Below are 57,671 nucleotides of genomic sequence, written 5' to 3'. Positions count from 1 at the left end.
CGTTTAACCTTACCGCCCAGGGTAAGAAGCATGGTACCGGGGCTTTCCGCCGTGCCGTGACCGGCATACCAGGCGGCGCCTTTTTCCAGAATAGCGGAGACAGCGGCCAGCGTGGCGGCATCAGCGAAGGCGGTCCGGTTATCCACGGCGGCATCCGGCGGGCGGGGACAGGGAACACCGCGCCTGCCATCCAGCGTGCGCAACAGGGCAGGCTCCTCACGGGAGACGGCGGAGCCGGGTATTTCCCTGATTTCTATACGGCAACCGAAGCCGGAACCCAGGATGTTTTCGCCAAGAAAGCCCGTCTCCAGCATCTGCTCCAAAGCAGTTTGGAGCCGGGCAAGGGCCAGGCGATACTCCTTATTAACGCAGAGATAACACCGGGAGGCACCGGCGGCATAAGCGCCGATGAGCAGACCTTCCAGCACGGCATGGGGATCGCTTTCCAGCAGCAAGCCGGCAGCGAAGTCGGAAGAATCGCCATCACCAGCGTAACAGATAAAACTTTTTTCCTCCCCCGGAGCATCCAGGCAGGCCAGCCACATATCACCGGCAAGGGAGCCGCCCCAACCCCGCAGGCCGGACTCTTTCACCACGGCGGCGACGGCGGCGGGGGGCATTTTTAAAGCTTTAGCCAGCCCGGCGTAACCGCCGCGAGCGATGTACTGGTTGATATTAGCGGGGGCGATATAGCCACAATGGCGCAGGGCAATCCTAGACTGCGACTGGAAAAATGGCAGCCCGGAAATTTCAGGCAGGCCGGCAATCCGGCCATCACCTATCGTAGCAAAGGCCAAATCCGGCCGGTAATCGCCCCTGGAAATACAATCGGGCACTAAACCGGCAAGCAGCGCCGGGGTGACATTGCCATAGGCGACGGTGGGACGGCCGGGCAAAGCGATGCAGACCACGGGTTCAAGATAGCAGATGCCGAAAGAACCCACCTCAATGACACGGGCAGCCAGGGACTTTTCCCGTAAAATATTATCCAGGGAATCGCGCAGCGGGGCGGCGGCGGGACCAAAGCCGGTCGCGCTGATGTACACGCGGGGCACGTCCGCGGTTTCCTCAGCTTGCCGAGCCGCAACAGCCCGTTGATATATTTCCGCAAAGTCCATGGTCACCTGCATAACCGGCTAACGGTACTTAGCCAGGATTTCTTCAATTACGTCCGGTGTTACCCGGCAGTAAACATCTTCATCCACCACGACGACCGGCGCCAGGGAAGCGCAGCCGGGGAAGGAGGCTTTGTCCAATCGGAACGTTGCGCCCACGGCGGTCGGCCCGGCCGGCGTGTTCAAAGCTTGCTCAATGGTTGAAATGATATCCTCCGCCCCGCGCAGGCGGCATTCCAGGCAGGTACAGACCCGCACGGTATGGGCGGGGTGCGGGGTAAAGCGTAAATCCGGGTAAAAGCTGGCAGTGCTGAAAACATCGTTCTCCGATAAATCCAGAAAGCGGCTGATTTCAGCGACAGCGCCGGGGGACAGGTATCCCTCCCCTGCCTGCACCCGGTACAGGATGGGCAGCAAGTTTTTTCTATCCGAGGTGAACTGCCCGAGAATATCCCGCCTGTTATTCATGTCCTATCAACGCCCCGGTAATGATACGGCTAAATAGTCCAATAATATGTTCACAAACATCAGTATAGGGCAACTCGTGAAGCGACTGCAAAACAGACGATGCTTTTAGCTCCGACTGCCGGTTATTCATGCGACCTGTATATTATGTCAATAATGCTTTCCACTAATATACACAGATATTACGTTTAAACTAACCTGATACCAGCTCCTTAACTTTAGCGGTGAAAGCCGGGAGGGCTTTTTTCCAGTCGGCAACGATGCCGTAATGGGCGGACTTGAAGATATTGGCTTCCGGGTCTTTGTTGATAGCCACGATTACCTTAGAGCTGGAGCAGCCGCTCAGGTGCTGGCTGGAGCCGGAGACGGCCACGGCGATATAGAGGTTAGGGCTGACGATTTTACCGGTCAAGCCCACCTGCGCGTTATCCGATATCCACTGATTATCACAGGCGGGCCGGGTAGCACCCACCGCCCCGTTTAACGTTCCGGCCAGCTCCGCCAGCTGTTTGAAACCTTCCGCGCCGCCGATACCCCTACCGCCGGTCACCACGACCGCGGCATCTTCCAGCTTGACGCCGGTAGAGGTCTCCGCTTTTCTCGCCAATACCCTGGTACGCACCAAAGCCGGGTCTATATCCACAGCGACATTAATGACCCCACCCTGCCGGCCGGAATCCATTGGCAGCGGTGAAACTACTTTGCTCCTCACGGTAGCTACCTGGGGGTCGGACTCGCAAACCTGAATAGCCTGGGCATTGCCGCCATAAACCGGCTTGGTCATCAGCAGCCGCCGGGTGGCGGGGTCGATAGCCAGGGCAACACAGTCCATGACCGCGGCCGTATTCAGCCGGAAAGCCAGCCGGGGTGCGAGGTCGCGGCCAAGATGGGTCTGGCCCAACAGGACAATTCGCGGCGCGGCCTGCCCGATGACCTTGACCATAGCCTGAAGATAGGAATCAGTGAGATAGTCCTTAAGCAAAGGCTGGTCCACAACATATACCCTATCAGCCCCCCGGGAAATAACCTCTTGAGACAAGCCGGCGATATCACTGCCGATTAATACCGCGCTCAACTCCTGCCCCAATTCTCCAGCCAGGCTTTTCCCGGCGGCCAGCAACTCGGCGGCGATGGAAGCCAGCTTACCTTCAGATGTTTCACAATGCACCAGCACGCCCTGATAATCAGCCATTATGTCAATCTCCTTATCGAGCAGAATTTATCTTAATTGTATTTATTAAAGGACTTTAGCTTCCCTGAGTTTCCGGGCCAGACCGACCGCCGCTTCTTCCGGCGTGTCCGCGGTAACGATATCACATTTGGTCTCGTGAACGGGCTGAAAAACCTTCCGGACGCCGATTTTCCTGGTTTGAGGCTGGCTAAAGCCCAGATCCGCCGCCTTCCAGACGGTCAAAGGTTTTTTCTGCGCTTCCATAACCGCCTTGATGCCGGGAGTACGCAGAGCACCGGCTTCATTACCGACCGTGACCAAAGCGGGCAACAAGACACCGATAGTCTCCGTCCCGTAGGCCAACACCCTATCAACTTTCAATTGATTATCCGCGAACTCCACCTTACCGGCCAGACTGACGCTGGGAATGCCCAGGATTTCCGCTATACCCAAGCCCACTTGCCCGGCACTGGTATCAGCCGCTTCCCGGCCGCAGATAATAACGTCGTATTCCCCTATTTCGCGGATTGCATCAGCCAATAAACCGGCAGTCGTGCAGGCGTCCAGGTCTTCAAAGGCGTCGTCCTCCAGCAGGACCAATCTATCCGCCCCAGCGGCCAGAGATTTACGTATTACCGCCTTGGAAATATTCTTACCCAAGCTCAATACGGTCACGGAGGCGCCGGCGCTTTCCTTGATTCTCAAAGCGGCCTCCAGGGCATTCTCATCGAAGGGATTGAGTACCGGAGGGGTACCCTTGGGCGGAATCACCTTATTGGTGGCCGCATCCACTTTAAACGAAGATGCAGGCATTTCGGGGTCGAGGACCACTTTAACACAAACAATGATTTTCAAGGCTCGATTGCCTCCTTTACATGATGAATATTCCCATGCTGCCATCGAGTTAACAGTTATATACCACGAACGCTATAACGGGTCGGCAACGTTCAAGCGGCGGGGTCGGCTCGATTGGCCTTACGCTTCTTAACCGGCACAGCCCGGCTGAAAAAATCGGTCAATTTCTGAAGGATGACACGAACATCCGCATCATATTCCGGATACCATAAAATCCCGGAATCGCGCAGGTGCAACTTGTGCATGTTCTCCTCGCCGATAAGCTTTTCAAACAAATAGTTGCAGCTATTGATTTTCTTTTGAGGGCAATTTAACGGACAGCGGATACATTTATAACCGCGCGTGTAGCAAATGGACCTGACGGGGATCAGATAGTAACCATAGGTATTAAGACTGGCTTTGCCGGCATCGAACCGGGCGAGCAATTTTTTCCAGTCGCGCTCCGATAATATAAATTCGATCCCTTCAAAAACTATCGCTCTCATGCCTGCCTCCAAATAGCCCCTCCTGCCCGGGTAAAGCATACCGTCCCCGCCCCTGCTGCTTACGGAATCGAGCTGAATAACAGCTCCAGGACAACAGGATTCACGTGTACCGTTCCAGAGTCCCGACTGCAATATTGCATCAAGGGCAAGGATATTCACACTGCGAAATCTTAACAGTCATAGTAATTGTACCGGGGATGCGCAGAAAATAAATGAATCCAAAGAGCCAAAAAAAGAACTATATTCCACCAAGTATATAGTAATAGTTACGAATTATTGGCCGGGGGCGGTCAGAAGAAATATGAACTCCGGGCTCAAATCAGCGGCAATCCGGTGAGGTTTACGGCTTAAGCCGGGGGGATTCTGGGGACGAGGAGATATGAATCATACTTCCCGCCGGTATGGATGATGTGCTCACCCTTATTACGCCGCTCGTAGCGGAAAATCGGGGTCTTGCCTAAAACTACATCGTCCATCCAGATGAGATGGAACCCCTGGACGGCCACGCGCAACTGCTGACCGGCGTGCCATAACATGCCCCAGGGCCAGATGCCGATATCCACGGGCACCACCTGGCCGGGCTTAAGGAGCTGCTCGCGGCGGTGCGCCAGGAACGGCTGCGACGGCGTCGAACGCTCCGCATCCAGCTCCCGGTGAGAAACGCGGAGCAGGCCGCGGGCGCCGGGGTGGGGAAAGTCCACCACCAAATGCGAGAGAGGATTGCCCATGGCATCCGTCTTGCTGACATAGACGAACAGGTCCATGTCATCCGAGCCAGCCGCCTCGACCCAGAGACGCAGCTTCATATGACCAACTATCTCCGTATCTTCAGGAAAACTGTAAGTAAAGACAGCCTGGCCATTATCATCGTCGGCACGATAGCGTACCAGCGATGCAGCGACCGGCGGCTCCGGCGAGAGTTTCAACGAGGCGGCGTCCAGGTAAAGCTTTTCCCATTGCGTCCGCGGCAGCGGCCAATCGCTTTCCGGGCGGTTAACGATATCCCGGCCGCCGGGGTCAAGCACAGAAACACGCACCCGCGGGGTCAGCTCCCAGCCGTTGTGGATATCCTTGAGATAGCGGTCATAAAAGCGGCGCAGGTCTTCCAGGTTTTCCGGCCGGTACAAATCCGGCCATTCCTGGGTGTTATTAACGCGCAGCCACTTGTGCGGCGAGGCCATACGGCGGAAGGCGTCCAAGGTGCCGTGGGTGTGCAGGGGGTTATAGCTGGCGACGACGTAGGCGGGAATATCGATATTCTCCACTTTAGCCCGCTTGTCTTCCCAGTAGGCGTTCATCAGGGGATAGTTGCACATCATTACCGGCAGGTCTTCGTAAAAACCCCGGCCGCAGGTACGATCGTTGCCCCGCCCGACAAAACCGATTTCCGGGATACCGCCCTGGAAAAGGTTATCACGGTAGAAATCATCGAAGCCCTCCCAGGGGGCGATACAGGCCAGGTGCGGCGGCTTTTCCGCGGCGATAAACCACTGGGCGATAGCCAGCCAGGAGTTGCCGTTGAGCGAAACCTTACCGTTGCACCAGTCCCGGGCGGCCACCCACTCGATAAGGTCATAGCCGTCACGGCCTTCCGCCGAGCAGAACTGCAAAATATCACCCTCAGAGTGGAAAACGCCACGAGAGTCCGGGTTAATCACCGCGTAGCCGTAATGGCACCAGTAAGCCGGGTCAGGGCCTTCAAACTTGGCCATGGGCGAGGCGGTACCGGGCGGCACGCCGTAGACCGGACTGCCCAGGTAGCCTCCCCGCTTGCCGTAAGGGCTCCAGGCGATAATGGCCGGTAGGTTGACGGCGCCTTCCGGCCGGTAAATATCAGTATAGACGGTAACGCCATCGCGCATCTTCACCGGCACATCGCGTTCATAGCGGATGCCGCCGGTGACGGTAACCTCCGACTTAAGCTCCGGGCAGCCGCTATCAGGGGCTTCCGGGGGAATAGCCTGCTTCATAGCCACATCTATTTTTTGAGAACCATAGATACGGGTCTCTGTTTTTTCCCGAGGCGTATTACCCATAGCTTAAGCCTCCCTGACATACTTCTACACCCTATTTTATCTCAGCGGCAACGGAAAAGTCCCTACAGCGTTTACACGAAACCGGAAACAAGCTTTAAACCTAACCCAGGGAAAAAGGCACACATCACCGGAAGGAGCTTTCAGGGCTATATATTTCCCGGCACGGTTAACAGCCGGGACTGAGGTGCCACCTGAAAGATGGCGGTAAGTCCATCCGGCTATAACCGCGCCGAGATAAGCTTCAACTGTATTCCCCCGCCGCTAAGCGCCGGGGAGGAAATATTTATTTATCGTATTCAGCCGGGGCATCCGGCAGTCCGCACGAACCATCTTTGCAGTCGATATCTTCTGGGTCAGGCAGGCCGCAGGAACCGTCTTTGCAGTCGATAGCGGAACCGGCCGGGCGCCACTTGTCTATGGAGGCGCTGGTCAGGTAGCCGTAATCCGAAGCCTTCCACAAAGGACTGGTCTCGCCGCCCACCACCAGGATATTGATGTTGTCCGCATTGAAATAGTGCGGTATCAACTCGTCCGGGGGGGCCTTTTTCCAGGAGGCATAAGGCTCCACGCCCTTGTTGGGCAGGTGGCCCATCATCAGGTCAACGTGGTCGGTCCCCCAGTACCTGCCGGCGGGTATTTTTAGGTTCTTGGACAGCCAGACGCAGAAATCCCGCTTGGTGGCGAAGCCCTCATTCTCCTTGAGGTTCCGGGCCACCAGGGGGTCGATGATGATAGTGGCCGCGGAGTCAATGCCGGGCATTACCTGCATCTGGTAATTCAGCTCCTCGCCGACCGTCCGGTGGGCGGCCGCGCCGTCGCTGTTGAAAAGGGTCCAGCCGCGGAAGAGGCTGACCGTGCTTTCCCCGGGCTTGAAGCCTTTATCAACGTGAAACGGCGTCCAGACGCTGCGCTCCTCATTCTCGGCGGCGCACATGTTGTTGTACAGGAAGTTGTTGCCCTGAGAGCTCCAGAGGGTTTTCTTGGGCCGGGTGTAGCCCCAGCAGATGGACATTATCGTCCAGGAGCGGCCGATAACAGAATTGGCCAGGTTGATAGGGCTGTAGGCGCCCATGCCGGCGTTCATGCCGATTTCCTTACGAATGGGGCCATTCACCAGAATCATGCTGGAAAAGGCGGTGGTGGAGGGGGTAAAAGCCGCCTGCCGGGTGGAGGCGATAGCCAGAATCACCGGGAAATGCTCCGGCCTGGCACCGGCCATCACCGCGAAAATAGCGATATTGGACACCGTGTACTTGACCAGCTCCGTGTTATCAAAGTTGATTATTTCTATTTCACCAACCACCTCATCCGGGGGGCGACCGGTGCCGGCCAGCATCCGCTTTACCCGCTCCTCGGTGGGGAGGATAACGGGGAGGCCATCCGTCCAGCCTCTTTCAAAAAACAGGCGCTGGAAGTTGTCTTCCGTATCCGGCTCCAGGAAAATACTGGAGGTGTCCGTTTTTACGGTTACGGCCGCCTCCGGCTTATTGCGGTTAACGTCCACCGGCCTGGTCAAAGCGTCAATTATCTCACCGATGACCGGTTTATGCGTATCCGGGTCATCGCCGGCAATATACTTATCCAAAGCTTCCGGGGACATCCCGACCACCGGGTGGGGGGTGTAGATGAAAGGCAAAGACATATTGGCAGACCTCAAGTCATCAGCCACGCTCTTGAACTCGAGGGTAGCGACAGGGGCCACCGGGATATCGTATTCCGCTTCAAGCTTACTGGCACTGGCGGCGACCGCCGCCACACAGCCCGGTCAGCCAGCAACGCCGAGCACCACCGCATGACCTTTGGCCTTAACCTCAGACCAGAGGTCGGTGGTGTCCGAATCGTTCATAAAAACATGACCCGTTTTCCGCTTCCTTACGGTAGTGACGGATGGCATGTTCTCCGTGAACCACTTTTGCAGCTGTATCATGAACTTGTAGCTGCCGCCGAAACCGGTATCCACCAGATAGACGGTCTTGTTTTCCAGAGTATCCAGCCGCCTGGCCAGCGTGGTGGAGGGCGGCTGAAAGCCGAAGATGCCCATGCTCTGGCGCTGGCCTTCAGCCGTCATTATCTGGCTTTTAGCCGCGGGATTCATTACCGTGGTCAGTAAATTATTTGCCATTATAGCCTCCTGTCAAAGAACCGCTAAATCATCGGACCGAAAAAGCACCCTTGCTATTTCGACTTTTTGAAATGGTCTTTGACCCAGGTCAAATCTTCCCTGGCTTTGCCATAGCCCGTCTTTTCGGCTTCCTGCATGGGATTGCCTTCCATACGGGTTATATTCTCCATGGTTTTTTTATAGGCTTCGTCCTGTTTTTTGGAGCCTTCCGGGCTGGCGTAGTCCACGATACGCTCCATGTGCCCCCGGAGCATATCCTTCGCATTCGGGAACGGGATGATGATGAACTGCTCGTCCTCGATGCCCTTCTTAAGAATGTGCGCCAGTTCCACGGGGTCGATGCCCGTCGCGTGGAAGGAGCGCAGCGCATTAATGGTATCCTGGCTTTCCACATAGCCGGAATCCTGTAAATGCTTGGGCCGGGTAAGCACGGCTTCAAAGATATTCGACTTTATGTTGCCCGGGCAAAGGCAGGACACGCCGATGTTGTAAGGTTTGAGCGACTGGCGGTAAGACTCCATGAGGCTGTTGACCGCCGCCTTGGCAGCCGAGTACGGCGCCACCATGGCCGACGCCTGGAAGGCACTCATCGAGGAAGTGGTGGCGATGTAGCCGCCTTTACCGGCCTTAATCATGCGGGGCACGAAGGTGACCATCCCATTGATGACACCACCCAGGCAGACCCCAAGTACCCAATCATAATCCGCATAGGAGGTAGCTTCAGCGGGGCCCATGGTGTTAACGCCCGCCGTGTTGATTAAAAGCTGCGGCGGCTCCCCGAATACCTTCTCCACCTCATCGGCGGCGGCCGCATACGCATGGCGGTCCGTAATATCCAGCTTGATGGTATGAACCTTGGCTTTCTTGTTTTTAAAGTAGTCTTTGGCCTCGTCAAGGTGGTCCTGGCGGACGTCCGCAATAACTACCTTGCAGCCCGCTTCCGCGAACACCTTGGCCTGGCCGAAACCAGCGCCGGAAGCACCACCGGTGATAAAGGCAACTTTCCCAGCAAAATCTTTCATAATTTCCTCCGCTTATATCAATACAAATTACTCTTTTTTATTAACCCGTCCCGTCAACGCGGATGAGACCAAACGGACCAACGGCGGCTATACACCTAAAACACCAGGTTCAAGCGTAAATCAGTGCGTAGTCCAGTCCGGCGCCCCCGGGGTAGTCTGCTTATCATACATGGGATTATAAAGCAGGTCCCTGGTCGTCTTAAGAACGGCAATGCGTTTTTTGTTCGGCGGCTCATCAGGCAGAGCGCGTAATAACGCCCGGTTGCGCGCCTGGATGCCCTTGCGGAACTCCGGGTGGCTCATGATAAACAGGTCGTTACGCCGGATGCCGCGCAGAATGCGCTCGCCGACTTCTTCCGGCTCCATGTAACCGGCGTCATTCATGGGATTAGGCTCTTTTACTTCCGGCCCCTCATTCTTCAGGTGGTCCGGCCGGTTGGCCTTATTGGAAACCCCGAAATTAGTCCTGACCGGGCCGGGGAAATATACCGAGGCGCCGACGCCGGTACCTTCAAGCTCCGCGGCCAAGGCTTCCATCATACCGGCCACGGCGTACTTGGTAGTGCAGTAAAGGCCCATGCCGCTCATGGCGAACATGCCGAGAGACGACGAGGTAGTAACGACATGCCCGCCTTCGCCATGCTTGAGGATACGGGGCAAGACGGTGACGACGCCGTTGATGACACCGCCGACATTGGTGCCCATGATGTAATCCCAGTCTTTATAATTAGCCGTCCGCACGTTGGCGATGACAGAGGCACCGGCATTGTTTACCAGAACGTGTATCTTCCCGAAAATCCTTTCCGCTTCATCCGCGGCGCGGGCATAAGCCTCACGGTTGGTGATATCGACCTTGATGGGGTGGGCGGGCTGCTTAAGGCGGTTAAAATACGCCATAGCTTCATCAAGGGCTTCCTGGCGCATATCAAGGATAACCACCTTCATCCCGTTGGCGGCGAACACCTTGGCCATACCAAGGCCGATGCCGCTGGCACCGCCAGTAATAAAGGCAACTTTTCCAGCTACATTTTCCATATACTATCAATCTCCATTAAATATTTCCCGGTATTTTATTTCAGTTTTTCAGGCTTAATGAGTCTGGGCCGTCTCAGTTTCATCCAGCGGCATATCCGCACCCGGCAAGCCGCAGACTCCGTCCTTACAGGTAACGGCTACCGGCATCCTGATGGGAATATCATCGTATTTTATGCCGGTCTTGGGTATCCATTTGTCTACGGAAATGGTCCGTACATGGGAGAAATCCGTGGTGAGGTACATGGGATTCCATTCCCCGCCCACCACCAGGAAATTAATATTCTCCGCCTTCAATATCTTTACATTGGCCTGCTCTTCCAGCCATTTGGCGAGCTGCTGCTTGGTCTGAAAACCCTCTCTTTTAAAGTTCTTGGCCACCAGCGGGTCCATGACGAAAGTGAAGGAACTGAACATATCAAGAATCGAGTTAAAGGCAGTCATTATGGACGCCATCTGTTTGGGCTGGCCGGTGCCGAAGCCGATAACGCTCCACCCCCGGAACACGCTAACGGTACTTTCACTCGCTTTAAAGCCTTTCTGAACATGGAAAGGCTGCCACGGGGACGTTTCCTCGTTTTCCGCGCAGCACATATTATTATAGTTCACGTTATTGCCGGTACTGGCGGTAAAGTTTTCCGCCAGTTTGGCTTCCCCGAAATTGATACTTAGCAGAGTCCAGGCGCGCCCGATAACCGAATTGGCAAAGTTGAAAGGACTCAGCGCGCCGGCGGTACTGTTCATCCCTATTTTCTTGCGGACGGGGCCATTAACCACCGCCATACTGCCGAAAGAAGTGGTCGAGCTGGGCAAGGACGGCTGCTGGGTAGCGGCGAGCGCCAGTATTACCGGGAAATGCTCCGGCCTGGCTCCCGCCATGACCGCGTTAACCGCCACTTTTTCCACGTTGTATTCAAGTCTCTCCTGGTGAGTGGTGACCGTCATCTGCCCGAGTACCTCATCAGGAGCATGGTCAGTACCGGTCAACATTTCAGCCACCCGCTCTTCCGTGGGGAGGATGACAGGCAGGCCGTCCGTCCAGCCTTTTTCCAGGAACAGGCGCTGCAAATTAGCCTCGGTGTCCGGCGAGAGCAGCCTGGACCACCTGGGTCGCTTGAGCATCACCGGGTGTATCTCATCTTCCTTGAGCGGCTGGGTCAGGCCGTCGATAACTTCCTGCATCAAAGGCAGGCCGGTGATGGGGTCATTGCCTTCAACATAGTCATGCAACACCGACCGGGGCAGCCAGCCGACCGGGTACGGAGGGAAGGCGAAGCGCAGGTTCATGCCGTGGCTCATCGCATCTCTCCGGATATATTCCGCGAAACGGGAGGTAACCATGGGAACAGTGGGCACGCCATATTCATCTTCCAGAGTCCGGCTATAATCGGCGCAACTCGCCGAACAACCGTCTCAGCCACCGACGCCGACAATAGCGGCATCAGCTTTTTCTTTTATTTCCGCCCACAGCTCAGGGGCATCCGAAAACATGCTGCCAGGCTTTTGAAGAAGAACAGTTTTGACCGAAGGCATATTCCGGCCAAACCATTCATTAACCTCGGTTAAAAAATCAAAGCCGCCGACGAATCCCACATCCACCAGATAAATAGTCTTGCCTTCCAGCTTATCCAGGCGGGGGGCCATGCGGAACGATTCAAAGGAAGCCTGACTGGTGGTGGGCTGGATGTTGAGGTCCAGAATATCGGTGGGATTGGCGTCGGAATCCAATTTCCGCCCGAAGATGCCGGTGGGCTGTCCCCTGGGGTCGAGTACCGTGTACAGAGTCTCTTTGTCTGCCATGTTTCTCCTTATAGCGCGGAAAAGCCTAAATAATAGAAAGGAAAACTGCGTTTCCGCTGAATGTTAATAATCAATTCCCTGACTTTATCCCGGTCCTTACACAACCGAGCCGGTTTAAATCCGCTCAGCATTATATCCATCTATTTAGTTGTGAAGAACCATCCGTTAACCGTTTTAATACTTTATCTGACAACTTTTCCGGGCTGAAAATCAGTCTGGCTGTTTCATTTCCGGAAAGCCGGGCATGATAATTTTAATCCGCTCGATGTTTTTACACCGTTAACCGGGTTCCCTGCCCTATTACACAGACAAGTCCGTTAAGTTTTCCTGTTTGATTTTTACTATTTTTATTAATGTGCTAAATAATGCCTCTTAACTTCGGGTCAAGGGCATCCCTGAGCCCGTCTCCCATCATGTTAAAGCCAAAAACCATGAGCATGATAGCGATACCGGGGGATAACGCGAGAATGGGGTTGGTGAGCAGATAGCGATAGCCGTCACTGACCATGCTGCCCCAGTCCGCCTGGGGGACCTGCACGCCGATGCCGAGGTAGCTCAAGCCTGCCTCAGAAATAATTACCACACCCATCATGATGGACATCATCACCAGCAAGGAGGGGAAACAGTTGGGATAAATGCGCCTTAGCATGATTCTAAACGGGCTGCTGCCAATAGCACGGGCGGCGGTTATATATTCGTTCTGTTTAACGCTCAATGCTTCACCGCACATCAAGCGGCAGGATACAGGAATCATACTGATACTCAAGGCGATGATAACGTTCCGCGTGCCGCCGCCAAGCAGCGCGCCGATGAGAAGCATGAGTATCATGCCGGGAAATGATATCTGGACATCCATTAATCTCATAATGATGATATTTATCCAGCCGCCGAAATACGCGGCCAACAGCCCTAAAAATTGACCGACGGCGCTGCCGATAACCACGGCGGATACGCCAATAAGCAGGGTAGTCCTCGAGCCGTAAATAATGCGGCTCAGGGTATCCCGACCAATCGAATCGGTCCCTAACAGGTGCTCACTGCTGGGTTGCTGGAGTCGAATCGTAGAATCGAAGAAATTCGGGTCGTGCGGAGCGACAAACGGAGCGAAAATGGCTATCAGCACGTACAGACAAATGATTACGAAGCCAACCACCGCTATTTTACGACCGAAGAAGATGCGGATTACCCTGCGTAATTCGCTTGTCTTCGGCGGTAAAGCCAATGCCACGTCATTATCGTTAACAGTTGTTGTCATGGGCTATAGCTAATCTCCTTCCCGTATTCTTGGGTCAAACCAGCCGTAGGAAATATCTACCACAATATTTGTTATGACGACCAAAGCCGCCGATATAAGGGCTCCGGCTTGAACCACCTGGTAATCTTTAGAAAATACCCCGTTGACCAGGGCTCTACCCATACCAGGTATATTAAAAACCGACTCGATGAGAACCGTCGAGCCGATGATCGTGCCCAGTTGCATGCCCAGCATGGTCATTACCGGAATAAAGGCGTTCTTAAGAATATGCCGTGTTACGATATTTCTTTCTTTTAGTCCTTTGGAACGCGCCGTACGGATGTAATCCTGATTGGTGACATTAAGAGCGGAGGAACGCATTAGCCGGACCAGTCCGGCCAGAGGCGGGAGGGAAAGGCAAAAAACGGGCATTATAATAGTCTTGAGACTCTGCCAGAAATCAGTAAACGGAGAGACAAAGCCATAAATGGGGAGCCATTTCAGCACTACGGCGAACACCCATATAAGCACGATACCTAACCAGAATACGGGCATGGTGATGCCTACATTGGCGATAACAGAAATGACGGTATCAATCCAGGTACCCCGTCTCAGGGCGCTGATAACCCCCAAAAGGGGTCCGAGGATAGCGCTGATAATCAAAGCGAGCGCCCCGAGATAAAGAGTAATGGGCACCCGCTGCTTGACTACCTCGGCCACAGACTGATTGGTGGTCCACGAGTAACCTAAATCACCATGTAAGACCCCGCCGATCCATTTGAAGTACTGTATGGGCATGGGCTTATCAAGTCCGAACTTGACCTCTAGTTCATGGTGCTGTTCTTCCGTTAGCGTACTGATGTTTGTCTGATAAAGATATAGGCTGAGGGGGTCGCCGGGAGTTAGGCGCATAATGAAAAAAGTAGCCAGGCTGACCAAGACGATTATCACCAGTCCCTGTATGAGACGCTTAATAATATATGCGCTCAATTTATGCTCCTTTTATACACCTAATCCCGGCTTATTTTGACCCACTCATTAGTAAACCTTACTTATTAGTCGCTTAACCAGGCATCTTCGGGTGTCCAGAGATGCATTACTTCCTGGTACAGTTTGTCATCGTGAACTCTATTGTTGGTCACGGAAGACATGTAGTAGACGTAGAACGGCTGGAACATCGAGTATTCGTTAACCGCCATTTCCCCCAACTCATAAATGAGTTCCTGGGCTACGTCGGGGTCGGTTTCCAGTGTCAAGGCATCAACATTCGCGGTGTAGTCGTCCGGATAGACGAAACTCTTGGAAACCGGGCTCTGCGTGCCATGCAGGGAAAGAGACCCGGTGATATCACTAAGGATGGACTGTCCGGGGAAGCACATCATGTACTGGCAAGCTATACCGGTAAAGCCGTTGCCAAAGACGTCTCCCATCCAGGCCACCATAGTGACGCTGTTGATGGTCGTCCTGATGCCAACCTCGTTCAGGTATCCCTGAATGGCTACCCAGGCGTCCATTTCAATGTAGGAATAGACATAGATAGTGGTATCAAAGCCATCCGGGTAACCGGCATCGGCAAGAAGCTGCCGCGCATAATCCGGGTCGTAAGGAATAGCTTCAAAATCAGGGTTATAGCCCTGTGAGCCTTCGGGGAAGAGCTGGACGCCGGGCTGGGCGCCGAAACCTACCAGTGCAGGTAGCTGGTTCGTGGGCACAGCGTAAGAGATTGCCTTGCGGACTTCCACTTTAGAGAAAGGTGAATCCGGGTTGGCGGAGTCCTCAATGGCGCCGACGGTGACCGCGGGCAGGGTATAAACCGTGTAATCCGGGTTGCTTAAGAGACGTTCCGCATCCCGCGGGTCAAGGAAGGTATTGATATCGGCCTGGCCGCTTTCGAACGCCATAAGGGCTACGGTCCTATCGGCTACATAGTCGAATCGCACGCCATCAAGATAGGGTTTGCCTTCTTGCCAGTAGTCATCGAACCTGTCATAAACCAGGCTGACGTCCTGCTGATAGCTGACGAATTTGAAGGGGCCGGTGCCGACCGGGTGAGTGTAAAGCTCTTCTTTGGTGTAGGTCTGGAGAGCGGTGGGCGATACGATACGCCCGGCCGACCAGGCCAGAAGATAGAAGAAGTCCGAGTGATATTCAGAGAAATGGAAGATGATAGTATTGTTATCTACAACTTCAACCTCGGATACGTTGTCCATGTCGGTTAAAATTCCATCACGGTACAGGTCAAGATTGTATTTTACAGCTTCAGCATTGAAGTCAGTCCCGTCATGGAATTTTACGTTTGGCTGCAGATGCATGGTCAGGGTCGTTTTATCGTCGCTCATCTGCCAATCCGTGGCGAGCCAGGGGATAATTTCGCCCTGGCCGGTGGCGCGCACCAGTGTTTCAACACAGGCAGACGCATTCATCAAATCTCCGCCATTGACGGCATCGGCGGGATAGCCAAGATTGGGAACGAGTGTCCCGGTGAGAACCTTAAGCGTACCACCGTATTTGGACTGGTCCACCGTGGGGGTGGTGGTAGCGGATGAGGTCGGAGTGGCCGTTTGAGATGTGGCAGGCGTGGTTGTCGCCGGCGTTGTCGTCTCTTTATTATTCGAGCATGATGCCAGAACAAGAGAGAACAACATCACGACGGCAATACAAATAATTAGTGATTTTTTCACTATTGCTAACCTCCCTTTAACTATCCTGGTGTTATCACTAGATTTTTTAGAGAATTACACCAGCTATATCTCAGCTACTAGAGACAAGAGTACCAAATTGCTACATGCAAACACCCCCCTTATCGTAAGCTTTATTTCAGAATATTCCGGTATTATAAAATACATATTTATATATCGTCCCGCACAATACCCAAGCGACCGGGGCCAATGCTGGCGCACCTGGCATCATAAAAGAAAATCCGTTTTAACATTTCAAATACGTTCATCATCTTTTAATTGATGGGAAAATGCATGGTCTCCGCGTCAATTTCGCTTTTGGCTTTAATGGAAAACTGTAATTTGAGAAACCAGGTTCACAAATACCTTAAGACGGCAACGCCACCCAGTCCCGGTAAACGTAAGTTTTTTACCAGGTCAGCCGGTCTTTAGATCCTTTGTTTTTTGTTGAACCGAGCGTAAGCGTATCCAGACTTACGCTTACTATTAAAATAGTCATATGTAATTGTACAAGTTGATTCAATAAATTAAATGAATCCTAAGCACTATAAAAGTACTATTTCCTCCCGAAATACAGAATAAGGCGAGCGAGATAAGTTTTCCTTTCATTCGACCCCGTGAAAAGGTTATTCAATATCTTTCCCCTGTCTAATAATAACCTGGGTACGTCTATTTACATCCAGCTTACCGTAGATGTTATGGATATGATTTTTAACGGTATAAAGCGAAATGAAAAGCTTGGAAGCAATTTCCTGGTTGGAAAAACCGGTACTTATCAGGTCAAGCACTTCTGATTCCCGCCTGGTCAGGAACTGGGATTTATGGTTGTTTCTCAGCGCCAAAGGAGAGGCGCCTTGGGTCCCGGTCTGTTTTGAAGCGTTGGCCGAAGGCATATCAAACATGCTCAATAATTTAGATACGTAGTCAGGAGCGACACCTTTGCGGGCGGCCTGCTGAAGCAAATCGTACATCGGGCGACCTTCATCGACATAGATACGTATATAGGACTCTTTCTCCGTCATCGCCAGGACTTTTTCCAGTGTTTTCAGCGCTTCCGCCGGTTTTCCGGAAGCGTTGAGAATCAGGGATTTCAGAACCAGACACTCAATCGCCAGGTGCGTCCACTGTCTTGCCTTGATGTCCTTGTACAATTTTTCCAGAAGCTCAAGCGCCTCACTGAATTTCCGCTGCGCCAGTCTCAAACGAATGAGAGTTAATAAAGGTATCTCCGACCAGATAGCGCGGATATCTCTACCGTATATACCGTATGAAGGCACGCGCCCATAGTATTCCGAAAGCGTGCCGTCCGCCAGCGGCGATAAATATTTTATCCAGCTATGAATGGAATCCTCCGCCGCGGACACGTAACCCAGCAACAACCATAAGCGGGTCATATAAATATCAGATTGAACATACCCTATGGTGGTCCGTAAGGTCATTCTCGCCTGACGGCAAATTTCCAGCGCGACCTCGGTATTTTTCTGGGCGATGTTTATCCGCGCCAAGGACATATTGCTGTTCAATGAGACTACCGGGACAATGGTCCGGTGTCCGTCAAAGTCTATAATAGGTTCTACGTACCATTTGCCCAGGTCAATAGCCCGGACAATATTTTCTTTGGCTTCATCCAGGCAATTCCACTGGTATAATATCTCGGCTAAAAGAATATGAGCCAGGGCCCCCAAGGATGTTTCCTTGGTATCTCTACCTTTACCCAGGTAAATCGCTTCCCGGCAAGTTTCCGCGGCGCTATACAGGTGGCCCCAGTTGAACCTGATATGGGCGATAGCGATATTCGCCAGGGCCGTAAAGCGATAGTGCTCCCTGTTCTTGGCTGCCCTGGCGCACTCCAAAAAGCTATTGTAGGATTCCGTCAGGTCGCCCTTTACCCAATAAGCCAAACCAAGTACCAGGTAAAGAGAACAACGCGCCATTTCCTCTTGCTGGGGAAGGGCCTTAAGCCCCCTGGTACAAAGCTTGATTGTCTGGAGTATATTACCGTTATTGTAGGTTTCCGCTGACTTAATATAGGTAGTCAGTCCCAGAGCCGATGCAGAAAACGGGGACTCCTGCACCGATATATCCAGAGAACCGTCCGGATAGTTGACACGCTGAAGAAACGCATCTTTTTTATCCAGCTGTATATCAGCCTGGGAAATGATAACACTGATCATGCGAATCCATATATTATCAACGAGGAACTCTTCAGGCAGCCTGGTTATCCAGTTATAAAGCAAATCCAGCCGGTCATGCTCCAGCAGCGAATGACCGACACCTTGAATCAGTTTTACCGAACGTTCAAACTCTTCCGCCTCCAGGGCATGGTCAATAGCTTTTTCAATCATACCCTGGCTTTCAAACCACTGGCTGGCCCGGCTGTGAAGAATATGTAAAGCTTCAGGCTGATTCGATTCCAGCTGTTTATAAAGCGAGTCCATAAACAGGTGATGGTAGCGGAACCATTTGCCTTCATCATCGATAGGCTGGAGGAATAAATTACGGGACACCAGCGTTTCCAGTATTTTGCGGCTGTCTTTTTTATCAGTAACCGCATTGCAGAGCGATTCGTTAAGGCGGTCAAGAATGGAAGTCTCCAAAAGGAATCTACGGATAGGCTCGGCCTCCTGGTTCAGGACTTCCCTGACCAGATATTCCATAATTTCTTTCCTGGTCTCCTTGAAAGCCGAAATGACGCCGGCAAAGCCGCTGTTACCCTGCATGGCAGCGGCCACCATTTTCAAGCCCGCCACCCAGCCTTCCGTATGCCGCTGGATAGTATCAAGCTCATCACCGGAGAGAGAGTACCCCATAATGTCCCTTAAAAAGGAAAGGGTGTCTTCCGGGGTAAACTGCAAATCATTCCTTTTTATTTTAACGGGACAACAAAGCTTATCCAGAAACAACTGCGGGTCAACCCGACTCAAGATAATCAAACAGGACTGGTCCGGAAAATACTTCATGAAAAAAGCCAGGGAATCATGGATGGCTTTGCTTTTTACCTTGTGGTAATCATCCAGGACAATGACTATCCGGGGGGCGTTTTCCGTAATCTCATTGACGAGCGCCGTCAGGGTCGACTCAATAGATAAATGGTTCTGAAGCTTGGATAAAGCGGACTCCCCCAGGCCAGGTTTTATGTTACGGAGAGCCAGAATGAGGTTAGTCCAGAAGCGATACAGGTCATTATCGCTTTTGTCCAGTGAAAGCCAGGCGATAGGGCGCTGGACATTGCTGAGAGCTTCACTGACAAAGGTGGTCTTACCATAGCCGGGAGGGGCGGTAACGAATATCAACTTTTGAGACAAAGCGGCATTGAAGCGCTCTTTTAAACGGTGTCTTTCCAGGAAGTCCTTCGGGATTAGGGGTATATACAGCTTGGTAAGCGGCTGTTCAAAGATAGCGTTTTTTTCTGTTCTTCCCAGTGACAGGTTGCTGATACTCATATTTATTATTCATCGAGCTTCATAGCAAAACAGTTAGGCTCTTGTATTCCGAGACTTCTCTATCTTAAAAAGTATATCATCTACCATCAAATACAGTCAATTTTTGAACGTAAAACATCATTTAATCCGAGCTGAAACGGGGTAATACCACAGCGTAAAAACCGTGGGGAAAACCGGCGGCGGCTTAGCTAAAACGTTTATCCGGTGAAATAATGACCGTCAGCCATCTAAAGCCGGACGGGCGGCATTGCGACAGCGGTGGACGGTGAGTAAAAGACAGTATTATTTCACAACTATTATTATGTACTTGTTGAAATTTAGTACTTTTTATGAATCTTTGGATTCATTTATTTTGCGCAATCTCCCTGTACAATTACAAATGACCGACCAGATTTTACTACGTGAATATCCCGCGAAACCGTACAACGATGAAGCCAAAGAATAATTTAGCATCCGCAACATAAGCAAATGCGAAAATACCGGGGGCAGAGTCAGGCAGCATTAAGGATTAGTGATATCCCGGTCATAGTGATAGCCGAAAATAACGAGTAATTACGAAATAAATATCGAGTTACGGCTGGCAGCCCATAGCTATTACATTAATTTAGATGTGCAAAACCAGGCCAGAAAGAACAAGCTGGTTATCCGGTTAATAGTAATAAGGAGACAATAATGCCTGAAACAGAACTAGCAAATATTACCGGCAGTGAAAATGTAACCGACGATGCCGAAGCCCTGGGGAACTATGCCAAGGATTTCAGCTTCGTCCCCCGGATCAGGCCCAGTTACATCGTGAAAGTAAATAAGGCAGACAAGGTGCAGGAGCTCATAAAGTGGGCGAACAAAACGCGCACTCCCCTAGTACCGGTGAGCTCAGGCCCGCCTCACTTTCGCGGTGGCACCGTGCCCGGCAGCGGCGGGGCGGTTATCGCGGATTTAAGCGGCATGAAGCAAATCATGAGGACCGACCGCCGCAACAGGGTAGCGATGATAGAGGCCGGCGTAACTTTCAGCGAGCTTATCCCGGAGCTGGCCAAGGTGGGGCTACGGCTTAACCCGCCCCTGCTACCACGCCAGTCCAAATCCGTAATAGGAAGCGCGCTGGACAGAGAACCGGTAATCATGCCCCTGTACCAGTGGGACGCCATCGACCCGCTGAGCTGCATCGAGGTGGTGTTCGGCAGCGGGGACCTGTTCAGGACGGGGTCGGCGGCGGGTCCGGGCACGCTGGAACAACAATGGGCCTCCAAGCAGGCACAGTCCAGCCCGATGGGACCCGGTCAAACCGATTTCGCCAGGGTCGTCCAGGGCTCTCAGGGAACGATGGGCATAGTAACCTGGGCGACCGTCCGGTGCGAGGCGATACCCACGCTGCAAAAACCTTTCCTGGCGGGCGCCAACAAGCTGGAGAACCTGACGGACTTTATCTACCGGCTGCTATGGCTCAAGCTGGGAGACGAAATACTGATACTGAACAATACCGATTTGGCGGCCATACTGGCTACCACCCCCGCCGAATATAGCGCCATCAGGGACTCTCTGCCCCAATGGCTGCTCTTCTTCTGCCTGTCAGGTTTCGAATACTTCCCCGAAGAAAGGGTGAAGTACCAGGAGAAGGAAATGGGAGAAGCCGCCAGGCAGTTCGGCGTAGCGCCGGTGAATGCGATTGCCGGGATATCCGCACACGAGCTATTGAAAACGCTGGCCAGGCCATCGGAAGAGCCCTACTGGAAACTGCGCTACAAAGGCGCCTGCCAGGATATCTTCTTCCTGACCGCCATGAACCGGGCGCCGGGATTCGTATCCATAATGCACGACCTGGCCAGGCAGCACGGCTATTCCTCTTTAGATATAGGTACGTATATTCAACCGATGGTACAGGGCACATCCTGCCATTGCGAGTTCAACCTTTTCTATGACCCGAACAACGCCAGCGAAGTTTCCAGAGTGCGGGAGCTATACACGCACGCCGGCGAAGCTTTCCTGAACAACGGGGCATTTTTCAGCAGGCCATACGGAACGATGGCAGACCTGGTCTACCGCAGGGACGCGGAGACCTACACCGCGCTGCGGAAAGTAAAGTCGATTTTCGACCCGAATAATATCATGAACCCAGGGAAACTGTGCTTCTAAGCCCCGAAATAAACTAGGAGGTAGCTAAATTGAGCTTAAAAGAATATGAACGAGATATGCTGCGGTGCATCAGATGCTCGGAATGCAAATGGGTACCGCTGGCGCAAGTAAAAAGCTGGCGATTCGCCCAAGTATGTCCCAGCATAGGTAAATACAACTTTCATGCTTACTCGGCGGGGGGGCGGCTGGCGCTGGGGCTATCGACACTAAAAGGCAGAGTCGGCTACACGGACAGCTACCTGGACATACTGTACCGCTGCCAGATGTGCGGCGCCTGTGATATCTCCTGCAAGAGCAATAAGGACATGGAACCTTTCGCCGTGGCGCAGGAACTGAGATTCAAAGCCGTCGATGACGGGCAGCTCCTCCCGGCGCATATGATGGTAATAGACGGACTGCGTAAAGAAGACAACATGATGCAGGCCAAGAAGTCCGAGCGCGGCAAATGGGCCGAAGGGCTCGGCCTGAAGGATGTCACGCAGGACAAGGCCAAGGTCTACTTTCATGCCGGCTGCCGCTATTCTTTCGATGAAGAGCTGTGGCCTGCGGTCAAAGGCGCCGCGAAACTGCTCACCAAGGCCGGGGTGGACTTCGCCATCGCGGGAAAAGATGAAAACTGCTGCGGCGGCCGCGCTTACGAACTGGGCTACCAGGGAGAATTCACCAAGTACGCGGAAAATAATATAGAGATGCTGAAGACCGCCGGCATCAAGACGGTGGTTACCTCCTGCGCCGACTGCTATTATGCCTTCAAAGTCCTTTACTCCAAAATAAAGGGATATCAACTGGAAGTACTGCACATCACGGAGTACCTCGACCGGCTGATAAAAGAAGGCAAGCTCAAGCCGAACAAGGAAGTCCTCAAATCCGTAACGTATCACGACCCCTGCCACCTGGGGAGGCTGGGCGAACCATTCGTGCCGTGGGAAGGCGTAGAAAAGAAGGTCTTCCAGCAGCTATATATCTACGACCCGCCCAAGCCGTGGCGGAAAGGCACCAACGGAATTTACGAACCCCCGCGGGACATTTTGAAAAGTATCCCCAACCTGGAGCTAATCGAGATGGAGCGCATCAAAGAGTATGCCTGGTGCTGCGGAAGCGGCGGCGGGGTGAAAGAGACCTACCCGGACTTTGCCATCTGGACCGCCCTGGAAAGAATCGAAGAAGCCAAAGCCACCGGGGCCGAAGCGCTGGTCACCGCCTGCCCCTGGTGCAAGAGAAACTTCACCGACGCCATTAACGAGAGCGGAGAAAAGCTCAAGGTATACGACGTCGTCGAGCTACTGGAACAGGCAATTTAAAAAGGAGAATTAAAATGGCATTATCAAGAGAAGTTTACCGAGAACTGGAAGATATCCTTGGGCCGGATAATATCTCCGATGATCCTGTCGTTCTCGATGTCTATTCATTCCAGCGCCTGAACGCGGGCTCGATGGACCCCTATACGATCAGTCCCGAAGCCGTGGTGCTACCCGGCAGCACGGAGGAAGTACAGGCGATACTGAGACTGTGCAACCGGCGGGGCATCAAGTCCAGGGCGTCCTCCACCACCTACGGGACACAGGGCATGGCTACCTGCGCGGGTGAAATCCTCCTGGACCTGAGACGCATGAACCGGATTATCGAAATCGATGAGAAGAACATGTGCGTGGTGACAGAACCCTACGTGTCCTTTGCCCAGGTACAGGCCGAGGTAATGAAGAAAGGGCTGAACTGCCACGTGGTAGGCGCCGGTTCCAACTGCTCTTACCTGGCCAGCCTGACATCCATGGACGGCAACAATGCCCAGGCAATAGCCTACGGGTACAGCGGCCGCAACCTGCTGGGCGCGGAATGGGTGCTGCCCACCGGCGAGATTCTCAGACTAGGATCACTGGGATCCGGGGCCGGCTGGTTTTCCGGAGACGGGCCGGGACCGAGCCTCAGGGGGATAATTAGGGGGGCGCGCGGAGCGCTGGGGGGGCTGGGGGTCATCACCAAATGCGCCGGGCACGTCCGCCCCTGGCCAGGCCCGAAATCAATAGAAATTAAAGGGATTTCACCGGCCTTCGAGACCGAGGTGCCGCCTTTATTCGAGTACCATATCCTGGACTGGCCTACCTGGGAGCAGTGCGCCGACGGCCAGTACAAAATTGGCGAAGCCGGGATAGCGCTGGTGCTGAACAAGACCGCCGGGCCGGGCACGCACGGGCACACGGTGACCGGCTGTAACAATGAATACTATGACAAGTATGAAGAGCTCAAGGGAATACCGGAAGTTTCTTTGAATATCGTGATGGGAGCCAACTCGCCGGAAGAGCACGCCTACCAGGTAAAGGCGCTGGACCAGATTCTCAAGGATACGGGCGGACAAATCACGCCGGTGGGTGAAAAGGCCATCATGAAAAACCGCGATTTCATTAACGCGATTAAGACCTGCTTCGTCCCCAGGACGGCCTTCCGCGCGGCGGGCAGCTTTACCATCGACGGGCTGCTGGGGCACGGGTCGGTCGACCACGTATCACTGGGCCTCAAGAAAGACGGAGTACTGCGAGCGAAGTACGCCAAGAAGGGCGTCATAGGAGACGACGGCACCTACAACAGCTGGGGCAGCACCTTCGAAAATGCCCACCTGGCCCTTTTTGAATGCGGCCACTGGTTCGACCCGCTGGACGAGGCGTCAACCAAAGGAGCGACCGAGCTGATCGGTGACGGGATAAAGATAAGTTTAAGTACGCCCTTCAGCCTGACCTGGGGGACATCCGGCGGCATGATATTCGGGTTAAAGTCGCAGCCCCCTATCGGACCGCTTTGCTACAACTATCACGAGTGGATGCGCAAAATAAAGAAAGCTTTCGACCCCAATACCGCTTCAGACCCCGAGGGCTACATATCACCTGAAGAGTAGTAACACTCAGCTCGCGGGGCGGGCGAATGCCAAACGGGAGGTGGCGATGTTGACCGGGCTTTTCCGGGACAACGCAGCCGTAATAAAGATTGATAAAGCTGACGAATTTGTTGTGGGTTCGCCGGCAAGCCTTTTTCTTTTCACTCCTTCTCGAACAACCCACAGGAAACAACCCTCCTGTGGGTTGTTCAGCAATCTGCGGAGGCAGGTCATGGCGGAGGTAAATGGTGTTTCTTAACAAATACGAAAAACTCATGGAACCTTATCACATAGGCACGGTCAAAACGCGTAACCGTATCATAAAAACCGGCGCGTCAACGTGGTCCTGGCACGAAGACGAGCTACACATGAACGAGACCACCAAGTCTTATTACGAAGCGCTGGCGAGGGGAGGGGTGGGGCTATTGATAGTGGAATCACCGACGATAGATTACCCGGCCGGGGCGCGCTGGCGGGCACGCTACCGGATAGACAATGATAAATATATACCGGGGCTGAAGGAACTGACGGAAGTAATCCATAAGCATGGCTGCCCTACCTTCATGCAGATGAACCATGACGGCCCCTGGCGCGTACACCTCATACCGGGGGAGTCGCCGGTATTTCCGGGACCGCCGGTAGCGGCCTCGGCGGTAAATTTGAATGCCGTAAATGATTTCAACAATGACGTCCCGAGAGCGCTGACCATCCCCGAGATAAAGGAAATCGAAGATAAATTCGCCAGCGCCGCCGTCCGGGCTTACCAGGCGGGATTCGACGGTGTGGACATCAACGCGGGGAGCAGCCACCTGTTCCATACCTTCCTTTCCCCTTTCTGGAACAAACGGCAGGACGCCTACGGGGGGAGCCAGGAGAACCGGGCCAGGTTCCTGGTGGAAACTATCCGTGAAATTAAAAAACGCCTCGGGCAGGGTTTTCCGGTATCCGTATTAATCAACGGCATCGAAATCGGGCAGTACACCGGCATAGATGACAAAGAATGCCTGACCGCCGCTGACAGCCGGGGGATAGCCCTGCGATTACAGGAGGCGGGGGCGGACGCCATCCAGATAAGAAGCCAGTGGCTAGGATACCATATAGCCTACCTGCCGGAAACCCTTTTCTATCCGGGGCCGGCTATCCCTTTAAAATACTTCCCTAAAGAAATATACCGGGGGAGGAGGGGGGCGGGGGCCAATATAAAGCTGACCGCCGCCATGAAAAAGATACTACATATACCGGTCATCTCGGTAGGGAGATTCGACCCGGAGCTGGGAGAAAAGACCCTGCGCGAAGGCAAGGCGGACTTCATCGCCATGACCAGGCGCCTCGTAGCCGACCCCGAGTTGCCGAACAAGATAGCGGCGGGCAGAAGATACGCCATCGCGCCCTGCACGGCCTGCGGCACCTGCCAGTCTCCCAAAAGCATCGACGGGCAAAAAGCCAGAAGCCGCTGCCGGATAAACGCAAGCTTCGGGACGGCACAATATACTATCGAGAAAACAGACAAAAAGAAAAAAGTGCTGGTAATAGGAGGCGGCCCGGCGGGCATGGAGTCGGCCAGGGTGGCGGCCTTGAGAGGGCATGAGGTAACGCTTTACGAAAGAACCAGTCGGCCCGGCGGAGCGCTGCCGCTGGCGGCGCTGGTCAAGGGTGTAGAAACCGAAAACCTGCCGGCTATCGTCAAGTACCTGAAAACCCAGATTTATGAACTCGGCGTAAAGGTGGTACTCGGCAAAGACGCGGACGAGGCAACCATCGAGCAAATCAAACCGGACGCAATTGTCCTGGCGACCGGAGGGCTGCCCGCCACCCCGCCGATAAAAGGAATAGAAAATCCAATCGTGGTCAGCAATACCAAGCTGTACCGTATGCTCAAGACGTATTTAAGATTCGCCAGCCCGAGGACGCTCAGGTGGCTGACCAAACTCTGGATGCCCATGGGGAAAAGGGTGATTATCATCGGCGGGGACATCCACGGCTGCGAGCTGGCGGAGTTCCTGGTAAAGCGGGGCAGGAAGGTTGTCATCGTGGATAAGGGGGAGGCGTTCGGCGAAGGCATGCCGGAACACCTGCGGGGGCTGCTGCTACCGTGGTTCCGGGACAAAGGCGTGGTGATGGTCTCCCGGGTCAAAGACATGGAGGTAACCGAGCGGGGGCTGAACATTATCACCAAAGACGATTACCGAGAATTTATACCGGCCGATACGATTATACCCGCAACATCATTGCAGCCGGATAAAGAGCTTATTAAAAAACTCGAGGGAAAGGCCGGGGAGATTTATATAATCGGCGACTGCAAAGAGCCCCGACTGATAGTGGACGCCATTGCCGAGGGAAACAGAGTCGGCCGCGCTTTGTAGGTTTCTACAGGTAATCTTTTAAATAATGACAGTTTGGAGATATGATAATAATAGGCGGGTAAATGCCACAACGACGATAAACCACCAAGAAATCAAGAGGAAGACGGATGTACCGAAGGAGTGAAAAATGAAACAACTGGAAACCGATATAGCGGTCGTTGCCGCGGGGACGGCCGGGCTGGCAGCGGCGATAGCGGCGGTCGAGCGCGGCGCCAAGGTAATCGCTTTTGAGAAAGCATCCACCACCGGCGGGACCGGCAACATGGCCATGGGGCCTTTCGCGGTGGAAAGCAGGATGCAGCGCGTAAGGCAAATCGGGCTGACGCGTGAGGAAGCCTTCAAGATATTCATGGAATTCACGCACGGGAAAGCGGATGCCCGGCTGATATCAACCTATATCAACAAATCCGCCGATACCATCGACTGGCTGGAGGGGATGGGGGTAAAATTCGCCGATATACAGTCACATAACACGGGGTTCAACTACACCTGGCATATAGTCATGACCAGCACCGGCGGCTGGGGCGTAGGCTCCGCGGCCAACATGATGAAGATACTGACCGAGAAAGCCCAGGAGAAAGGCGTCCAGCTCTATCTCCAGACGCCGGTGAAAAAGATTTTAAAGGAAGGTGGCAGGGTTACCGGGGTGGCGGCCGAAGACAGGAACGGAGAAGAAATCCGGGTAAAGGCCAAGGCGGTGATTATAGCCACCGGCGGCATCGGAGACAGCCCGCAGCTGATTAAAAAATACACGGGCTACGAGCTGGGGAAAGATTTGTTCTCCACCAGGGTACCCGGGCTGGCGGGTGACGGCATCCGCATGGCCTGGGAAGCCGGGGCGGCGCCAACCGATATCATCATGCACCTGAACTACGGCCTGCCCGATGTAGCGGACTATATCGAAGCTGCTGTCACGCTGCAACAGCCCAACCTCATGGTCAACCTTCAGGGAGAACGCTTTATCAATGAAGATTTCCTTTCGACATCCCCCTTCGGAGGCAATATCATCACCCGGCAGAAGGACAAGTGCGCCTTCATGATACTCGATGAAAATATCAAGAAAGGCTATGAGGAAACAGGACTGGACTACCTGGGACCGGCCATAACCAGCATCAAATTCGAGCATTTTGACGAGCAGATAAAGCAGGCCATCGACCACGGGTACAAGAATATATTCGTCGCGGACTCTCTTGAGGAACTGGCGGCCAAGACGGGTATTAAGAAGGACGCCTTATTGCGGACAATAGACGAGTATAACCATGCCTGCGAGACCGGCCGCGATGAGGTCTTTTACAAGGACGCCAGGCATCTCCGCCCGATCAAGCAGCCCAGGTTTTACGCCGCCAAGCTTTTTTCCAGCGCGTACGGCAGCCTGGGCGGGATAAAAATAAACTATAAGACGGAGGTCATCAACAAGGAACAAGAGGCCATCCCGGGGCTTTACGCCGCCGGAGCCGACGCGAACACCATATACAGCGATACCTACCTGTTTTACCTGCCGGGGAATACTTTTGGTTTTGCGGTAAACTCCGGGCGCATGGCCGGTGAAAACGCCGCTGATTATGTAAATTCCATCTAAAGACGCGGTGAGCTAACTATATAGATTTTTTCCTTTTTTATGCCCGGCATCCCTGAGGAAGTGTCCTTAATCTTCCCTCCCTCTTCCCGGGGATGCCGGGCCAAATATTAACCAGACGCGATAACCCTAATCCCCTGCCACCCCTCCTTTATTATCAAGCAACCATGGACAGGCAACAAACAACCCGCCTTACGCATGACGTAATATTGACAACGATATAAGTCACGTATTAAAATAAACCAGTTTCTCCGGAGCTGTTTCTCCTAAATCCCGATTCCATAGGGACATGGCGAACAGCCGGCATCCCGATTTCATCGGGGTCAACGGTATTGCTGGAAACGGCAATGCTTCCCGGTTGGAAAAGGAGAAAAGATGAAGTCAGGCTTTGCCCATATAGCGCGTTTTAACAGAAACGACGCTATTTTTTTGTCTCTATTTTTGCCTCCTTTTCCACCGGCGGACGATGGCCAGGAAACACGTTTTCCCGGAAAAGGAGGTCACGATGAAGACATAGCGCTTTATCCGCAGTATTCCCATGCCCGAAACAAACCTGAAAAAGAACGGAGTATAGAGTGAAAAACAGACTATTAAAAGCAATCCCGCTGCTGCTTATCAGCATTATACTGATTATCAGCCTCTTCGGCTGCGACCAGGCAAAAGAAACGACCACGTCACCTCCTCCCGTGACCACGACGCCGGCCCAGACTACCCCGGCAGCTACGACCCCTCCGGCGACCACCGCGGCGACCACCACCCCGCCGGCAACGACCACGCCGGCCCCGACCACCCGGACCATCACCGACATGTACTGCACCGAACTGGTCGTACCCGCCGTCATCAACCGGGTGATATCCACCGGGCCGGTGGAAACACAGCTAATCTATATCCTCGCCCCGGAAAAACTGGCCGGCTTAAGCTCCGCCTGGAACGGCTACCCTTCGCTCATCGGGGCGGCGTATAAAGATATTCCCATCATCGGCAATGCCTCCAGCGGCTCGTTCAACTACGAGGCCGCCATCGCGGTGGAGCCAGATATCGTCCTGGAAGGCAAGACCAAGAACATCGACACCGACCGCGAAAAATTCGGCAGCATCCCGGTGGTCGGGGTGGATGCCGGCGCCGATTTGCTGACCATGTACGAAGACGAAATCACATACGTGGCCGACCTGCTCGGCGTGCCCGAGCGCGGCGAAAAACTGATAATGTACTACCGCATCGCCATGGCCTATGTAAGGAGCGTCACCGCCGACCTCACCGAGGCGGAAAAGGTGCGGGTGTACTACGCCCAGGGCAACGACGGACTGATGACCGACGCCGAAGGCTCCTGGCATACCAATTTACTGACTTTCTGCGGCGGCGCCAACGCAGCCCAGGTGGAAGTCAGCAACACCTCCCAGGCGGTACAGGTAAGCATGGAACAGATTCTGGCCTGGAACGAGGCCGAACCGATAGACATGATAATCATCGGACGGACCAGCCAGGCTTCCACCTACAATGTCATCATGGACTCTGATATGTGGCAACTGCTGCAATGCGTCCAGGACGGCAATGTCTATGTCCGCCCGGACAACCCGACCTCCTGGTTCGACGGGCCGCCCGGCTACGGGCAAATACTCGGCATGTACTGGATGGTAAACCTGCTGTACCCGGAAAGGACGACGTCTCTCGACCTCAGGGCGAAAATCAGTGAATTTTACACCAATTTCCTGCACTATGATTTGTCCGAGGCGGAGCTAGACGCGCTGCTGGCGACTCCCGGTTAAAGAACTGTTATGGTAATCACCGGGCGTGAACGCGCCGCCAGAGCATGGCAGACAGTATTGACCTTTTTCCGGAGGTTTAACGGGGTATCGGCCGGGGTGACACTGACCGTTATATTGATAGTCCTTTTCCTGCTCTCCTTCGCTTTCGGCCGATACCCCATTTCCCCCTGGGACGTAATCAAGATACTGCTCTCCCATGTTTTCCCGATCGACCAGACTTGGACGGACAACATGAACACGGTGGTGATGAAGATCCGGCTGCCGCGCATCCTGGCGGCGATGATGGTGGGCGGCAGCCTTTCGCTGGCCGGCGTCTCTTTCCAGGGGCTTTTCCGCAACCCCCTGGTATCTCCGGATATCCTGGGCGTCAGCTCCGGCGCAGGGTTCGGAGCGGCGCTAGCGATACTGCTTAACGGCAGCCAGTGGTCCATCCAGGTATCCGCTTTCTGCTTCGCCCTGCTGGCGGTAAGCATTTCCTACGCTATCAGCAAGATGGTGAAGGGCAATCCCACCCTGACCATGATACTGGCGGGTATGGCCATCGCCCCGCCATTCGGGGCTTTGCTATCGCTGATGAAGTACGTGGCCGACCCGATAGACCAGCTGCCGGCGATAACCTACTGGCTGATGGGCAGCCTGGCATCGGTCGGCTACAAGGGGCTGATTTATTCCACGATACCTATCATAGTGGGCATGATTGTCCTTATCCTGATACGCTGGCGCTTTAACGTGCTGGCGATGGGGGAAGAGGAGGCGATGGCGCTGGGCGTGGATACCGGCAAGCTGCGGGCGATAATCATCGTCTGCTGCACCATGATTACGGCGTCTTCCGTCTGCATCAGCGGTACCATCGGCTGGGTGGGGCTGGTCATACCGCATGTCAGCCGCGTAATGGTGGGGCCGAACCACAAAAAGCTATTGCCTATCAGCCTGCTCATGGGGGCGGTCTTTCTATTGTTCATCGATAACATCTGCCGGGTGGCGGCCAGCGTGGAAATACCCATCGGCATTCTCACGGCCATCGTCGGCGTGCCATTCTTCGTGTACCTGCTGGGGCGGAGAAACCGGGGGTGGGCATGAGGCTGACGGTAAACCAGGCCGCTTATCATTATGACCCGCAGGAGACCAGCGGCTTCAGGAACATCAGCTTCTCCGTCCAGGACGGCGAGGTGATGTCCATTCTCGGCCCTAACGGCTGCGGCAAGACCACCCTATTGAAATGCCTCAACAACCTGATAAAGCTGGGCAAGGGCAGCATCGCGGTGGACGACCGGGACGTGGCGCGCCTGTCGCGTGCGGCGATAGCCCGGTCAATAGGCTACGTGCCGCAGATGCACCAGCCGGCGTTTCCCTTCAGCGTGCTGGACACGGTGCTGGTAGGCCGGGCACCGCACCTGGGCATGTTGGAATCGCCGAAGCCGGAGGACGTGAAAATCGCCGAGGAGTCGCTGGAGACCATGGGCATATTCAATCTGCGGGACAAGCCCTATACCCAGATCAGCGGCGGCGAGAGGCAGCTGGTCATCTTCGCCAGGGTGCTGACGCAGAACCCCTCATTGCTCCTGCTGGACGAGCCCACCTCCCACCTGGACTTCGGCAACCAGATAAGGCTGCTGAACATCGTGGGGCGGCTGGCGCGCACCGGGCTACCCATCATCATGACCTCCCACTTCCCAGACCACGCCTTCCTGGTATCCAGCAAGGTAGCGCTAATGAAGCAGGGCGAGTTCATCGCCCTGGGCACGCCGGACGGAGTGATTACGGACAGCAACCTGGAAAAGGTTTACAATATCAAGGTAAAGGTAATCAATGTCGATACCGGGGTGAACCGCAAGATATGCGTGCCAATCGGGGAATGCAGCCCGGCGACAGAAATAAAAACATCATCCACACAGGAGGCGACATGAGCGAATTCGATATTTTCCTCAAGAAAGCGGGGGACTTCCACGGGCATATCTGCGCCGGCATCGCCCTGGGGACGAGGATATCCCTGGCGGCCATGCGGGAGCTGGGACTGACGGCGGGGGTAAAAACCAAGAGCCTTATCGTTTACACGGAGATAGACCGCTGCATGACGGACGCCGTCCAGATGGTTACCGGCTGCTCCCTGGGGCGCCGATCTTTGAAGCACATGGACTACGGCAAATTCGCCGCCACCTTCGTCAACCTGGATACGGGGCGGGCGGTGCGGGGCACGGTGAAAGAGACCTTCAGCAACGAGGACACCATAGAAGAAACGCTGAAAAAACTGGCCGGGATGCCGGACAGCGAGCTGGTGACGCTACAGGAAGTGACGGTGGACATACCGGAGACGGACAGACCGGGTCTGCCGGTGACCAAAGCCGAGTGCGCCACCTGCGGGGAGAGAATCATGGACGGGCGGGAGGTAAAGAAGGGGGGCAAAACACTTTGCCGCGCCTGCGCCGGCGCAAGCTACTACCGCGAAGTAAAAAAATAACGAACTCCGGAGACAGATATGGACTTCAATAACATCGACTGGAATGAAATGTGGCAGGAAGAGTCCGGGCGTTCTCACTTTAAAGACCAGATGGCCACCAAGGAACTGTGGGACAGGCGCGCGGACAGCTTTACCAAAAGGATTAACCGCGTCAGGGAAGGCGAGCCGCGGGATAAAGACGACTATATCTCCAAGATGATCGACCACATAGAGGTGAAGCCGGAATGGACGGTGCTGGACATAGGCTGCGGGCCTGGCACCCTGGCTATCCCCCTGGCGCAGCAAGCAAAGAGCGTTACCGGGCTGGATATCTCCACGGAAATGATAAAAAACCTGATGGCCAACGCCGGGAAAGCCGGGCTGGACAATATCCAGCCGCTGAACGTATCCTGGCAGGACGCCTTCACCGGGGGGCGGCTGGAGCAACACGACGTGGTGGTGGCTTCCCGTTCCATGATGGCCGGGAATATGAAGGAGGGGCTGGCCAGCATCATTAACATCGCCCGGCAGGCCTTCTACATCACCTTCCCCGTTATCCACCTCCCCTTCGACTGGGAAGTGTACCGGGTGATAGGCCGGGAAAAGAAAAAGCACCCGCCTTACATCTACATCCTGAACATGCTTTTCCAGATGGGGGTGAATGCCAACCTGGAGATTCTCTATTCCAAGGTAAAGGTCCAGTTCCCCAGCGTGGAAGAGGCGATGCACGATTTGCAGTGGCGCACCGACCCGTTTACGCCCGAGGAACAAACCAAGCTGAGGACATTCCTGGAGAAGATATTCGCCGAGCAGAAGGACTCCCTGCCGTTTACCCACGAAGGAAAGTCACAGTGGGCGCTGGTATGGTGGCGGAAACAGATTTAGCGCAGGCCTAGCCGATCTTGAGGACATCCAGGAAGGCTTCCTTGGGCACCTCGACGCGGCCAATCTGCTTCATCTTCTTCTTGCCCTCTTTCTGCTTTTCCAGCAGCTTGCGCTTGCGGGTGATATCACCGCCGTAGCACTTGGCCAGGACGTCCTTGCGCACGGCGGCGACATCCTGGCGGGCCACGATGCGGCTGCCGACAGCGGCCTGGATAGGGACTTTGAAAAGCTGGCGGGGGATGACCTGCCGCAGCTTGTTCACCAGAGCGCGGCCCACCTCCTGGGCCTTTCCCGGGGGGATGATGCGGCTGAAAGCGTCCACGGGGACTTCATTGACGAGGACATCCAGCTTGACCAGTTCGCCTTCCCGGAAACCGATGAACTCATAGTCCAGGGAGGCATAGCCGCGACTGCGGCTTTTCATCTGGTCATAGAACACGGTCAACATACAGCGTAAAGGCATTTCATACTCCAGGCGGACGCGCTGGCCAAGCTCGCCCACCGACTGGTTCATGCCCAAATACTCCGTGTGCTTATAGACCCCCTCGGACTCCGCTAAAAGCTCCATCAGGGCACCGATGAAGCTGGACGGGGTGATAATGGAAATTTTTACCCAGGGCTCTTCTATCTTCTCAATCTGGGACGGGTCAGGGAAGTCATCCGGGTTATTGATGGTTATCACCTGGCCGCCGGTTTTGGTGATATTGAAGGTGACGCCGGGGGCGGTAACCACCAGAGAGAGGCCGAACTCACGCTCCAGGCGCTCCCGCACGATGTCCAGATGCAGCAGGCCGAGAAAGCCGCAGCGGAAACCGTAACCCAGCACCGGGCTGGACTCCGGCTCGTAGGTGAGGGAGGCATCGTTGAGGTTGAGCTTTTCAATGGCCTCACGGAGCTCCTTAAACTCCTCCGCCTGGGTGGTATAGATGCCGGCAAAGACCATCGGCTTGGGGGGGTGGTAGCCTATCAGCGGCCCGGACACCTCACTATGCACTCCGGTGACGGTATCCCCGACGCGGCACTCCACCACGCTTTTCAAACCGGTGGCGATATAGCCCACGTCCCCGGCGGACAGCTCATCCGTGGGGACGGGCTGCGGGGCAAAATAGCCCACCTCCAGCACCTCTATCTCCGTGCCGTTGCTCATCAGGCGCAGGCGATCGCCTTTTACAACGCGCCCGTCCACCACGCGCAGGTAGGCGATTACTCCCTTGTAAGCGTCATAACGCGAATCGAAGATCAACGCGCGGAGAGGACTAGCGGCTTCGCCGCGGGGCGGGGGGATAAGGTGGACGATAGACTCCAGCAAAGGGGGCACGCCCTGGCCCGTCTTAGCGCTCATCAGCAGCACGTCCGCCGCTTTATAGCCGAGCACGCTTTCTATCTCCGCCATGACGCGGTCAGGCTCGCTGCCCTGCAAATCAATCTTGTTGATGACGGGGATAACCTCCAGGTTATGCTCCATAGCCAGGTAGGTATTGGAAAGCGTCTGGGACTGGATGCCCTGGGTGGCGTCAATGACCAGCACGGCGCCCTCGCAGGCCACCAGCGTCCGCGAAACCTCATAGGAAAAGTCCACGTGGCCGGGGGTGTCCACCAGGTTGAGACGGTAGGTTTTACCGTCGGCGGCTTTATAGCTCAGGCGGATGGCCTTGGCCTTGATGGTGATGCCGCGCTCGCGCTCCAGCTCCATGCTGTCCATCACCTGCTCGCCGATTTCCTCATGGCGCAGGGTGCCGGTCAGCTCGATAAGACGGTCGGCCAGGGTGGATTTACCGTGGTCGATATGGGCGATAATACAAAAGTTACGGGTCAGCGCCTGTTCCATATTTATCCTTCTCTTTACTTAATCCGGCAACAAACGCCAGAAAACTTCGTTGCTCAGGAGGCGGCCGCGGCGGGTGAGGCGGAGGCGCCCATCGTAACGCTCCAGCAGGCCGGCGGCGGTCATCTCCGCTATCGGCTCCCGGTAGAGGGACACCACATCCACGCCGAAGCGGCGCCGCAGGCTGGCCAGGTCCAGGCCCTGCCCCAGGCGCAGGCCGAGGATAGCGGACTCGGCAAGCTCCAGAGCGGGGGTAATCTCTTCATCCAGGGCGGAGGTCGGCAAGGCGTGCCCGGAAAAGGCCTGTAAATAGCCGTCCAGGCTGACGTCATTGGCAAAGCGGCGACCGTCCAGGCACGAATGAGCCGCTACTCCAACGCCAAGGTAAGGTTCATTATTCCAGTAAACAAGGTTATGGCGGCAGGCCCGGCCCGGCCGCGCCCAGTTGGAAATCTCATAATGGTCATAGCCGTCAGCCGAAAGCAAGTCTTCCGCCAGCTCATACTGTTCAGCGGCAAGGTCAGGGTCAATTTCCGGCAGACGGCCTTCCTGTATCTCCCTGAACAGCGGTGTATCCTCATCCAACGTCAGGGCGTAGAGGGAAAGGTGTTCCGGCGCCAGGGCTAAAGCCGCCTCCAGCGAACGACGCCAGTCCGCCAAAGCCTGGCCGGGCAGCCCGTAAATAAGGTCGAGGTTAATATTGGCAAACCCGGCGTCCCGGGCCAAGCGCACCGCCTCCACAGCCTGCGCCGCCGTGTGAATGCGCCCCAGCAGCGTCAGCTCGGCATCGCTAAAGCTCTGGACGCCGAGGCTCAACCTGTTTATGCCCAGTCGCCGGACAGTCGCGAGATACGCCCCGTCCACCGTGCCCGGGTTAGCTTCCATGGATATCTCGGCGTCTTTATCCACGGTAAATAACGTATCGACTAAAGAGAGAACCCCACCGATAGCGTCCGCGGGCAGCAGGCTGGGCGTGCCGCCGCCCAGGTAGATAGTGCGGACGCGTTCACCACCGGCCCGCTGTTTCATCTCAGCGGCCAGGGCTCGCAGGTATAACGGCATATCAACCCCGCGGCCGGCATAAGAGACAAAGGAGCAGTAGCGGCACTTGCGGCAGCAAAATGGAACGTGGATATACAGCGCTATTTCACCGGACACGATTTTATTATAGCAGAAGTGACCGGAAAGTAGAGCGGTTACAGGCAACGGGGACAAAGATTCCGGTCTCTGGCGTACCGCCTACGTTATATTTACGGGTAATTTCCTTTTTCAAGGCGATTGTTTATGGTTTGTTTACCGGGTTATTCCCAAAATATAGCTATCAGGTAAATCAGAATGGCGGACAAAATATCATGCTGAAAACAACCTCGAAGAGGTTGATACGGAAAATCCATACCGCCGGGTCTTGTGCCGGGCAAAAAACGGAAACCAGCAAGGCGCGACTCAACCTGCTGGAAAATATCTGCCAGAACATCCTGCCGGTCAAACAGCGGATGCCGGTCATCGCCACCATCAACGAGATGACCCGCTACGCCCTGAACGCTGCCGCCGCCACCATACTCTGCCGGGACGAGGAAAACAACGCCGTTATCAACCAGTTTACGGACTGTCCGCTGGGTAAACAGTTCATCCAGGTGGAGACGGTCAAAGAGCTGGGCATTGCCGGGACGGTATTACAGCATCCCCAGCCGCTGCTGGTCAAAAACGTAGCCCAGGACGCGCGTTTCAGCCAGTGCAAGGATGAAGTGCCCGGCATCGTGGCCAGGTCAGTGATTTGCGCGCCGCTGATTTTCCGGGGGGCGGTTATCGGGGTAGTGGAAGCGCTCAACCGCCTCGACGGGAACGACTTTAACGAACAGGACCTGGAGACGCTGACGGGGCTGGCCAACGGCCACGCTCTGACTATCGCCAACGCCCGGGCCAACGAAAACCTGCTCTATTCCTACAAGAGGACGGTGCAGAAGCTGGTATCCCTGGCCGATTCCCGGGAGACCACGGAAAGCAAGCACTCCATCCGGGTAGCCAAGTACGCCCTCATCGGCGCGGGACAGCTTAACCTCCCGCCGGAGGAGCAGGAGACCATCGAATACGGCTCCATCCTGCATGACATCGGCCTGCTCGGCGTGCCCGCCTCCATCCTGAAAAAACGCGAGGCGCTGACCAAGGAAGACTGGAACGCTATCCGCAAGCATTCGGTAATCGGCTACAACCTGCTCCGGGGCATACCGTCGCTGAACGAGGTGGGCAAGCTTATTCTCTACCACCACGAAAGATACGACGGCAAGGGCTATCCCTGCGGGCTCAAGGGAGAGACCATCCCCATCGGCGCGAGGCTGATTTCCGTGGCGGACGCCTTCGACAGCATGACGGTAAAACACTCCTACCGCGCCGCCTCCAGCCCTAAAGACGCCATACGGGAGCTGGGCAAATACGCCGGCACCCAGTTTTGCTCCACCGCCGTAAAAGCGGTGTGCCTGGGGTATATCAAGACCCAATCACTGGCCGGCATCACCGCCAAAAAAGAGACACTGACCAACGAACACTGGCGCACCAAGCCCGGCGACGGCAAAATCTGGCCGATAACGTTCGGGCAGAGTACCCACCCGGCAGAAAACGAATAGTTTTCCGTTGTGTAATATGACTTTACCATCCCTGAAACAGCAGGCGGACACCAAACTCCGGCAGGGGTATTACCGGCAGAGAGAAACGGTCTGCTAATAAAAGCCCCCCGTTTTTGGCGGGGGGCATGGTTTTTACCGGGTATTTCTTTTACTTGCCTTTAACCGGTTTATCACCGCCGAGCCAGGTGGTTTCATGCTCGTGGGCAAGGCAAATGGCGGTGAAAGCGTAGGGTTTTTCCACCTTCCGCGTGATTAGCGGGCAGTGAACCAGTCCCTTGGGGGCAATAACCACCGAGGGTGTATCGAAAACGTGCACTTCCCGCTCCTCCCCCATCTGGAACTCAATCTCCGCCCCGAGGTAATCGGGGTTGTCCGGGTCCAGCCCCACGAAGACCAGAGCTTCATCATTGGGATGGACGTGCGGGTCGTTTTCGTGCCAGGCGCCGGTGCCGTTGTGGAAAGCCCAGGTGAAATTCAGCAGGAAGCCATCGTGTTTCTTGCCATTCCAGAAGGCAAAGTGGTCCGCGTTGCCGCCTTTCTGGCGTTTCATATCCCGCATTTCCAAGCGGGTAATCATGTCCCCGCATTCGTTGGCGAGAATGAAGGCTTTATCCCGCTTGGTGAGCTCGGTGGTCTTGTCCTGGCCGCTCATGGAAATAGCCAGGAAGCCGAAGGGCCTGGTTACTTTTTTAGTGGTCATGGGCAGATGGGCCACGCCGGCGGGGATGACGACGAAAGACGGGGCGGCGATAATATGGTCTTCCTGCTTGTTGCCGATAGCCAGCTCCACTTCCGCGCCCAGGGAATTGGGGTTCTCGTAGTCCAGCCCGGTAAAGACGAATATCTCCCCATAGGGATGGACATGCCCGAACTCACCGCCCGCGCCCCAGCGGCCCGGCTTGCGGTGGTAGCTCCAGATAAAGCTCATGTTCATGCCTTCGAGGTCGGAGCCTTTGGGCCAGGTGATGTACTCCGGCTTGCCCTTGCCGCCGCCGGGTATCTCTTTATAAGCCAGCTTTTTGATTAAATGTCCGTACTTCGTTTTTGCCACGGTGCAAATCTCCTTCCCTACTTTATGTCAACATTAACCTGCTATTTAACGTAATCGTCTTTACCCTTGCCGGTGTGCCCCCAGGGACGGACGACGCAGAAAATCCAGGGCGCGTCCTGCTTGTTAACGATCAGCGGGCAGTGGGCATGACCAGCCGGCTGTATGGCCACCGAGGGTTTAGTGATAACGTGTTTTTCCATTTCCTTGCCCATGTACATCTCGCACTCGGCGGGGAAATCGCTCAAATCAGAGGGGTCGGCGCCCAGGAAGAGCAGGAACTCGGTATAGGGGTGGACGTGGGGTTTATCCGGCACCGGCCCGAAACGGTACGGCGCCTTGTTCATGCTTTCATAGGACATGTGAAACTCGAAGTCCTGGCCGTGAATATCGGTGATAGCGCCGCCGTGGGTGTCCGGGTTGAGCGGGCCATAGTGCCAGGGGCCGTTGCGGGTGAAAGCCAGGTGCTGGACGTTTTCCCGGTATTTAGCGCGCATGAAGTCCGCCTGTTTGCCCGGCTTATCATCGAGCTTAAACGTTTTAGCGGTAAGCTCCGGCGCCAGGGAAACGGTCATGTAGATAAACCTGTCATCCATGCGCCCGATGGAGGCGGGGAAATGGGGGGTACCTTTAGGCACGGCTACCGCCGTGGCGGTGGTTATCATGTGGGTCTCTTTTTCCCCGCCCATGTTCAGCTCCACCTCCGCGCCCAGGTAGCCCATATCGTAAGTGTCCAGTCCCATCCATATCATCACCTGGTCGAAATCATGCACCTCGGCCTGGAACGGCGGCTTGCCCATTTTCCCCGCCGCCCAGTAAGCGCCGTACTGGATGTTCACATCATAGCCGAGGTACGCGCCGTTCATTTCCGTGCCCTGCCGGCACAGTCCCGGCCCGTAATCCTTGAAAGAAAACTCCTTTATCAGGTGTCCGTATTTGGTTTTAGCCATGACCGCTACACTCCTTTCTTAAAGCTATCTCTATCCGTCGCCACCTGAAGCATTAAGCCTTACCGATGGCCTTGGCCGGGCACCACCACTCGAAGGAAACGCAGGTTCCGCAGTCCGTGCACTTCCGGGGGTCGATGCGGGTGGTATAGAGGATGAGGCCGTCGCTTTCCGTTACCTTATTATCGTAAACGATAGCTTTCTCCGGACATTCCGTGACGCAAAGCCCGCACTTGAGGCACTTTTTGGTATTGATTTTATAAGGCATATTACCTCCTGCCCTCAAACTTCCAGCCCTCCGGCTTTACCATGTTGGGATAGCCCACGCTCATGGCGTCATCGTGCCAGAAATTCCAGTCCAACTGGTCGCGGTGCTGCCGGGTCAAAAGCTGGGGATAGAATTTTTCCGTGTGCTGCAGGCCCTGGTTGATTTCAATGAATATCCAGGGGCGGTGGGTCTTGAGGGGATTCCAGGGGGCGTGGATGAAATTCGGAGGGATAAAGACCACGGTGGTCTCCGTGATAACGTGCCTTTCCAGCTCCGGCCCCATGTACAGCTCTACTTCCGCCCCGAGGTCATCCGGGTTATTGGGGTCAGTGCCGATGTGTATGAGCAGCTCCGCCTCAGAGTGGAGGTGGGGAGGATGCCCTACTTTCATGCGCGGCTCTTCATGTGGCAGCACCCAGTGAATGAAGTAGAAATTGCTCCCCTGGACAGTTTTGGTATCCATGCGCTGGATAATGGGGCCCATGACGAATTTGAACTGCTTCCAGGGGCTGTCCCTAATAAAGTATTTATCGTATTTGCCTTTGGCCATAACCTGTCCTCCTGCTGTATAAAGTCATATAATAGTTATGAAATAAATTGATTATCTTATTGAAATTTTTACGCGTGTTGCCCCATATACTATATCCCGCCCGTATCTGGTGTCAAACAAATTCGACTATAAAAAATTACTGCTCAGGCAATCCGCCGTGATTGTTCCCCCCATCCACCCTGTTAATGAAATAGTGTAAATGGTATAATTACTTAGCTAAAAAAGGGCGCGCGCCCCGGAAAATCCAATCCCGCCGCACTCGAGGAGGTGCACATGGCCAGCATTCTGGAAGGTATCAAGGTTATAGATTTCACCCAGGTATATTCCGGTCCGTACTGTACATTACTGCTGAAAGACCTTGGGGCGGAAATTATCAAGGTGGAAAGACCGGAGTCCGGCGACCTGATACGTTATGATATCCCTCACACCGAGGGCAACGAGGGCGGGCCGTTTATCATCCTGAACCGCGGCAAGAAAAGCCTGACCGTGGACTTAAAGACGGAAAAAGGCCGCAATATCGTAAAAAAGCTGATTAAGGGCATGGACGTCCTGGTGGAGAATTTCAGTCCCGGGACGATGGACAAACTGGGATTAAGCAGCAAAGAAATATGCGCGGAAAATCCCAACCTGATTTACGCCTCGATATCCGCTTACGGTCAGACCGGCCCGCGGCGCGATTACCCCGGGTTCGACCCGGTAGCCCAAGCGATGGGCGGCATGACCTGCGTTACCGGCTTCCCGGACAACCCCACCCGCTGCGGAGTTTCCATCGCGGATTTTTCTTCCGGGTTTTTTACCGCGCTCTCCATAGTATCCGCGCTATTCCACCGCCAGAGGACGGGGGAGGGACAGGCGATAGACATTTCCATGCAGGACTGCATCTGGCAGATGACCTCCGTAGAATACGCGCCGTATTACTGGCTGAACCATCAAATCCCGCCGCGGCTGGGCAACGGACATGCCGCCATGATTCCCTGCAACCTCTACCCCACCAAAGACGGACAACGGGTCTATATCAACGCCGGGGTGCTTTCCCAGGTGCACCGGCTCTATACGGCCATCGGGCGGGAAGATTTGATAAACACGCCGCTGGGCGCCAACCAGAACGAGCGCTTCCAGCACCGCCAGGAAATCGACGACGTCATCGGGGGCTGGGCAAAAACCAGGACGGCACAGGAAATAACCGAACTGCTGAAAAATGCCGACGTGCCCTGCACCAGGCTGCCGTCTTTCGACGAAGTCTGCAACGACCCGCACCTTTTAAGCCGGAACATGATTATCGAGGTGGACCAGCCGGTCTCCGGCAAAGTGAAAGTGCCCGGCTCCCTGTTCAAGTTCTCCAAGACGCCCGGGAGGATAGACTACCCCGCCCCGTACCTGGGGGAGAACAACCAGGAAATCCTGGCCGGGATGCTGGGGTACACGGAAGAGGAAATCAACAAGCTCTCCGACGAGCACGTGATTTAACTTGAATCTGTCATTCTGAGCAACGCGAAGAATCCGTACCCGACCGAATGGAAGCGGATCCTTCGTCGTTTCGCTCCTCAGGATGACAGATTATAAAAACACAAAACCCCGCTCATCCTGAGCTTGTCGAAGGATAAGGAACATCTAAAAACTTATCTAGCCCTCATGGTTCGATAAACTCACCATGAGCGGGGTGCTTTTTACCGGGGAAAACCCCGCTTACTTTTTCAGGTACTTTTCCGGGTCTTTATCAAAGGCTTTCTTGCAACCCACGGCGCAGAAGTAGTATTTCTTGCCTTTGTAGTCGGACACGGCCGCCGCCGTCTTTTCTTCCACCGTCATTTTGCATACCGGGTCGATTGCCATACCATTACCTCCCGCAGTTATCGCTTCTGTTTTATAAGGTCTGAAACTCCGCAAGCGCAGGGAGTTGGAAACCACCGTAATAGAGCTAGCCGCCATGGCCGCCGCCGCCATGATGGGATTGAGAAATCCGTAGTCGCCCAGGAGCCACCGCAGCCCGGACGGCACGCCGGAGACGTGAAAAGCGGTATAAAGCACCCCCGCCGCCACCGGAATCAGGACAACGTTATAGGCGAAAGCCCAGAACAGGTTCTGCTTGATGGTCCGCATAGTGCGGCGGCTCAGGGAAACGGCGGTAGCCACGCCGCTCAAATCCCCGCTAATCAGGGTAATGTCCCCGGTCTCCATAGCGACATCCGTGCCGGTGCCGATAGCGATGCCGATATCCGCCTGGGCCAGGGCCGGGGCATCGTTAATGCCGTCACCCACCATCGCCACGATTTTGCCCTCGTCCTGGAGCTTCCTGACCTCCGCCGCCTTGTGCTCCGGCAGGACCTCCGCCAGCACTTTAGTAATACCCGCCTCCCGGGCGATAGACTCGGCGGCGCGGCGGTTATCGCCGGTGACCATACCCACCTCGATACCCAGGCGGCGCAGCTCGGCAACCACCGCCATGGCGTTAGATTTAAGCGTGTCCGCCAGCGCAATCAGTCCCGCTCCTTCACCATTCACCGCCAGAAATATGACCGTTTTGCCGTCGCTCCAGAGCGCGGCGGCCTGTTCTTCCAGTTTGCCTAAAGATACCTGCTGGTCCTGCATCAGGGCTAGATTACCTAATAATAATGTCTTTTTCTCCACCACCGCCTCCGCCCCGTAACCCGGAATAGCCTGGAATTTGGTGGTGGGGGCTAATTGTAATTCCTTTTCCCCCGCTTTTTTCACCACCGCTTCCGCCAGCGGGTGCTCGGAATCGTGCTCCACCGCCGCCGCCAGCCTAAGGACTTCATCCTCGGTGAAAGGCGGGGTGGGGATAATGTCCGTCACCTCCGGCTTGCCCTCGGTCAGCGTGCCGGTCTTGTCCAACAGCAGGGTATTTACCTTGTAAAATTTCTCCAGGGCGCCGGCGCTGCGGATGAGAATGCCGTTTTCCGCCCCCTTACCCGTCCCCACCATAATGGCAGTGGGAGTAGCCAGCCCCAGGGCGCAGGGGCAGGCAATAATGAGGACGGCGATGAAATTAAGGAAAGCGTAGGTCAAAGCCGGGGTGGGGCCGGTAAAATACCAGATGATAAAGGTAATAACCGCGATAGCGATAACCGCCGGCACGAAATAGCCGGCGATAACATCCGCCAGCCGCTGGATGGGCGCTTTACTGCCCTGGGCTTCTTCCACCAGCCGCACGATGCGCGCCAGGGTGGTGTCCTTGCCCACCCGCGTGGCCGCAAACTGGAAGCTGCCCGTTTTGTTGATAGTGGCCCCGATGACCTCGTCCCCCTCTTTCTTTTCCACCGGCAGGCTTTCTCCGGTGACCATGGACTCGTCCAGGGCGGGGCTGCCCTGGCGGACAATACCGTCCACGGGGACCCTTTCGCCGGGCCGCACCAGCACCAGGTCGCCTACCTGCACGTCCTCGACGGAGATTTCCATTTCATTACCGTCGCGCCGCACCAGCGCCGTACGCGGCTGCAAACCGATGAGTTTCTTGATAGCGTCGGACGTCCTGCCCCTGGCACTGGCTTCCAGATAACGGCCAAGCAGAATCAGGGCGATAATCATCGCCGAGGTGTCAAAATACAAATCCGGCGCTTTGCCGCCGATGGTCAGCGCTGACGGGAAAAGCACCGCCACCACGCTGTAAAGATAAGCCGCCGAGGTGCCTACCGCTATCAGGGTGTTCATGTCCGCGCGGCGGTGTTTCAGCGCGCCCCACGCTCCTTTATAAAAACGCAGGCCAGCCCAGAACTGTACCGGCGTGGCCAACGCCCACAATACCCACTTCAGACCGGCGAACTCCGGCGTCCACATAAGCACCATGATGGCCGCCGCCAGCACTACGGCAAAGATAAACCGGTCACGGACTTTTTTAATCTCGCGGGAGGACGCGGCGGAAACGTCTTCCAGGGTTTCCGCTTCCGAGCCCAGCTCATAGCCGGCGTCTTTCACCGCCCGGCGCAGGTCAGAGACGGACGTGCTTTCCAGATACTCCACGGTGGCTTTCTCCGACGCCAGGTTGACACTGGCCGAAACCACGCCCGGCACACTTCTCAACGCTTCTTCCACCCGCGCCACGCAGGAAGCGCAGGTCATGCCGCTGACCGGGAAGATGGACTTCTGCACGGCGATGCCGTAGCCGGCCTCCGAGATAACGTTTTCTATTTTTTTCAGGTCGACCTTGTCCGGGTCGTAGGCCACGGTGACCTTTTCCGAAGCAAAGTTTACCCGGGCCCGGGCCACGCCCTCGGTCTCCGCCAAGGTTTTTTCCACGGTGGCGGCGCAGGTGGCACAGGTCATCCCGGTAACACGGATGGTGGTCTGCTGTGTCTTGTCGTTATTTTCCGTCATAACTAAATTTCCAGAAATAAATACTCCCGTATTGCCATCTTATCACATCATATTACCAGATACGTAACGTGTATGTGACCTATATCTCCTAAAGCCGGGCTTTGGTTTACCCCGCCGCATTAACCGGATTTTAACATTCTTCTGTTATGCTGATATCAAAGTACACGGAAAGGAGATGATGCGGATGCATATAAGCAAGAAATTCCTGCTGGTGGGGCTGCTGGTGGCGGCCGTCCTGGGCGGCACGCTGGGCGGTATCGCCATCGCGCAGGATAACGGCCAAGGTACAGCAACAGTCCAGACCGACAACAACACCCGCCTGTCCAACCTGCTGGATAAAGTCGTCGAAATCTACAAGCAGAATACCGGCGTGACCATAGACACGGAGGAACTGCTGAACGCTTTCAAACAGGCCGGGCAGGAAACATGCAACACGGCCATCGACAACTACCTGGACAAAATGGTGGAAAACGGTAAAATCACCCAGGCGCAGGCGGACGAGTTCAAGGCCTGGCTGGATGCCAGACCGGATGTACCCATCACCCCCGGAACCGGCCTGCAATTCCACGGTAAGATTAAGATGAACGGCATGTTCGGCCTCCGCGGCGCACTTAATGGCGCACTAAATACAGATTAAACGCTGTTCCGGACCGGACGCCGCCCGCTAAATACCAGTTAATCCTGAAGGAGGGGAAATATTTCCCCTCCTTTTCACATTTTATTAACAATTGTGTTATAACATGAATGGAAATACTGGCAAGCGGGGTAGCAGCGATGTCCGGAAAAAAGGTACTGGTGGTTGACGATGATGTAAAAACGGTGGAACTGGTCAAGCTGTACCTGAACAGGGACGGCTACCGCGTCCTCACCGCCTATAACGGCAACGATGCCCTGCGCATCGCCCGGGAAAACCGCCCCGACCTTATCGTCCTTGACTTGATGCTGCCCGGCATCAACGGCTTCGAGGTCTGCCGCACGCTGCGTTCCGAGTCCGAGGTACCCATTATCATGCTCACGGCGCTGACCACCGATGACGATCGCCTGACCGGGCTGAACCTGGGGGCCGATGATTACGTGACCAAGCCTTTCAGCCCCCGAGAGCTGGCGGCCAGGGTGCGGGCGGTGCTGCGCCGCCTGCCCGGTGAGCGGGGCCCGGAGAAGATAGAGCACGGCGCGCTTACCGTCAATTTCATGAAACACGAGGCATTCCTGGAGGGCAAACCCCTCAACCTCAGCCCCATCGAGTTCAAAGTGCTGGGCGCCCTGATAAAAGAGCCGGGGCGGGTGTTCAGCCGGGCACAGATTATAGAAAACGCCCTCGGGCACGACTTCGACAGCTTCGACCGCACCATAGACGTGCATATCCTCAAGCTGCGCCGCAAACTGGAGCCAGACCCCCATCACCCCAAATATATCAAGACCATCTATGGGGCCGGCTACAAGCTCCTGGAGAACAACGGTGATTCACAATCTTAACGTCCGCATCCTGGGTTCCTTCGCGCTGGTAATTATCATCATCTTCGGCTCCGTGTTCTTTTTCACCTACCAGACCACCCGCAACGAAATCAGAGAGATGAGCGAGCGCCTGGGTGAAAGCGTGCAGGTTATCCAGGACAGGCGCGTGCAGTCCGAGCTTTCCCGTTACTACCAGCTTAACGGTTCCTGGGACGGCGTCCAGTCCGTGGTGGAGCAATGGGGCATTGTGTACGGACGGCGGATTATCCTGACCGATAACAACGGCATCGTGGTAGCGGATTCCGCCGCCGAACTACTGGACTCCAGCTACCCTGATGGAACCACGGACCAGACCGACACCGTCTCTTTAGCCCTTTCGGGTAACACTTTTATTACCCTGATTCCCTCACAAATGGGGTCGGGCTTCGGGGCGATAGCCAAGGTCAGCATCGTCGGCACGCTGTATATCACTCACGGAGAACTGGTGGACGTGAACAAGACGGCGCTCCAGCTTACCTACAACTCTATAGGCGGGAACTATATCCTGGGCGGCCTGCTGGCCGGCGCGACCGCCATATTACTCACTTTCCTGCTATCGCGCCGCATCCTGGCGCCGGTTAGGGACCTGACCAAAGCCACCCGCCAGTTCGGGCAGGGTGATTTTTCCCGCCGGGTCGACCCTGAAGGCAAGGGAGAGATGGGCGAGCTGGCGCGCTCTTTCAACTCCATGGCGGAAAGGTTGGAAAATAACCAGCGCCTGCGGCAGAACATGGTGGCGGATGTCGCCCACGAGCTAAGGACACCACTCTCCAACCTCAAGGGTTACCTGGAAGCCATCAGCGACGGCGTGATACAGCCGGATGAAGCCACGATTCATTCCCTTAACGAGGAAGCCGCCACACTTGCCCACCTGGTGGAAGATTTGCAGGAATTGAGCCTGTTCGATGCCGGCGAGCTTAAGATAGACGCGCAGCCGGAGGATATTGCGCGGCTTATCCGGGAAACGGTCACCGCCATCCAGCCCAAAGCCGCCGCCAAAGGCTTATCCCTGGCGACCGAACTGCCGGAAAGCGTTTCTCCGGTCAATATAGACAGCCACCGTATCAAACAGGTGCTTTATAACCTTTTAGACAACGCCGTGGCGCATACGCCCCAGGAAGGCAAGATAACCGTAACCGCCCGTGAAGAAGGCGATACCGTTTACGTGAGCGTGGCCGATACCGGGGAAGGCATCCCCGCCGCCGAACTGGCGCTGATTTTCGAGCGCTTCTACCGCGTGGACAAGTCCCGCGCCCGGGCGACCGGCGGCAGAGGCCTGGGGCTGACTATCGCCAAACGCCTGGTAGAAGCCCACGGCGGGACGATTAAAGTGGAAAGCCGGGTCGGGCTCGGGAGCACCTTTACCTTTTCCCTGCCCGTCAACAAATAGTCGATTCAGCCTGGAAGCTACACGCAGCCGGTGGCTTTGGGAACACCGGCCCACTTGCAGGCGGAATTGGCCGGGCCTTCCGGGAAAAGGTCATAAAGCTGCTTCAGGGTAAAGCCGCTTTCCTTGACCAGCCTTCTCACCATGGGGCAAATGCCATTGGCAAGGTAGTAGTTTCTCAGATAATTAATGACTTTCCAGTGGTCGGCGGTAAGTTCGGTGACGCTCTCTTGCGCCCCGTAAGCTTTGGCGATTTCCTCGGTCCACCTGGCGGTCTCCTGCATAAAGCCGTGCTCATCAACTTCCAGTACCTGACCGGCGAGTTCCATTTGTGACATAGCGTTAAACCCCTTTTAGTAAATTTGCTTATTCAAAAACAATATATGGTTTTTTCAGATCAACCATAGCATTAACGATTAATTCCGCCAGCCCGCCGCAATAAAAGCCGGACTTCTCCTGCGCCCCGTAGTACCTGAATATATCGCGGAACTGGAGCTTACAGTTGAGACAGGGGGCGCAGATGTATTTGCTGACTTCCGGTCCGGGGTGGTCGCTAAAAGCCTCCAGGAGCTGTTTGAATTTCAGCCGGCCCGCCACCCCCGCCTTCCAGTCCGTGAAATTAACGCCGGACATGACGCTCAAGCCCCCACCCCCGCCGCAGCAATAGTTGTCCACGCCGTGCGGCGTCATTTCCCGGAACTGCGGGCAGAGATAGCGCAGCACACGCCGCTGCGGCTCGACGATGCCCAGGTTCCTGACGATATTACAGGGGTCGTGGAGGGTCACGGGGAAGCTGTTTTTTGACGGGTCGAACTTTATTTTGCCGCTGAAAACTATATGCTCCAAGAAAGTCATCACACTTTCCCGGGGTATATTCAGGTCCCCGGTGAGCAGGCGGTCGGCCACGGACATCAGGGCTTTATGCTCATGCCCGCACTCCCCCAACACGATCTTTTTCACCTTGAGCTTCCGGGCGATTTGCGCGTGCCGGATGGCTATCTTGGCCAGCTGAACATCATCGTAAAAAAGGCCGTAATTCACGCCGTCGTACCCCGGCGCCTCGGAAGAAAGCGTCCAGCTAAGGCCGGCGGCGTTGCACAGGACAGTAAAAGCCATAACGCTCTCCGGGAAAGAAAGGATATCCCCGGCGCTGTGCAAGAGCAGAATATCCGCGCCCTCTTTATCCCAAGGCGTTTCTATCTTCAGGCCGGTGGCCTCGCTGAAGTCCTCGTCCAGGAATTTTAAATTATCGATAGCCACATTAGATCTCAAGCCGGTAGGCGAGCCTACCTTGAGTTGGAGCACGGTGCCTTTAGCGTGCAGCTCTTCCGGCGCCCAGCCGAGTTCCTGGCTGAACAGCTTGCGCAGCTCGCGGGTGATGAGGGCGTTATCCACGCCGACCGGGCAGGACTGGGCACAGCGGCGGCAAAGCGTGCAGCGGTAAGCCAGCTCGTAGAGTCGGGAAACAGTAGCCCAGTTAAGCTCGATATCCGCCCCTTTTATTTTGGAGAGCAGCTTGCCGCCTTTACGGGCGTATTTGGCGATAAGCCGGCGGAATATTTCGGCGCGGTAGGTGGGGCGGTAAATCTCGTTCCGGCCGCTGGCGGTGAAGACGGGACAGGCCTCGGAGCAGGTCTGGCAGCGGGCGCAGTGGTCCAGGGAAAGCAGCAGCGGCTGGAGAAAAGTCCAGTTGTTTTCCCGGCTTAACAGCTTTTTCAGTCCGGAAATAAACAAGGCGACGTATTTATCTTCTTCCTCCGCGGTTTTAGGCTTTGGCAGACCCATCGCGGCAAAGCCGTCCAGGTTAGCCACCAGCCTTTCCCGCTGGTCCGGGGTAAGCGGCTTGAAGTCAGGCGTCCCGTCATAAGGGGGCGGGAGGGGCAATAAAGCGTCAAGCTCCAGAGTAGTGAGCTGTTTAGCCGCATCCTGAGAAATATCAGTTAGTTTAATGTTTTTCCCGGTCACCGGTATCCTCCACGGCTAAATCCTCCCAGTTTTTCTCCCCGCCCCCGGTAATATGGTCAGCGGACCACCCTAAAGGCTGCGCCGCCAGCCCGCGGAGTTTTTCCGCCATGCCGCTATCCTGCGGTGCGTCATTCCAGCGCACGGCGTGATAGGTGAAGAACTTGGTGACGAAGTGCACCATGTCCGTAAACGGCAGGTAGACGATAAATAGAGCGGAAATAATAATGTGCGCCGCCAGGGGCGCGACGGCGGCGGTCCCGCCGTTTAAAGTCAGCAGGTTTTTCACGAAGACGCTCATTTCCGTCATGGGCGCGCTGACGGCAAACCAGGCCACCGCGCCGCTGATAAAAATAGCTCCTAAAAATACCAGCCGGAAATAGGCGGCGAAGGTGGTGAAATTGCGGAACGCGGGGTCAAGGTAGCGTTTGAGTATCAGTCCCACCGCCCCGATAGCGCCTAAAATATCCCCCGCCAGCGCCGCCACCGCGGCGATGTTCCGGAAAACGTCCAGAACGGTACCCGTAACTCCGGTAATGATGAACAAGGCATTGACGATATGCAAGAAAACAGTAACGATTAACAGATAAATGCCGGTGTGCAGGGCGAAGGAAAACGGCCAGAAGCCCCGGTTGTTTTTCCACACGCTTTGCAAAAGAAATATCTCCTTTGCCATGTAGGCCACCGGGCCGGCCAGGGATGTGCGGCGCTTTTTCTTCCACCACTCGTACTCTTCAAAATAAGAGCCGCCGTATTTCCCCTTACCTTTTTCGTGGGGGACCGGGGCCAGCTCCCAGCGCAGATGCAGCGGCATCCTGACGATGGCGACCACGCGGTACACCATCAGCGCCAAAAAAACAGCTATTGCCGTAAAAACGAATACCAGCCAGAACATCCCGGATAAGACTCCCCGCAGGAATTATTTCATACTATCGATAATGAACCCCGCGGCCAGGCGGACGCCCAGACCCGGCGGCAGGCCGCACTTCTCAAAGCCCTTTTCCCCGGCGAAGGCCATCATGGATTCTTCGCTGTCGCCGGGATTGAGGTGGTGCCCCAGGATGACCGTCTCGATGATGTCGGAGCAGTATAAATGCCCCACCGCGTCCTCGAAATAAGCCATGAACTTCTGCGATATCGAGATGGTCTTGTTCATCGCCTCGTAGTCCAGGCGGTTATCGCTGCCGAAGTAAAGCCCGAAGTTAATCAGGCTGCCGGTAATGCCCCCGCAGATTTCCCCCGTCCCCCCGATGCCCGGGAACGGCGTGAGGGCCTTGATAATTTCCATGCTGCCCAAGCCGAACTCTTCCATCAGAGCCAGCGCCGTGCCCTGGGCACAGTTCTTGAAGATATAGTTATATTCCTCGGCAAGTAACTGGACATGGTCGAGGATTTCAGCCTTACGGGCTTTCATTTCCTTGGGGTCGAGCTTCTTCCGCGGAATGCCTTCCTTAGTAAGCTTTGCTACCCTGGCGGTAATGGCCGCGTCATCCCAGACCCGGCAGGCCAGCTCATCCACTTTTTTCTTAAGAACCGCATAGTCCGTCATGGCACACTTACTCCTTCATATATTATCAGCAATAGTCCTATTATAGCTGATTCAGCGGACGATGAAAATTATCTATTATCTGATAGATACGGTAATGTCCCCGGCGTTATTAAAAAAGGGGGAGGGAGACGGAAGCCCAGGGCTATTTCCCGGCCTTTTTCTGGAGGGGAGGGGTATCCGCGCCGTGATGGGTGCGCAGGGGAATTTCCTTGATGAAAAAGTTAATGATAAAGGCCAGTACCACCGCGGCGCAGGAATAGAGGAAAACATGCGATATGGATAGCGCCAGAGATTCACGCATCGCCTGTAATACCTGCTGTAAAACGGCAGGGCCTTTATCACCCAGATGGCTTACCATGCCTTGCAATTGAGCCTGTGCATCAGAGCTCATCAAGGCCTCCGGGTTATGTGCCAGGGTGCTCAACTGGTCAGGCGGGACGGCGTTGACAAAGTCCTGAGGCACCCGTGTCAGCAGCTCCGCGGCAAACCGGTTGCTCATGACCGACCCGAATATCGCCAGCCCCACCGAACCGCCGATAGAGCGGAAAAATGCCGTGGATGATGTGGCTACCCCCAGTATTTTATACGGTACGGCGTTCTGCACGGCGATGGTGTAAAGCGGCATGGTGATGCCCAGGCCGAAGCCGGCAATAATCATGTTCCTGATGGCCTCCCCGTTGGTGGTATCGATGTTCATACGGGACAACAGGAACATGCCTACCATCATTATCCCCACCCCGATAACCCCCTGTAACTTATAGTGCCCCCCTATACGGGAAAGCGCCTGCCCAGAAAGGAAACTGCCGGTAACCGTCCCCAGCATCATCGGCGTCACAAAATTGCCGCTGGCCGTGGCGGTGGCGCCCAGCACGCCCTGGAAAAAGAGCGGGATAAAGGTAATAGCGCCGAACATCCCCATGGATGTTAAAAAGACCATGATAAATGAGATAGTCACGATGCGGTTTTGAAATAGAGAAAGCGGTATCAGCGGCTCCTTGGCGCGCTGCTCCGCCAGAAGAAACAGCCCCAAAGCCACCACCGACACGGCAAAGAGGCCGATGATTATGGCGGAACCCCAGGGGTATTCCACGCCGCCCCAGGTCAGTGCCAGGAGCAGCGGCACCACCATCAGCACCAAGCAAGCCACCCCGGGATAATCGATGGTATGTTTGAGGTTGTCCGGTTTAATATGCGGAAAGAAGAAAACAAAAAGCGTTATCACCAGCAGGCCCAGCGGCACGTTCACGAAAAATACCCAATGCCAGGAAAGATTGTCCGTTATATACCCGCCCAGCGTCGGCCCGATAACCGCGGAAAGGCCGAAAACGGCGCTCATAATACCCTGGTATTTACCGCGCACCGCCGGCGGAAACAGGTCGCCGATGACGGTGAAAGCGTTGGCCATCATCACGCCGCCGCCGATGCCCTGGACGCCGCGGAAGATGATAATCTGCACCATGGTGTTGCTCAAGCCGCAGGCAACGGACGCCAGCACGAAGATGGCGATGCCGCCCAGGTAAAAATACTTGCGCCCGTACATGTCGGTCAGCTTGCCGGTGATGGGGATGGCCACCGCCGAGGTGATGATGTAGGCCGTGGTTACCCAGGTGTATTGCGTGAAGCCGCCCAGATCGGCGATGATGCGCGGCATGGCCGTGCCGACGATGGTCTGGTCCAGCGAGCTTAAGAACATCGCCAGCAGCACACCGGCAAAAGTGATAATTATCTGTTTTCGGGGAAGGCTGCTGAGACCGCCCGCTTGAATCTGATTATATTGTGTCACGTATTTTCAGGATATTTCTATGACGATATATCTGGATATATTATATCATACTTAACATTTATTTATTTACCCTACCCCTAACCCGAAAGCCCGCTTTCCGTTATAATATATGGCAAACAAAAAAGATTGATAGAAAGGCACTGAAATGAAAAAGACAATCATCCTGGGACTGATAACCATACTGCTGGTACCCTTGCTGGTCATGGGGTGCGGCGCGGGGACGAAGACAACTATCGAGCTGTCGCTCGACGACTTCGCTAAACAAAACAACATGGTTAAGAACATAACGGTCTCCCCACACGGCATAATAACGGTCACCCTGGGTTCTAACGCCAGCACAGGCTACCAGTGGGGCGAGGCGGCAATCGGCGACACGAGTAAGGTCGCGGAAGCCACGCGCCAGTTCGTGGAACCTACCCAGGAAGGTATAGCGGGCGCACCCGGCAAGGATGTCTGGACGTTCGACGCCAAAGCGGCCGGCAGCACCACGATTACCTTCAGCTACAGTCGACCGTGGGAGGGCGGGGAGCAGGACACCTACACTTTAACGATAAACGTAACCGTGAAATAACCAACGGCCGTTTTACAATATTGAAACGGGGGAGCCCGGCTAGCTCCCCCGTTTCATTTTGGGGACAAAATTAATTTGTTCGTGTGATATAATAGAGCGGCAATTACGTTAAGGACGCGATATGGACGATAAAAGCCTGGAAATGCTGGAGTTCCCCAAGATAAAGGAAATACTGGCCGGCTATACCTCTTTTTCCGCCAGCCGGGAGCTGGCGATGGCGCTGCGGCCGCTGTACGACTATGAACAAATTTCCCGGCTGCTGCGCCGGACGGCGGAAGCCCGGGAGCTTTTAAGGCTGGACCGGGGTTTCTCCATCGGCGGGGCGGTGGATATCCGCGATAAAGCCAGACTGGCATCACTGGAAGGCGTCCTCGACCCGTCCAGCCTGCTGGACATACAGCAGACCCTGGCCGCGCTGCACGATCTGCGGCGCTACCTCAAGAGCATCGCGGGGGATTTCCCGCTACTGTGGGAGATAGCCGAGGGCATCGCCGAGCTGCAACAGATAGAAAAAGACATCGGCGGGTGCATCGACCCAGGCGGAGAAGTGCTGGACACCGCCTCGCCGGCCCTGGCCAGCATCCGCGCCCGGCTGAGGGAATCACGCGGGCAGATACTGGAGAAGCTGGAAGGCATCGTGAGGTCGCCGCGGAGCGGCACCATCCTCCAGGAGGACGTCATCACCGAGCGCGAGGGGCGCTACGTCATCCTGGTCAAGATGGAGCACCGCCACGAGGTGACCGGCATCGTCCACGATATATCCAACACCGGCGCCACCGTTTTCATGGAGCCTACGGCCACGGTGGGGCTGGGCAACGCCATACGGGAACTGGTGGTGGAGGAGCGGCATGAAATCGAGAAGGTGCTGCGGCTGCTGACGGCCGAGGTGGGCGCCCACGCCGAAGATATTGCCCGGAGCGTGGAACTGACCGCCGAGCTCGACCTGATTCTGGCCAAAGCCAGGTACGCGGCCAGGACCAGGGCGGTGGAGCCGGTTATTACCGACGGCAGCCAATCACAGAAAGGCTTTATAAAACTGATAGACGCGCGGCACCCGCTGCTCGGCGAAAAGGCCGTGCCCTTTTCCGTGGAGCTGGGCAACGAGTACTCCGCGATGATTATCACCGGCCCCAATACCGGGGGCAAGACGGTCACCCTAAAGACCATCGGGCTGCTCAGCCTGATGGCGCAGTCCGGCCTGCCGATTCCCGCCGCCGGGGAAAGCCAACTGCCGCTTTTCGACGGGATTTTCGCCGATATCGGGGACGAGCAAAGCATCGAGCAGACGCTATCCACCTTCAGCTGGCACATGGGCAACATCGTCCGCATTATCGCCCAGGTCACACCCCGGAGCCTGGTGCTGCTGGACGAACTGGGCACCAGCACCGACCCCGCCGAAGGCTCGGCTTTAGCGCGGGCGGTACTGCGCTATTTCCTCGGCCAGGGCGCGCTGACGGTAGCCACCACCCATTTCAGCGACCTAAAAGCCTTCGCCCATACCACGCAGGGCATGGAGAACGCATCGCTGGAGTTCGACCCGAAAACGCTGACACCCACCTACCACCTGACGGTGGGGCTGCCGGGGGGCAGCAACGCGATAGCTACCGCCGCCCGGCTGGGTATCCCGGCGGAGATAGTCAACGACGCCCGCAGTATGCTTTCCGGACACAGCCAGGAACTGGAAGGCCTGCTGGCCAACCTGATGGAAGAAAAGCAGAAAATAGCCGTCCTGCAACGCGACCTGACCGCCGAGCGGGAGACGCTGGCCCGCCGCAACGCGGAGATGGCTAAGGAGATAAAGCGGCTCCAGACCGAGGAGCGCCGCGCCGTGCAGTCCGCCCGCGATGAAATCGTCCGGGAGGCGGCGGAGCTGCATAAAGAGATACGGCAGGCGGCCGCCGACCTGCGCAAGGAAAAGTCCGCCGCCGGGCTGGAGCAGGCCAGGAATACGCTGGCCAGGGTGCGGGAGCAGATACAAGGAGTGGCCTGGCAGCCCGCCGCCGGAGAAACGCCGGAAGAAGAGTCCGCCGTCATCAAGGTGGGAGACAGCGTACTGGTAAAAGAGGCCGGGCTTACCGCCACGGTCATGGCTATATCCGAGGAGAACCAGGAAATAGAAGTGCAGGCCGGCAGGACGAAAATGCGGCTGGGGCTGGGCAGCGTGGTCAAAGTAGCGCCGTCCGGCAAGACGGTGCCGGCGCCGATAAAGACCCCACCCGTCCGCCGCGCCCCGATGGAGCTGGACTTGCGCGGCAAGCGCGCCGATGAAGTGGAACCGATACTGGACGGCTACTTGAGCGACGCGGCGCAGTCCAACCTGCCGGAAGCGCGCATCATCCACGGCTATGCCACGGGCACGGTGAGAAGCATCGTGCGGGAGTTTGTCAAGTCACACCCGCTGGTAAAGTCCTTCCGTCCCGGGGAGCGCAACGAGGGCGGCGACGGGGTGACGGTGGTGAGATTTTAGGCAATTGTTTTTTTATTTTTTTTATTAAGGTCCACGTACGATTTATAGCTAAGTAATTGTTTTTTAGTTTATGGTAAGCCAGCTTCAAATAGCGGGCATTTGTTTTTTTGTTTATGTCAAGAGGGGGTAAGGGATAGTTAACAGTTAACAGTTAACAGTTAGTAGTTAACAGTTAGTAGTTGACAGTTAACAGTATAAGAGAGGAAGGGGAGAAAGGAAAGGGGATGGTGACGCGGGGGGGGTAATAAGTAGCAAGTAGCAAGTAGCAAGTGTCAAGTAACAAGGAAATGACAAGGGGAAAAGGCGGGGAACAGCATACAGGGCGGGTTGGGAACCCGCCCCTACAATTTCTCTTTACTAGAGAGGGAGGACGACGGAAAAGCACATAGCGGATTACCGGTTTTGGAACCAATGTTGAAAAAACGTATGATAAGTCGTGGGGGGGCGCTGGAGCTGCTGGAGAGAATAGCGGGGGCTCCGGCCGCGCCGTCCCGCACGCTTTATATACCGCCCTTTCTTGCCGCGGATGAACTTGCCGTGATGCTCGGGGAGATACAAGCGGCACCGGAAACAAGCGGCGAACTGGGGGAAATCGCTACCGCTTCCCCGACCGGGGCGGTTATCTTCCGTAGCGACGCGATAAAGTACCTTATCGTGCCGCCATTCCCGGTAGCGGAAAAAGTACTGGCGGCCGGTATCGACACCGCCCCGCTGCGGGCACAGCTCGCCAAAGACTATTGCATCGGAGTGGTGCTGGTTCGGCTGGGCGCTTACGCTATCGGCATTTGCCAGGGGGATAAAATCATCGGCAGCAAGGTGGGCACCGGCCTGGTGCACGGGCGGAACCGAAAGGGAGGGTCGTCATCGCACCGCTTCGAGCGGCACCGGGACAAGCAGATAGAGCAGTTTCTGATACGCGTCTGCGGCCACGCCCGCGAGCAGCTCGAGCCCTACCTGAAAGCGCTGGACTACATGGTCTACGGCGGGGCTAAAAAGACGATATTGATGGCGCAGAAGTACTGCCCGCTGCTGATGAAGCTGGACAAGCCGGTGCTGCCGCCCCTCCTGGATATCCCCGACCCCCGCCAGGCGGTGCTGGAAAGCGCCGTTGCCCGGGTGTGGTCGAGCGCGGTGTGGGAGTGGTAGAGGGGTAGCAAGTAACAAGTGTCAAGTAACAAGGAAGTAACGAGGGGAAAAGGCGGGGAGCAGAATACAGGGCGGGTTGGTAACCCGCCCCTACTGTGTCTCTTTACTAAAGAGCAACTGTGTTAATTTATACATATTGCCAAGCTCTTTGATGTTTTAAAATTGAGTTCATGATAGTGAGCAGCCGCCTCATGCAGGCGACGAGGGCTACTTTCTTGGCTTTTCCTCTTGCCAATA

47 protein-coding genes and 1 riboswitch (1 of these 48 running past the window's edge) are annotated in these 57,671 nt (G+C 55.4%); of the genes, 19 read left to right on the top strand and 28 right to left on the bottom strand.

Going from position 1 to position 57,671, the window contains the following annotated elements; translation table 11 throughout:
- The 16 genes from WC370_05650 to WC370_05575 form a co-directional block, all read right to left on the bottom strand.
- A protein-coding gene (locus tag WC370_05650) for an NADH-ubiquinone oxidoreductase-F iron-sulfur binding region domain-containing protein (GenBank protein MFA5308958.1) crosses the window boundary here: on the bottom strand, positions 1 to 1,046 show its 5' portion. The gene continues 556 nt to the left of window position 1, outside the view; only the first 1,046 of its 1,602 coding nucleotides appear in the window; the start codon lies at positions 1,044 to 1,046; its stop codon lies off the left edge, out of view.
- Between the two features lie 90 nt (positions 1,047 to 1,136).
- Complete coding sequence (locus WC370_05645) at positions 1,137 to 1,583, bottom strand: NAD(P)H-dependent oxidoreductase subunit E (protein MFA5308957.1); 447 nt, start codon at positions 1,581 to 1,583, stop codon at positions 1,137 to 1,139.
- Between the two features lie 190 nt (positions 1,584 to 1,773).
- The gene (locus tag WC370_05640) at positions 1,774 to 2,772 is read right to left on the bottom strand and encodes an electron transfer flavoprotein subunit alpha/FixB family protein (GenBank protein MFA5308956.1); all 999 of its coding nucleotides are present in this window, start codon (positions 2,770 to 2,772) and stop codon (positions 1,774 to 1,776) included.
- Positions 2,773 to 2,817: 45 nt separating this feature from the next.
- Positions 2,818 to 3,606, bottom strand: coding sequence for an electron transfer flavoprotein subunit beta/FixA family protein (locus tag WC370_05635; GenBank protein ID MFA5308955.1), 789 nt, complete (start codon positions 3,604 to 3,606; stop codon positions 2,818 to 2,820).
- Positions 3,607 to 3,698: 92 nt separating this feature from the next.
- The gene (locus WC370_05630) at positions 3,699 to 4,091 is read right to left on the bottom strand and encodes a hypothetical protein (GenBank protein ID MFA5308954.1); all 393 of its coding nucleotides are present in this window, start codon (positions 4,089 to 4,091) and stop codon (positions 3,699 to 3,701) included.
- Positions 4,092 to 4,438: 347 nt separating this feature from the next.
- Positions 4,439 to 6,127: a CocE/NonD family hydrolase gene (locus WC370_05625; protein MFA5308953.1), complete on the bottom strand. Its 1,689-nt coding sequence runs from the start codon at positions 6,125 to 6,127 to the stop codon at positions 4,439 to 4,441.
- Between the two features lie 283 nt (positions 6,128 to 6,410).
- Complete coding sequence (locus WC370_05620; protein MFA5308952.1) at positions 6,411 to 7,883, bottom strand: UGSC family (seleno)protein; 1,473 nt, start codon at positions 7,881 to 7,883, stop codon at positions 6,411 to 6,413.
- 9 nt (positions 7,884 to 7,892) lie between these two features.
- Positions 7,893 to 8,249: a hypothetical protein gene (locus WC370_05615; protein ID MFA5308951.1), complete on the bottom strand. Its 357-nt coding sequence runs from the start codon at positions 8,247 to 8,249 to the stop codon at positions 7,893 to 7,895.
- A 53-nt stretch (positions 8,250 to 8,302) separates the two neighbouring features.
- On the bottom strand, positions 8,303 to 9,271 hold the full coding sequence (locus WC370_05610; GenBank protein MFA5308950.1) for an SDR family NAD(P)-dependent oxidoreductase: 969 nt from the start codon (positions 9,269 to 9,271) through the stop codon (positions 8,303 to 8,305).
- A 120-nt stretch (positions 9,272 to 9,391) separates the two neighbouring features.
- On the bottom strand, positions 9,392 to 10,306 hold the full coding sequence (locus WC370_05605; GenBank protein ID MFA5308949.1) for an SDR family NAD(P)-dependent oxidoreductase: 915 nt from the start codon (positions 10,304 to 10,306) through the stop codon (positions 9,392 to 9,394).
- Positions 10,307 to 10,360: 54 nt separating this feature from the next.
- Positions 10,361 to 11,602, bottom strand: a complete 1,242-nt coding sequence (locus tag WC370_05600) for a hypothetical protein (protein MFA5308948.1) — start codon at positions 11,600 to 11,602, stop codon at positions 10,361 to 10,363.
- A 114-nt stretch (positions 11,603 to 11,716) separates the two neighbouring features.
- The gene (locus tag WC370_05595; GenBank protein ID MFA5308947.1) at positions 11,717 to 12,103 is read right to left on the bottom strand and encodes a hypothetical protein; all 387 of its coding nucleotides are present in this window, start codon (positions 12,101 to 12,103) and stop codon (positions 11,717 to 11,719) included.
- A 358-nt stretch (positions 12,104 to 12,461) separates the two neighbouring features.
- On the bottom strand, positions 12,462 to 13,358 hold the full coding sequence (locus WC370_05590) for an ABC transporter permease (protein ID MFA5308946.1): 897 nt from the start codon (positions 13,356 to 13,358) through the stop codon (positions 12,462 to 12,464).
- Positions 13,359 to 13,367: 9 nt separating this feature from the next.
- Positions 13,368 to 14,327 carry an ABC transporter permease gene (locus WC370_05585; GenBank protein MFA5308945.1) on the bottom strand — a complete coding sequence of 320 codons (960 nt, stop codon included), beginning with the start codon at positions 14,325 to 14,327 and terminating at the stop codon, positions 13,368 to 13,370.
- A gap of 65 nt (positions 14,328 to 14,392) precedes the next feature.
- Positions 14,393 to 15,760: an ABC transporter substrate-binding protein gene (locus tag WC370_05580; protein ID MFA5308944.1), complete on the bottom strand. Its 1,368-nt coding sequence runs from the start codon at positions 15,758 to 15,760 to the stop codon at positions 14,393 to 14,395.
- Between the two features lie 881 nt (positions 15,761 to 16,641).
- Positions 16,642 to 19,458, bottom strand: coding sequence for a LuxR C-terminal-related transcriptional regulator (locus tag WC370_05575; protein ID MFA5308943.1), 2,817 nt, complete (start codon positions 19,456 to 19,458; stop codon positions 16,642 to 16,644).
- Between the two features lie 672 nt (positions 19,459 to 20,130).
- Here WC370_05575 and WC370_05570 point away from each other — a divergent pair.
- The 11 genes from WC370_05570 (at position 20,131) to WC370_05520 (ending at position 33,484) form a co-directional block, all read left to right on the top strand.
- The gene (locus WC370_05570) at positions 20,131 to 21,591 is read left to right on the top strand and encodes an FAD-binding oxidoreductase (GenBank protein MFA5308942.1); all 1,461 of its coding nucleotides are present in this window, start codon (positions 20,131 to 20,133) and stop codon (positions 21,589 to 21,591) included.
- Positions 21,592 to 21,620: 29 nt separating this feature from the next.
- Entirely contained in the window at positions 21,621 to 22,892 is a 1,272-nt protein-coding gene (locus WC370_05565; protein ID MFA5308941.1) for a (Fe-S)-binding protein, read from the top strand.
- Between the two features lie 14 nt (positions 22,893 to 22,906).
- Positions 22,907 to 24,478 carry an FAD-binding oxidoreductase gene (locus WC370_05560; protein MFA5308940.1) on the top strand — a complete coding sequence of 524 codons (1,572 nt, stop codon included), beginning with the start codon at positions 22,907 to 22,909 and terminating at the stop codon, positions 24,476 to 24,478.
- A gap of 224 nt (positions 24,479 to 24,702) precedes the next feature.
- Positions 24,703 to 26,820 (top strand): FAD-dependent oxidoreductase, encoded by a 2,118-nt coding sequence (locus tag WC370_05555; protein ID MFA5308939.1) that lies wholly within the window; start codon positions 24,703 to 24,705, stop codon positions 26,818 to 26,820.
- Between the two features lie 127 nt (positions 26,821 to 26,947).
- The gene (locus WC370_05550) at positions 26,948 to 28,399 is read left to right on the top strand and encodes an FAD-dependent oxidoreductase (protein MFA5308938.1); all 1,452 of its coding nucleotides are present in this window, start codon (positions 26,948 to 26,950) and stop codon (positions 28,397 to 28,399) included.
- Positions 28,400 to 28,633: 234 nt separating this feature from the next.
- A riboswitch (molybdenum cofactor riboswitch) is annotated at positions 28,634 to 28,780 on the top strand.
- Positions 28,772 to 28,975, top strand: coding sequence for a hypothetical protein (locus tag WC370_05545; protein MFA5308937.1), 204 nt, complete (start codon positions 28,772 to 28,774; stop codon positions 28,973 to 28,975). (Overlaps the previous riboswitch by 9 nt.)
- A complete protein-coding gene (locus WC370_05540) occupies positions 28,972 to 30,162 on the top strand; it encodes an ABC transporter substrate-binding protein (protein ID MFA5308936.1) in 1,191 nt (396 codons plus the stop codon). Before WC370_05545 ends, WC370_05540 begins: the two co-directional genes overlap by 4 nt.
- A gap of 96 nt (positions 30,163 to 30,258) precedes the next feature.
- Positions 30,259 to 31,242 (top strand): iron ABC transporter permease, encoded by a 984-nt coding sequence (locus WC370_05535; GenBank protein MFA5308935.1) that lies wholly within the window; start codon positions 30,259 to 30,261, stop codon positions 31,240 to 31,242.
- Entirely contained in the window at positions 31,239 to 32,069 is an 831-nt protein-coding gene (locus tag WC370_05530; protein MFA5308934.1) for an ABC transporter ATP-binding protein, read from the top strand. Before WC370_05535 ends, WC370_05530 begins: the two co-directional genes overlap by 4 nt.
- The gene (locus WC370_05525; protein MFA5308933.1) at positions 32,066 to 32,620 is read left to right on the top strand and encodes an FmdE family protein; all 555 of its coding nucleotides are present in this window, start codon (positions 32,066 to 32,068) and stop codon (positions 32,618 to 32,620) included. The genes WC370_05530 and WC370_05525 overlap by 4 nt, the downstream gene beginning before the upstream one ends.
- An 18-nt stretch (positions 32,621 to 32,638) precedes the next feature.
- Complete coding sequence (locus tag WC370_05520) at positions 32,639 to 33,484, top strand: methyltransferase domain-containing protein (protein ID MFA5308932.1); 846 nt, start codon at positions 32,639 to 32,641, stop codon at positions 33,482 to 33,484.
- Positions 33,485 to 33,491: 7 nt separating this feature from the next.
- On the opposite strand, the gene lepA is transcribed toward WC370_05520, so the two are convergent.
- Positions 33,492 to 35,312, bottom strand: coding sequence for a translation elongation factor 4 (lepA, locus tag WC370_05515; GenBank protein ID MFA5308931.1), 1,821 nt, complete (start codon positions 35,310 to 35,312; stop codon positions 33,492 to 33,494).
- 18 nt (positions 35,313 to 35,330) lie between these two features.
- Entirely contained in the window at positions 35,331 to 36,515 is a 1,185-nt protein-coding gene (hemW, locus tag WC370_05510; protein MFA5308930.1) for a radical SAM family heme chaperone HemW, read from the bottom strand.
- A 146-nt stretch (positions 36,516 to 36,661) separates the two neighbouring features.
- Between hemW and WC370_05505 the strand changes: the two genes are divergently transcribed.
- The gene (locus WC370_05505; GenBank protein ID MFA5308929.1) at positions 36,662 to 37,930 is read left to right on the top strand and encodes an HD domain-containing phosphohydrolase; all 1,269 of its coding nucleotides are present in this window, start codon (positions 36,662 to 36,664) and stop codon (positions 37,928 to 37,930) included.
- A 148-nt stretch (positions 37,931 to 38,078) separates the two neighbouring features.
- Here the strand turns inward: WC370_05505 and WC370_05500 are convergent, their stop codons facing one another.
- The 4 genes from WC370_05500 to WC370_05485 are packed head-to-tail and all read right to left on the bottom strand — an operon-like array spanning position 38,079 to position 40,743.
- The gene (locus WC370_05500) at positions 38,079 to 38,981 is read right to left on the bottom strand and encodes a hypothetical protein (GenBank protein MFA5308928.1); all 903 of its coding nucleotides are present in this window, start codon (positions 38,979 to 38,981) and stop codon (positions 38,079 to 38,081) included.
- 41 nt (positions 38,982 to 39,022) lie between these two features.
- Complete coding sequence (locus tag WC370_05495) at positions 39,023 to 39,928, bottom strand: hypothetical protein (GenBank protein MFA5308927.1); 906 nt, start codon at positions 39,926 to 39,928, stop codon at positions 39,023 to 39,025.
- 52 nt (positions 39,929 to 39,980) lie between these two features.
- The gene (locus WC370_05490; protein MFA5308926.1) at positions 39,981 to 40,193 is read right to left on the bottom strand and encodes a 4Fe-4S binding protein; all 213 of its coding nucleotides are present in this window, start codon (positions 40,191 to 40,193) and stop codon (positions 39,981 to 39,983) included.
- A 1-nt stretch (position 40,194) separates the two neighbouring features.
- Positions 40,195 to 40,743 carry a hypothetical protein gene (locus WC370_05485; protein ID MFA5308925.1) on the bottom strand — a complete coding sequence of 183 codons (549 nt, stop codon included), beginning with the start codon at positions 40,741 to 40,743 and terminating at the stop codon, positions 40,195 to 40,197.
- Positions 40,744 to 41,016: 273 nt separating this feature from the next.
- Between WC370_05485 and WC370_05480 the strand changes: the two genes are divergently transcribed.
- Entirely contained in the window at positions 41,017 to 42,210 is a 1,194-nt protein-coding gene (locus WC370_05480) for a CoA transferase (GenBank protein ID MFA5308924.1), read from the top strand.
- Between the two features lie 219 nt (positions 42,211 to 42,429).
- Here the strand turns inward: WC370_05480 and WC370_05475 are convergent, their stop codons facing one another.
- Positions 42,430 to 45,075: a heavy metal translocating P-type ATPase gene (locus WC370_05475; protein ID MFA5308923.1), complete on the bottom strand. Its 2,646-nt coding sequence runs from the start codon at positions 45,073 to 45,075 to the stop codon at positions 42,430 to 42,432.
- A 184-nt stretch (positions 45,076 to 45,259) separates the two neighbouring features.
- On the opposite strand from WC370_05475, the gene WC370_05470 reads away from it, so the two are divergent.
- From WC370_05470 to WC370_05460, 3 genes are all read left to right on the top strand, one after another.
- Positions 45,260 to 45,712, top strand: coding sequence for a hypothetical protein (locus WC370_05470; protein MFA5308922.1), 453 nt, complete (start codon positions 45,260 to 45,262; stop codon positions 45,710 to 45,712).
- A gap of 137 nt (positions 45,713 to 45,849) precedes the next feature.
- Complete coding sequence (locus tag WC370_05465) at positions 45,850 to 46,551, top strand: response regulator transcription factor (GenBank protein ID MFA5308921.1); 702 nt, start codon at positions 45,850 to 45,852, stop codon at positions 46,549 to 46,551.
- Positions 46,535 to 47,959, top strand: a complete 1,425-nt coding sequence (locus WC370_05460; GenBank protein ID MFA5308920.1) for an ATP-binding protein — start codon at positions 46,535 to 46,537, stop codon at positions 47,957 to 47,959. Before WC370_05465 ends, WC370_05460 begins: the two co-directional genes overlap by 17 nt.
- A 17-nt stretch (positions 47,960 to 47,976) precedes the next feature.
- On the opposite strand, the gene WC370_05455 is transcribed toward WC370_05460, so the two are convergent.
- From WC370_05455 to WC370_05435, 5 genes are all read right to left on the bottom strand, one after another.
- Positions 47,977 to 48,294: a TusE/DsrC/DsvC family sulfur relay protein gene (locus tag WC370_05455; protein MFA5308919.1), complete on the bottom strand. Its 318-nt coding sequence runs from the start codon at positions 48,292 to 48,294 to the stop codon at positions 47,977 to 47,979.
- A 28-nt stretch (positions 48,295 to 48,322) separates the two neighbouring features.
- A complete protein-coding gene (locus WC370_05450; GenBank protein ID MFA5308918.1) occupies positions 48,323 to 49,921 on the bottom strand; it encodes a (Fe-S)-binding protein in 1,599 nt (532 codons plus the stop codon).
- On the bottom strand, positions 49,902 to 50,813 hold the full coding sequence (locus WC370_05445; protein ID MFA5308917.1) for a respiratory nitrate reductase subunit gamma: 912 nt from the start codon (positions 50,811 to 50,813) through the stop codon (positions 49,902 to 49,904). Before WC370_05445 ends, WC370_05450 begins: the two co-directional genes overlap by 20 nt.
- 24 nt (positions 50,814 to 50,837) lie before the next feature.
- Positions 50,838 to 51,467, bottom strand: coding sequence for a C-GCAxxG-C-C family protein (locus WC370_05440; GenBank protein MFA5308916.1), 630 nt, complete (start codon positions 51,465 to 51,467; stop codon positions 50,838 to 50,840).
- A gap of 142 nt (positions 51,468 to 51,609) precedes the next feature.
- On the bottom strand, positions 51,610 to 53,250 hold the full coding sequence (locus WC370_05435) for an MDR family MFS transporter (GenBank protein MFA5308915.1): 1,641 nt from the start codon (positions 53,248 to 53,250) through the stop codon (positions 51,610 to 51,612).
- Between the two features lie 145 nt (positions 53,251 to 53,395).
- On the opposite strand from WC370_05435, the gene WC370_05430 reads away from it, so the two are divergent.
- From WC370_05430 to WC370_05420, 3 genes are all read left to right on the top strand, one after another.
- Complete coding sequence (locus tag WC370_05430) at positions 53,396 to 53,821, top strand: protease inhibitor I42 family protein (GenBank protein MFA5308914.1); 426 nt, start codon at positions 53,396 to 53,398, stop codon at positions 53,819 to 53,821.
- A 121-nt stretch (positions 53,822 to 53,942) separates the two neighbouring features.
- Entirely contained in the window at positions 53,943 to 56,288 is a 2,346-nt protein-coding gene (locus WC370_05425; protein ID MFA5308913.1) for an endonuclease MutS2, read from the top strand.
- Positions 56,289 to 56,699: 411 nt separating this feature from the next.
- Entirely contained in the window at positions 56,700 to 57,434 is a 735-nt protein-coding gene (locus WC370_05420; protein MFA5308912.1) for a Vms1/Ankzf1 family peptidyl-tRNA hydrolase, read from the top strand.
- Positions 57,435 to 57,671 lie beyond the last annotated feature (237 nt).

Source organism: Dehalococcoidales bacterium, assembly GCA_041652735.1.
In the GTDB taxonomy this organism is placed as follows: domain Bacteria; phylum Chloroflexota; class Dehalococcoidia; order Dehalococcoidales; family RBG-16-60-22; genus RBG-13-51-18.
The sequence above is the reverse complement of the archived record's forward strand: the minus strand, read 5'-3'. Positions and strand labels throughout refer to the sequence as shown.

Excerpts from the sequence above, each read along its gene's own strand:
- WC370_05645 (MFA5308957.1), bottom strand. The coding sequence starts at position 1,583 with ATGAATAACAGGCGGGATATTCTCGGGCAGTTCACCTCGGATAGAAAA.
- WC370_05640 (MFA5308956.1), bottom strand. The coding sequence starts at position 2,772 with ATGGCTGATTATCAGGGCGTGCTGGTGCATTGTGAAACATCTGAAGGT.
- WC370_05630 (MFA5308954.1), bottom strand. The coding sequence starts at position 4,091 with ATGAGAGCGATAGTTTTTGAAGGGATCGAATTTATATTATCGGAGCGC.
- WC370_05625 (MFA5308953.1), bottom strand. The coding sequence starts at position 6,127 with ATGGGTAATACGCCTCGGGAAAAAACAGAGACCCGTATCTATGGTTCT.
- WC370_05615 (MFA5308951.1), bottom strand. The coding sequence starts at position 8,249 with ATGGCAAATAATTTACTGACCACGGTAATGAATCCCGCGGCTAAAAGC.
- WC370_05610 (MFA5308950.1), bottom strand. The coding sequence starts at position 9,271 with ATGAAAGATTTTGCTGGGAAAGTTGCCTTTATCACCGGTGGTGCTTCC.
- WC370_05605 (MFA5308949.1), bottom strand. The coding sequence starts at position 10,306 with ATGGAAAATGTAGCTGGAAAAGTTGCCTTTATTACTGGCGGTGCCAGC.
- WC370_05600 (MFA5308948.1), bottom strand. The coding sequence starts at position 11,602 with ATGAGCCACGGCATGAACCTGCGCTTCGCCTTCCCTCCGTACCCGGTC.
- WC370_05595 (MFA5308947.1), bottom strand. The coding sequence starts at position 12,103 with ATGGCAGACAAAGAGACTCTGTACACGGTACTCGACCCCAGGGGACAG.
- WC370_05590 (MFA5308946.1), bottom strand. The coding sequence starts at position 13,358 with ATGACAACAACTGTTAACGATAATGACGTGGCATTGGCTTTACCGCCG.
- WC370_05580 (MFA5308944.1), bottom strand. The coding sequence starts at position 15,760 with ATGAATGCGTCTGCCTGTGTTGAAACACTGGTGCGCGCCACCGGCCAG.
- WC370_05575 (MFA5308943.1), bottom strand. The coding sequence starts at position 19,458 with ATGAGTATCAGCAACCTGTCACTGGGAAGAACAGAAAAAAACGCTATC.
- WC370_05570 (MFA5308942.1), top strand. The coding sequence starts at position 20,131 with ATGCCTGAAACAGAACTAGCAAATATTACCGGCAGTGAAAATGTAACC.
- WC370_05560 (MFA5308940.1), top strand. The coding sequence starts at position 22,907 with ATGGCATTATCAAGAGAAGTTTACCGAGAACTGGAAGATATCCTTGGG.
- WC370_05555 (MFA5308939.1), top strand. The coding sequence starts at position 24,703 with ATGGTGTTTCTTAACAAATACGAAAAACTCATGGAACCTTATCACATA.
- WC370_05550 (MFA5308938.1), top strand. The coding sequence starts at position 26,948 with ATGAAACAACTGGAAACCGATATAGCGGTCGTTGCCGCGGGGACGGCC.
- WC370_05545 (MFA5308937.1), top strand. The coding sequence starts at position 28,772 with ATGAAGTCAGGCTTTGCCCATATAGCGCGTTTTAACAGAAACGACGCT.
- WC370_05530 (MFA5308934.1), top strand. The coding sequence starts at position 31,239 with ATGAGGCTGACGGTAAACCAGGCCGCTTATCATTATGACCCGCAGGAG.
- WC370_05525 (MFA5308933.1), top strand. The coding sequence starts at position 32,066 with ATGAGCGAATTCGATATTTTCCTCAAGAAAGCGGGGGACTTCCACGGG.
- WC370_05520 (MFA5308932.1), top strand. The coding sequence starts at position 32,639 with ATGGACTTCAATAACATCGACTGGAATGAAATGTGGCAGGAAGAGTCC.
- lepA (MFA5308931.1), bottom strand. The coding sequence starts at position 35,312 with ATGGAACAGGCGCTGACCCGTAACTTTTGTATTATCGCCCATATCGAC.
- WC370_05505 (MFA5308929.1), top strand. The coding sequence starts at position 36,662 with ATGCTGAAAACAACCTCGAAGAGGTTGATACGGAAAATCCATACCGCC.
- WC370_05495 (MFA5308927.1), bottom strand. The coding sequence starts at position 39,928 with ATGGCTAAAACCAAATACGGACACCTGATAAAGGAGTTTTCTTTCAAG.
- WC370_05490 (MFA5308926.1), bottom strand. The coding sequence starts at position 40,193 with ATGCCTTATAAAATCAATACCAAAAAGTGCCTCAAGTGCGGGCTTTGC.
- WC370_05485 (MFA5308925.1), bottom strand. The coding sequence starts at position 40,743 with ATGGCCAAAGGCAAATACGATAAATACTTTATTAGGGACAGCCCCTGG.
- WC370_05480 (MFA5308924.1), top strand. The coding sequence starts at position 41,017 with ATGGCCAGCATTCTGGAAGGTATCAAGGTTATAGATTTCACCCAGGTA.
- WC370_05475 (MFA5308923.1), bottom strand. The coding sequence starts at position 45,075 with ATGACGGAAAATAACGACAAGACACAGCAGACCACCATCCGTGTTACC.
- WC370_05470 (MFA5308922.1), top strand. The coding sequence starts at position 45,260 with ATGCATATAAGCAAGAAATTCCTGCTGGTGGGGCTGCTGGTGGCGGCC.
- WC370_05465 (MFA5308921.1), top strand. The coding sequence starts at position 45,850 with ATGTCCGGAAAAAAGGTACTGGTGGTTGACGATGATGTAAAAACGGTG.
- WC370_05455 (MFA5308919.1), bottom strand. The coding sequence starts at position 48,294 with ATGTCACAAATGGAACTCGCCGGTCAGGTACTGGAAGTTGATGAGCAC.
- WC370_05445 (MFA5308917.1), bottom strand. The coding sequence starts at position 50,813 with ATGTTCTGGCTGGTATTCGTTTTTACGGCAATAGCTGTTTTTTTGGCG.
- WC370_05440 (MFA5308916.1), bottom strand. The coding sequence starts at position 51,467 with ATGACGGACTATGCGGTTCTTAAGAAAAAAGTGGATGAGCTGGCCTGC.
- WC370_05430 (MFA5308914.1), top strand. The coding sequence starts at position 53,396 with ATGAAAAAGACAATCATCCTGGGACTGATAACCATACTGCTGGTACCC.
- WC370_05425 (MFA5308913.1), top strand. The coding sequence starts at position 53,943 with ATGGACGATAAAAGCCTGGAAATGCTGGAGTTCCCCAAGATAAAGGAA.
- WC370_05420 (MFA5308912.1), top strand. The coding sequence starts at position 56,700 with ATGTTGAAAAAACGTATGATAAGTCGTGGGGGGGCGCTGGAGCTGCTG.